General features: G+C 70.5%; 59 protein-coding genes and 1 pseudogene. 23 read left to right on the top strand and 37 right to left on the bottom strand.

Going from position 1 to position 52,059, the window contains the following annotated elements:
* Together ACIBHY_RS49300 and ACIBHY_RS49295 are read right to left on the bottom strand one after the other, a co-directional pair.
* Positions 1 to 358 (bottom strand): carbohydrate-binding protein (locus ACIBHY_RS49300; RefSeq protein WP_397310419.1); only part of this gene is annotated, 358 nt, incomplete at its 3' end.
* Positions 359 to 519: 161 nt separating this feature from the next.
* Positions 520 to 723, bottom strand: coding sequence for a hypothetical protein (locus tag ACIBHY_RS49295; protein ID WP_397310418.1), 204 nt, complete (start codon positions 721 to 723; stop codon positions 520 to 522).
* A gap of 1 nt (position 724) precedes the next feature.
* Here ACIBHY_RS49295 and ACIBHY_RS49290 point away from each other — a divergent pair, with 1 nt between their 5' ends.
* Both ACIBHY_RS49290 and ACIBHY_RS49285 read left to right on the top strand, forming a co-directional pair.
* The gene (locus ACIBHY_RS49290) at positions 725 to 853 is read left to right on the top strand and encodes a hypothetical protein (RefSeq protein WP_397310417.1); all 129 of its coding nucleotides are present in this window, start codon (positions 725 to 727) and stop codon (positions 851 to 853) included.
* A gap of 31 nt (positions 854 to 884) precedes the next feature.
* Complete coding sequence (locus ACIBHY_RS49285) at positions 885 to 1,553, top strand: HAD family hydrolase (protein WP_397310416.1); 669 nt, start codon at positions 885 to 887, stop codon at positions 1,551 to 1,553.
* Positions 1,554 to 1,634: 81 nt separating this feature from the next.
* On the opposite strand, the gene ACIBHY_RS49280 is transcribed toward ACIBHY_RS49285, so the two are convergent.
* The gene (locus ACIBHY_RS49280; RefSeq protein WP_397310415.1) at positions 1,635 to 2,270 is read right to left on the bottom strand and encodes a class I SAM-dependent methyltransferase; all 636 of its coding nucleotides are present in this window, start codon (positions 2,268 to 2,270) and stop codon (positions 1,635 to 1,637) included.
* A 119-nt stretch (positions 2,271 to 2,389) separates the two neighbouring features.
* Between ACIBHY_RS49280 and ACIBHY_RS49275 the strand changes: the two genes are divergently transcribed.
* The 3 genes from ACIBHY_RS49275 to ACIBHY_RS49265 all read left to right on the top strand — a co-directional run bounded on the left by ACIBHY_RS49275 (position 2,390) and on the right by ACIBHY_RS49265 (position 3,615).
* A complete protein-coding gene (locus ACIBHY_RS49275) occupies positions 2,390 to 2,914 on the top strand; it encodes a TetR/AcrR family transcriptional regulator (RefSeq protein ID WP_397249020.1) in 525 nt (174 codons plus the stop codon).
* Between the two features lie 82 nt (positions 2,915 to 2,996).
* Positions 2,997 to 3,176, top strand: a complete 180-nt coding sequence (locus ACIBHY_RS49270; protein WP_397249022.1) for a hypothetical protein — start codon at positions 2,997 to 2,999, stop codon at positions 3,174 to 3,176.
* Between the two features lie 34 nt (positions 3,177 to 3,210).
* A complete protein-coding gene (locus tag ACIBHY_RS49265) occupies positions 3,211 to 3,615 on the top strand; it encodes a RidA family protein (protein ID WP_397249024.1) in 405 nt (134 codons plus the stop codon).
* On the opposite strand, the gene ACIBHY_RS49260 is transcribed toward ACIBHY_RS49265, so the two are convergent.
* The 3 genes from ACIBHY_RS49260 to ACIBHY_RS49250 form a co-directional block, all read right to left on the bottom strand.
* On the bottom strand, positions 3,616 to 4,422 hold the full coding sequence (locus tag ACIBHY_RS49260) for an SAM-dependent methyltransferase (RefSeq protein ID WP_397249026.1): 807 nt from the start codon (positions 4,420 to 4,422) through the stop codon (positions 3,616 to 3,618).
* A 125-nt stretch (positions 4,423 to 4,547) separates the two neighbouring features.
* A complete protein-coding gene (locus tag ACIBHY_RS49255) occupies positions 4,548 to 5,702 on the bottom strand; it encodes an agmatine/peptidylarginine deiminase (protein ID WP_397249028.1) in 1,155 nt (384 codons plus the stop codon).
* A 14-nt stretch (positions 5,703 to 5,716) separates the two neighbouring features.
* Positions 5,717 to 7,117, bottom strand: a complete 1,401-nt coding sequence (locus tag ACIBHY_RS49250; RefSeq protein ID WP_397310414.1) for a purine-cytosine permease family protein — start codon at positions 7,115 to 7,117, stop codon at positions 5,717 to 5,719.
* A gap of 128 nt (positions 7,118 to 7,245) precedes the next feature.
* On the opposite strand from ACIBHY_RS49250, the gene ACIBHY_RS49245 reads away from it, so the two are divergent.
* A complete protein-coding gene (locus tag ACIBHY_RS49245; protein WP_397249032.1) occupies positions 7,246 to 8,259 on the top strand; it encodes a LacI family DNA-binding transcriptional regulator in 1,014 nt (337 codons plus the stop codon).
* On the opposite strand, the gene ACIBHY_RS49240 is transcribed toward ACIBHY_RS49245, so the two are convergent.
* On the bottom strand, positions 8,195 to 8,812 hold the full coding sequence (locus ACIBHY_RS49240) for a TetR/AcrR family transcriptional regulator (RefSeq protein WP_397249034.1): 618 nt from the start codon (positions 8,810 to 8,812) through the stop codon (positions 8,195 to 8,197). The two genes, ACIBHY_RS49245 and ACIBHY_RS49240, sit on opposite strands and share 65 nt — an antisense overlap.
* A gap of 103 nt (positions 8,813 to 8,915) precedes the next feature.
* On the opposite strand from ACIBHY_RS49240, the gene ACIBHY_RS49235 reads away from it, so the two are divergent.
* From ACIBHY_RS49235 to ACIBHY_RS49200, 8 genes are all read left to right on the top strand, one after another.
* Positions 8,916 to 9,920, top strand: coding sequence for an agmatine/peptidylarginine deiminase (locus tag ACIBHY_RS49235; RefSeq protein WP_397249036.1), 1,005 nt, complete (start codon positions 8,916 to 8,918; stop codon positions 9,918 to 9,920).
* A complete protein-coding gene (locus ACIBHY_RS49230; protein WP_397310413.1) occupies positions 9,917 to 10,843 on the top strand; it encodes a nitrilase-related carbon-nitrogen hydrolase in 927 nt (308 codons plus the stop codon). Before ACIBHY_RS49235 ends, ACIBHY_RS49230 begins: the two co-directional genes overlap by 4 nt.
* A gap of 15 nt (positions 10,844 to 10,858) precedes the next feature.
* A complete protein-coding gene (locus ACIBHY_RS49225; RefSeq protein ID WP_397310412.1) occupies positions 10,859 to 12,442 on the top strand; it encodes an ABC transporter substrate-binding protein in 1,584 nt (527 codons plus the stop codon).
* Entirely contained in the window at positions 12,439 to 13,395 is a 957-nt protein-coding gene (locus ACIBHY_RS49220; RefSeq protein ID WP_397249042.1) for an ABC transporter permease, read from the top strand. Before ACIBHY_RS49225 ends, ACIBHY_RS49220 begins: the two co-directional genes overlap by 4 nt.
* Positions 13,392 to 14,237, top strand: coding sequence for an ABC transporter permease (locus ACIBHY_RS49215; protein ID WP_397249044.1), 846 nt, complete (start codon positions 13,392 to 13,394; stop codon positions 14,235 to 14,237). Before ACIBHY_RS49220 ends, ACIBHY_RS49215 begins: the two co-directional genes overlap by 4 nt.
* Entirely contained in the window at positions 14,234 to 15,157 is a 924-nt protein-coding gene (locus ACIBHY_RS49210; RefSeq protein WP_397310411.1) for an ABC transporter ATP-binding protein, read from the top strand. The genes ACIBHY_RS49215 and ACIBHY_RS49210 overlap by 4 nt, the downstream gene beginning before the upstream one ends.
* Positions 15,150 to 15,899 (top strand): ABC transporter ATP-binding protein, encoded by a 750-nt coding sequence (locus ACIBHY_RS49205; RefSeq protein WP_397310410.1) that lies wholly within the window; start codon positions 15,150 to 15,152, stop codon positions 15,897 to 15,899. Before ACIBHY_RS49210 ends, ACIBHY_RS49205 begins: the two co-directional genes overlap by 8 nt.
* Positions 15,900 to 15,985: 86 nt before the next feature.
* The gene (locus ACIBHY_RS49200; RefSeq protein WP_397310409.1) at positions 15,986 to 17,062 is read left to right on the top strand and encodes an agmatine deiminase family protein; all 1,077 of its coding nucleotides are present in this window, start codon (positions 15,986 to 15,988) and stop codon (positions 17,060 to 17,062) included.
* Here ACIBHY_RS49200 and ACIBHY_RS49195 read toward each other — a convergent pair.
* The gene (locus ACIBHY_RS49195) at positions 17,059 to 18,450 is read right to left on the bottom strand and encodes a serine hydrolase domain-containing protein (protein ID WP_397310408.1); all 1,392 of its coding nucleotides are present in this window, start codon (positions 18,448 to 18,450) and stop codon (positions 17,059 to 17,061) included. The two genes, ACIBHY_RS49200 and ACIBHY_RS49195, sit on opposite strands and share 4 nt — an antisense overlap.
* Positions 18,451 to 18,555: 105 nt before the next feature.
* Here ACIBHY_RS49195 and ACIBHY_RS49190 point away from each other — a divergent pair, with 105 nt between their 5' ends.
* From ACIBHY_RS49190 to ACIBHY_RS49175, 4 genes are all read left to right on the top strand, one after another.
* The gene (locus tag ACIBHY_RS49190) at positions 18,556 to 19,272 is read left to right on the top strand and encodes a TetR/AcrR family transcriptional regulator (RefSeq protein WP_397310407.1); all 717 of its coding nucleotides are present in this window, start codon (positions 18,556 to 18,558) and stop codon (positions 19,270 to 19,272) included.
* Positions 19,273 to 19,618: 346 nt separating this feature from the next.
* A complete protein-coding gene (locus ACIBHY_RS49185) occupies positions 19,619 to 20,290 on the top strand; it encodes a GPP34 family phosphoprotein (protein ID WP_397249056.1) in 672 nt (223 codons plus the stop codon).
* A gap of 21 nt (positions 20,291 to 20,311) precedes the next feature.
* Positions 20,312 to 21,781 carry an APC family permease gene (locus tag ACIBHY_RS49180; RefSeq protein WP_397249058.1) on the top strand — a complete coding sequence of 490 codons (1,470 nt, stop codon included), beginning with the start codon at positions 20,312 to 20,314 and terminating at the stop codon, positions 21,779 to 21,781.
* Positions 21,782 to 21,806: 25 nt separating this feature from the next.
* Positions 21,807 to 22,391: a GNAT family N-acetyltransferase gene (locus tag ACIBHY_RS49175; protein WP_397249060.1), complete on the top strand. Its 585-nt coding sequence runs from the start codon at positions 21,807 to 21,809 to the stop codon at positions 22,389 to 22,391.
* A gap of 135 nt (positions 22,392 to 22,526) precedes the next feature.
* On the opposite strand, the gene ACIBHY_RS49170 is transcribed toward ACIBHY_RS49175, so the two are convergent.
* Complete coding sequence (locus tag ACIBHY_RS49170) at positions 22,527 to 23,216, bottom strand: SDR family NAD(P)-dependent oxidoreductase (protein ID WP_397249062.1); 690 nt, start codon at positions 23,214 to 23,216, stop codon at positions 22,527 to 22,529.
* Between the two features lie 96 nt (positions 23,217 to 23,312).
* Here ACIBHY_RS49170 and ACIBHY_RS49165 point away from each other — a divergent pair, with 96 nt between their 5' ends.
* On the top strand, positions 23,313 to 23,723 hold the full coding sequence (locus ACIBHY_RS49165) for a winged helix-turn-helix transcriptional regulator (protein WP_397249064.1): 411 nt from the start codon (positions 23,313 to 23,315) through the stop codon (positions 23,721 to 23,723).
* Here ACIBHY_RS49165 and ACIBHY_RS49160 read toward each other — a convergent pair.
* The 16 genes from ACIBHY_RS49160 to ACIBHY_RS49085 form a co-directional block, all read right to left on the bottom strand.
* Positions 23,720 to 24,880, bottom strand: coding sequence for an MFS transporter (locus ACIBHY_RS49160; RefSeq protein WP_397310406.1), 1,161 nt, complete (start codon positions 24,878 to 24,880; stop codon positions 23,720 to 23,722). The genes ACIBHY_RS49165 and ACIBHY_RS49160 overlap by 4 nt on opposite strands.
* Before the next feature lie 43 nt (positions 24,881 to 24,923).
* Complete coding sequence (locus ACIBHY_RS49155; protein ID WP_397249068.1) at positions 24,924 to 25,361, bottom strand: iron chaperone; 438 nt, start codon at positions 25,359 to 25,361, stop codon at positions 24,924 to 24,926.
* Positions 25,362 to 25,408: 47 nt separating this feature from the next.
* Complete coding sequence (locus tag ACIBHY_RS49150; protein WP_397249070.1) at positions 25,409 to 25,705, bottom strand: hypothetical protein; 297 nt, start codon at positions 25,703 to 25,705, stop codon at positions 25,409 to 25,411.
* 95 nt (positions 25,706 to 25,800) lie between these two features.
* A complete protein-coding gene (locus ACIBHY_RS49145; protein WP_397249072.1) occupies positions 25,801 to 26,274 on the bottom strand; it encodes a carboxymuconolactone decarboxylase family protein in 474 nt (157 codons plus the stop codon).
* 69 nt (positions 26,275 to 26,343) lie between these two features.
* Positions 26,344 to 27,660, bottom strand: coding sequence for a hypothetical protein (locus tag ACIBHY_RS49140; RefSeq protein WP_397249074.1), 1,317 nt, complete (start codon positions 27,658 to 27,660; stop codon positions 26,344 to 26,346).
* Positions 27,657 to 29,000 (bottom strand): hypothetical protein, encoded by a 1,344-nt coding sequence (locus ACIBHY_RS49135; protein ID WP_397310405.1) that lies wholly within the window; start codon positions 28,998 to 29,000, stop codon positions 27,657 to 27,659. The genes ACIBHY_RS49140 and ACIBHY_RS49135 overlap by 4 nt, the downstream gene beginning before the upstream one ends.
* Positions 28,993 to 30,264, bottom strand: coding sequence for an MFS transporter (locus tag ACIBHY_RS49130; protein ID WP_397310404.1), 1,272 nt, complete (start codon positions 30,262 to 30,264; stop codon positions 28,993 to 28,995). The genes ACIBHY_RS49135 and ACIBHY_RS49130 overlap by 8 nt, the downstream gene beginning before the upstream one ends.
* A gap of 9 nt (positions 30,265 to 30,273) precedes the next feature.
* The gene (locus ACIBHY_RS49125) at positions 30,274 to 31,350 is read right to left on the bottom strand and encodes an N-acetylneuraminate synthase family protein (protein WP_397310403.1); all 1,077 of its coding nucleotides are present in this window, start codon (positions 31,348 to 31,350) and stop codon (positions 30,274 to 30,276) included.
* Positions 31,351 to 31,705: 355 nt separating this feature from the next.
* Positions 31,706 to 32,068, bottom strand: a complete 363-nt coding sequence (locus ACIBHY_RS49120; RefSeq protein ID WP_397249082.1) for a nuclear transport factor 2 family protein — start codon at positions 32,066 to 32,068, stop codon at positions 31,706 to 31,708.
* 103 nt (positions 32,069 to 32,171) lie between these two features.
* Positions 32,172 to 32,501, bottom strand: coding sequence for a putative quinol monooxygenase (locus ACIBHY_RS49115; RefSeq protein WP_397249084.1), 330 nt, complete (start codon positions 32,499 to 32,501; stop codon positions 32,172 to 32,174).
* 55 nt (positions 32,502 to 32,556) lie between these two features.
* Positions 32,557 to 33,465, bottom strand: coding sequence for an alpha/beta hydrolase (locus ACIBHY_RS49110; protein WP_397310402.1), 909 nt, complete (start codon positions 33,463 to 33,465; stop codon positions 32,557 to 32,559).
* Positions 33,466 to 33,592: 127 nt separating this feature from the next.
* On the bottom strand, positions 33,593 to 35,173 hold the full coding sequence (locus ACIBHY_RS49105; RefSeq protein WP_397310401.1) for an MFS transporter: 1,581 nt from the start codon (positions 35,171 to 35,173) through the stop codon (positions 33,593 to 33,595).
* 520 nt (positions 35,174 to 35,693) lie between these two features.
* Entirely contained in the window at positions 35,694 to 36,107 is a 414-nt protein-coding gene (locus ACIBHY_RS49100) for a fasciclin domain-containing protein (protein ID WP_397249090.1), read from the bottom strand.
* 514 nt (positions 36,108 to 36,621) lie between these two features.
* Positions 36,622 to 38,343: a hypothetical protein gene (locus ACIBHY_RS49095; RefSeq protein WP_397310400.1), complete on the bottom strand. Its 1,722-nt coding sequence runs from the start codon at positions 38,341 to 38,343 to the stop codon at positions 36,622 to 36,624.
* Complete coding sequence (locus ACIBHY_RS49090; protein ID WP_397310399.1) at positions 38,340 to 38,942, bottom strand: DUF4255 domain-containing protein; 603 nt, start codon at positions 38,940 to 38,942, stop codon at positions 38,340 to 38,342. Before ACIBHY_RS49090 ends, ACIBHY_RS49095 begins: the two co-directional genes overlap by 4 nt.
* On the bottom strand, positions 38,939 to 39,562 hold the full coding sequence (locus ACIBHY_RS49085; protein ID WP_397249096.1) for a LuxR C-terminal-related transcriptional regulator: 624 nt from the start codon (positions 39,560 to 39,562) through the stop codon (positions 38,939 to 38,941). Before ACIBHY_RS49085 ends, ACIBHY_RS49090 begins: the two co-directional genes overlap by 4 nt.
* 250 nt (positions 39,563 to 39,812) lie before the next feature.
* Between ACIBHY_RS49085 and ACIBHY_RS49080 the strand changes: the two genes are divergently transcribed.
* Positions 39,813 to 40,190 carry a hypothetical protein gene (locus ACIBHY_RS49080; protein ID WP_397249098.1) on the top strand — a complete coding sequence of 126 codons (378 nt, stop codon included), beginning with the start codon at positions 39,813 to 39,815 and terminating at the stop codon, positions 40,188 to 40,190.
* A 16-nt stretch (positions 40,191 to 40,206) separates the two neighbouring features.
* On the top strand, positions 40,207 to 40,473 hold the full coding sequence (locus ACIBHY_RS49075) for a hypothetical protein (protein ID WP_397249100.1): 267 nt from the start codon (positions 40,207 to 40,209) through the stop codon (positions 40,471 to 40,473).
* Between the two features lie 49 nt (positions 40,474 to 40,522).
* Here ACIBHY_RS49075 and ACIBHY_RS49070 read toward each other — a convergent pair whose 3' ends face one another.
* The 12 genes from ACIBHY_RS49070 to ACIBHY_RS49015 form a co-directional block, all read right to left on the bottom strand.
* Entirely contained in the window at positions 40,523 to 41,059 is a 537-nt protein-coding gene (locus ACIBHY_RS49070; RefSeq protein ID WP_397249102.1) for a phage tail protein I, read from the bottom strand.
* Positions 41,060 to 41,062: 3 nt separating this feature from the next.
* Positions 41,063 to 43,006: a putative baseplate assembly protein gene (locus tag ACIBHY_RS49065; RefSeq protein WP_397310398.1), complete on the bottom strand. Its 1,944-nt coding sequence runs from the start codon at positions 43,004 to 43,006 to the stop codon at positions 41,063 to 41,065.
* A complete protein-coding gene (locus ACIBHY_RS49060) occupies positions 43,003 to 43,416 on the bottom strand; it encodes a GPW/gp25 family protein (RefSeq protein ID WP_397249106.1) in 414 nt (137 codons plus the stop codon). The genes ACIBHY_RS49065 and ACIBHY_RS49060 overlap by 4 nt, the downstream gene beginning before the upstream one ends.
* Positions 43,413 to 43,697, bottom strand: coding sequence for a PAAR domain-containing protein (locus ACIBHY_RS49055; protein WP_379610807.1), 285 nt, complete (start codon positions 43,695 to 43,697; stop codon positions 43,413 to 43,415). Before ACIBHY_RS49055 ends, ACIBHY_RS49060 begins: the two co-directional genes overlap by 4 nt.
* Entirely contained in the window at positions 43,697 to 45,337 is a 1,641-nt protein-coding gene (locus ACIBHY_RS49050) for a VgrG-related protein (protein WP_397310397.1), read from the bottom strand. Before ACIBHY_RS49050 ends, ACIBHY_RS49055 begins: the two co-directional genes overlap by 1 nt.
* The gene (locus ACIBHY_RS49045; protein WP_397249110.1) at positions 45,327 to 46,082 is read right to left on the bottom strand and encodes a LysM peptidoglycan-binding domain-containing protein; all 756 of its coding nucleotides are present in this window, start codon (positions 46,080 to 46,082) and stop codon (positions 45,327 to 45,329) included. The genes ACIBHY_RS49050 and ACIBHY_RS49045 overlap by 11 nt, the downstream gene beginning before the upstream one ends.
* A gap of 2 nt (positions 46,083 to 46,084) precedes the next feature.
* A complete protein-coding gene (locus tag ACIBHY_RS49040) occupies positions 46,085 to 46,522 on the bottom strand; it encodes a phage tail protein (protein WP_397249112.1) in 438 nt (145 codons plus the stop codon).
* A gap of 10 nt (positions 46,523 to 46,532) precedes the next feature.
* Entirely contained in the window at positions 46,533 to 46,883 is a 351-nt protein-coding gene (locus ACIBHY_RS49035; RefSeq protein WP_397249114.1) for a hypothetical protein, read from the bottom strand.
* A gap of 1,448 nt (positions 46,884 to 48,331) precedes the next feature.
* Positions 48,332 to 48,496 (bottom strand): DUF6760 family protein, encoded by a 165-nt coding sequence (locus ACIBHY_RS49030; protein WP_397249116.1) that lies wholly within the window; start codon positions 48,494 to 48,496, stop codon positions 48,332 to 48,334.
* Positions 48,493 to 48,924 (bottom strand): hypothetical protein, encoded by a 432-nt coding sequence (locus ACIBHY_RS49025; protein ID WP_397249119.1) that lies wholly within the window; start codon positions 48,922 to 48,924, stop codon positions 48,493 to 48,495. The genes ACIBHY_RS49030 and ACIBHY_RS49025 overlap by 4 nt, the downstream gene beginning before the upstream one ends.
* Entirely contained in the window at positions 48,921 to 49,364 is a 444-nt protein-coding gene (locus tag ACIBHY_RS49020) for a phage tail protein (RefSeq protein WP_397249121.1), read from the bottom strand. Before ACIBHY_RS49020 ends, ACIBHY_RS49025 begins: the two co-directional genes overlap by 4 nt.
* 15 nt (positions 49,365 to 49,379) lie before the next feature.
* The gene (locus ACIBHY_RS49015) at positions 49,380 to 50,897 is read right to left on the bottom strand and encodes a phage tail sheath family protein (RefSeq protein WP_397310396.1); all 1,518 of its coding nucleotides are present in this window, start codon (positions 50,895 to 50,897) and stop codon (positions 49,380 to 49,382) included.
* A 187-nt stretch (positions 50,898 to 51,084) separates the two neighbouring features.
* Here ACIBHY_RS49015 and ACIBHY_RS49010 point away from each other — a divergent pair, with 187 nt between their 5' ends.
* Both ACIBHY_RS49010 and ACIBHY_RS49005 read left to right on the top strand, forming a co-directional pair.
* Positions 51,085 to 51,636 (top strand): hypothetical protein, encoded by a 552-nt coding sequence (locus ACIBHY_RS49010; RefSeq protein WP_397310395.1) that lies wholly within the window; start codon positions 51,085 to 51,087, stop codon positions 51,634 to 51,636.
* Positions 51,637 to 51,877: 241 nt separating this feature from the next.
* Positions 51,878 to 52,059, top strand: a pseudogene (locus ACIBHY_RS49005) (hypothetical protein); the annotation flags it as partial.

Below are 52,059 nucleotides of genomic sequence, written 5' to 3'. Positions count from 1 at the left end.
TGTCGGTGTGGGTGGTTCCGGTCACGGTGGTGACCAGGGTGCCGCCTCGGTAGATCTCGTAGCCGGTGACGCCGACGTTGTCCGTGGAGGCGTTCCAGGCGAGGGAGACGCTGCTGGCGGTGACGCCGGTCGAGCGGGCGTTGCCCGGCACGGTGGGCGCCTGCGTGTCGGTGCCACCGCCGCCGGTGGTCTTCCACAGGGCCGCGACGTTGGGCGGCTCCCAGCCGGGCTGGGAGGTGTGGCTCTGGCGGCATTCGTACTCGACGCCGTTGTAGGTGACCCGGGTGCCCGCGGTGTACGCGGTCCACGGGGCCCAGTCGGCGAAGGCGACCTGGGTGCTGCTGGCACTGAAGGCCATGGGCGGGGCGACCACCGCTGCGCCGAGTGGCAAGAGTAAGGCCGCCAGGACTGCGAGTGTTTTGCGATGCTTCATACTGCTCCGACATCCGGTGCTTGGGGGGTGGGATGAAGAGAGGCTCAGAAACTCTTAGGAAAGTTTCCTTTTAATTACATGCGACGTTAACCCCTGCCCGCCAGGTCGTCAATATCTGGATCAAAAGGCGCCGCCCCGACGAGGATCAGCAGGCCGATGCCGATCAGGACGATCGGCGGCACGATGTACCCCCACCGGCTGAGGGTCCTGGCGATCAGCGGCCGGGTGGCGAACGCGGCCGCCCCCGCCACGACCAGGATTCCGAGAAAGCCCAGGTGCCGCCCGGCCACGATGCGCGCCGCGGCCTTCCGCCCGCTGCTCTGGGCGAAGAACAGGGCCAGGATGACGGTGTCGTCGATGTCGGTCGCGGCGAACGACCCCGGCCGCCTGCCCGATGACGCCCAGGTCCGCGAGGCGTAAGGCTGTTGCCCGGCTTCCGTATCCTTACGGGATGATCCGCGCCGTGGTGATCGATGTGGACGACACGCTCTGCCTCACCGAGGCGGCGTGCTTCGAGCTCGAGAACGAGGTCCTGGCGTGTATCGGCCGGGAGCCGATGTCCCGGGACGTGCACCTGTCCACGTGGGGGCAGCCGCTGCTGGAGGCGATGCCGCTGCGCTCGCCCGGCATCGACGTCGAGGCCTTCGCCGCCGCGTACCCGGCCGTGCTCCGGCGGTATGTGGCGGCCGGGCGGCTGGACGTCGTGGCACAGGAGAACCTCCAGGCCCTCGACGCGCTCGCCGCCGCGGGCCGCAGCCTCATGCTCCTGACCTCACGCACGGAAGCCGAGGTGGAGCACCTGCTGGCCCCGGACCACGCGCTGACGGGCCGCCTCGCCGCCGTCTACCACGCGGGCAACATGCGCTACGGCAAACCCGACGCCCGCGCCTTCGACGAACTCCTCGCCGCCACCGGGCTCGACCCCCACCACTGCCTGTACGTCGGCGACTCACCCGGCGACGCCCACGCCGCCAACGGCGCCGGCCTGCGCTTCATCGCCTGCATGCAAAGCGGCGTCAGGCGGCGCGCCGACTTCGCCGCCCATCGCGTCGACGCGTTCATCGACACCTTCCCCCAAATGGTCGAGGCCGTGGCCCGCCTGGAGAACGCCCGGCCATGAACGTGGCCCTGTCGGCGCGATCGAGAACGGGGCGGGTGCGGGTCCGGGGTCGGCGGATCGCCCAGCTGCCGGGCCCTGACCCTATTTGGGGCGCGCCGCGGTGACGTAGTAGATCATCGGGCTGAGCTCGCCCTCCCCCTCGACCTGGAAGCCCGCGCCGGGGATCAGGTCGCCGAGGAGGTCGCGCGGACTGTGGCGCATGGCGGGCCCGGTGAGCAGTTGCGTGAGCCGCCCGGCCAGCCGTCCGGTCGGCGGCCGGAACTCGGCGATGAGCAGCCGTCCGCCGGGACGCAGCACCCGGAATATCTCCCGTACGGCGGCGCCGCGCAGATCGGCCGGGATGTGGTGGACGGCGAGCGTGGACATGACCACGTCGAACGAGGCGTCAGGCAGGGCCAGCGCCTGCGCCTCGCCCACCAGGTAGGCGCAGTTGCGCGGGGCGCGCGAGCGGGCGTGTTCCACCATGGGCGGCGAGGGGTCCACGCCGGTGACCTCGGCCGCGATCGGGGCGACGATCCTGGTCAGGTAGCCGGTGCCGCAGCCCACGTCGAGGACCCGGTCGCCGGTCCGCACCCCGGACCTGGTGGCCAGGCGGGTGAAGACCTCGCGGCGCCGGCCCAGGAATCCTAGGGTGGCGCCGATGCCGTAGGCCCGCGGACGGTCGATCGTGCCGCCGTGGTCGGCGTGCTCTTCGTGCCGGTGCAGAAGCTTGCCCAAGCCCATCATCGCCTCCGATGTCGAACAGGGTGTTCTGTAATGAATAGTCTGTCTGTCGGTGTTGCCGGGGCAACAAACAGTTCTGCCCGGCTGTGCCGTACTGAACACAAGGAGGGACTTTGGACCGGAGGGTACGGCGCACGCGGCAGGCCATCCAGGGGGCGCTGGTGGAGCTGACGCTGGAGAAGGGGTACGACGCGGTGACGGTCACCGACATCATCGACCGGGCCGACGTGGGCCGCTCCACGTTCTACGCGCACTTCACCGACAAGCAGGACGTGCTGTTCAGCAATCTGGAGGCGCTGACCTTCCTGCGTGCCGAGCCGGGCGCTGACGGGCCGTTGTTCGCCTTCAGCCTGCCGATGTTCGAGCACGTGCACGAGCAGCGGCGGCTGGTGAAGGCGCTGCTCGGCAGGCGCGGCGGCGGGGTGGTGGTGGCGCGGGGCGAGAAGATGCTGGGCCGGATGATCCGCGCGGAGCTGGAGGCCAGGACGGGGGAGGTGTCCGAGCTGGTGGTGAGCTGTGTGGCGGGGGCGTTCATGACGTTGTTGCGCAGGTGGGTGGACGAGGAGATCACCGCCACACCCGCCGAGCTCGACGCCGCCTTCCGCGCCACGGTCCTGCCGGGGGTGGAGGCCCTGTGACGTCCCTTCCCCCCTGCACTACCACCGGCCCGGCAGGCTGCGGCATTCTCCGGGCCGGACGGAGCTTTCTAGACTGGCCGGCATGAACGACCCGCGCCGCCGTGTGCTCCTGTGGATCGGCTTCCTCGTGTTCGCGGCCATCAACACCATCGGCGGCTCCATCGGCGGTCCAGCCCAGGTCGCGGGCCTGATCGCCGGAATCGTCTGCATCGGCTTCATCGCGGCCCTGATCATCCACCACTACGCCGGCCGCCGCCCGTGACCCCGCCGGCGCTTCCTATGGAGAGGGTGCCCCCATGGCATTGGAGTCCATCAATCCCGGCGAACTGGACCCGCCGGAGACCTACAGCCACGTCGTCGTCGCCACCGGCACGCGGATGGTCTTCATAGCCGGTCAGGTGGCCGAGGACGGGGCGGGCGATCTCGTCGGGCCCGGGGACATGACGGCCCAGGCGCGCCAGGTGTTCGCCAACATCGGGCACGCGCTCGCCGCCGCGGGCGCCCGCCCCGACCAGGTGACGAAGCTGACGATCTTCGTCGCCGGGTACCGGCGTGAGCACCTCGCGCAGATCGAGGAGGGCAGGGTCGCGCTGTTCGGCGACCACAAGCCGGCGGACACGCTGGTGGGGGTCGCCGCGCTGTCCAGGCCGGAGTACCTGCTCGAAGTCGACGCCGTCGCGGTCGTCGACGACGCGGTGTAGCTATGGCTTGCGGCCCACCGCGGCGTACATGTTGGTGGCGGTGTCCGGGAGAGGCCGGTCACCCGGGGCCGGGCGCCAGCGAGGCATCGGGACGACGCCCGGGTCCAGGAGGTCGAGGCCGGTGAACAGGCGTTCCACCTCGGCGCGGGTGCGCAGGTACATGGGGATGCCGCTGCTGGTGTACTCGCGGGCCAGTTGCTCGGACTCCGGAGCCAGGTCGGCGGTGGGGATGGTGACGGCCAGGTAGCTGCCGGCGGGAAGCGGGGCGATCAGGGCCTCCACCAGGCCCTGGGCGTCCTCCACGAACTGGAGCATGGCGATCACCGTCAGGGCCACCGGGCGGGTGAGGTCGATCACCTCGTGCAGGGTGGGGTCGCCGAGGAGCGCCTCGGGGGAGCGCATGTCGGCCTGGATGTAGGCGATGCGGCCCTCGGGAGTACCCGCCAGCAGGGCTCTCGCGTGGGTCAGCACGATGAGGTCGTTGTCGACATAGACGATCCGCGCCTCGGGCGCGCTCTCCTGGACGACCTCGTGCAGGTTCGGGGAGGACGGGATGCCGGTGCCGATGTCGACGAACTGCTGGACGCCCGCGTCGGCCAGGTAACGGGCCATCCGGTGCATGCAGGCGCGGTTGGCGAGCATCGAGGTACGCAGCCCCGGCCAGTTGGTCAGCACCTTGGACGCGGTGTCCCGGTCGGCGGCGAAGTTGTCCTTGCCGCCCATGATGTAGTCGTAGACGCGCGCCGAGTGCGGCCGGTGGGTCTGCAGATCCATCGGGGCGGGCCGGTTCTGTGGAGCGTCTGGCATATCCGGATTCCGCCTTCCGGTCGTGGTCTTCTGGTCCCGCACTCAAGATCCACCATAGGGCACGGAGCGGGCAGAGCCCACCGGCACGGGCGGGCAGCCTGGGGGGTGCCCGCCCGAAGGCCGGGTCAGGGGGTGGGTTCCTGCATGGTGACGCAGTGCGCGCCGCCACCGCCGTTTCCGTAGAGGTTGTCCAGGTTGAGCATGACCACCGGCTTGCCGAAGGCCGCGGCGATCGCGTTCCTGGCGGCCGTGTCCTTCGCGGTGTCGCCGAACTGGGCGGTGACGACCGCCTGGTTGGTCAAGGTCCAGTTCATGTAGGAGCTGAGGAATTCGTCCCGCTGGCCGGACGGGATGCGGGGGAGCGTGTCGGGGCCCTCGATGGTCAGGACCCGGAGCCTGCGTCCCCTGGCGTCGGTGGCGTTCACCAGGACGTCGTGGATGGCCTGGGCATTGGCGGTCCACACGTCGGGGCGTACGTCGCCGGCCAGTTGGACCATCACGACGCCCGGCCCGATGTAGCGGGCGGTGCCGTCGACGTGGCCGTCGGTCACGTCCTGGCCCCGCACGCCGGGCAGCCAGATCATCTTGGTCGCGCCGAAGCGGGCCAGGAGTTCCGCCTCGATCTGGCTTCTGGACTTGCCGGGGTTGCGATTGGAGTTGACCCAGCAGCTCTCCGTCGCCATGAGTGTGCCGTCGCCGTCGTACTCGATCCCGCCGCCTTCACCCACCACCCCGGCCCTGGTGAACGGCAGGCCGATGTGCGCGGCCAGATTCTGCGCCAGACGCCGGTCGTTGTTGTAGGCGGAGGCGGGGATGCCGAGGAATCGGGTGGCGTTCTCGCCCCAGGCGTTGAAGTTCAGGCCGATGGTGTCGCGGCCGCCGGCTCCGTCGACGCGGAACATAGGGCCCGTGTCGCGTATCCAGCAGTCGGAGACCGGAACCGAGCTGATCACCGTGACGGTGGAGCCGCACTGCGTCCGGGCCCGCGCCGCGTTCGTGGAGCCGCTGGCACACATGGTGACCGGTTCGTGCCGGGCGATCTCCTTGGCGAGCTTGGCGATGTCGGCCTGGATCCTGGACAGGAGGTTGCCCCAGATGGTGGTGCTCGACGGCCAGGACATCCAGGTCCGGATGTGCGCCGTCTCCTCGCCGGGCACCCGCCAGGCGGCGGCCGACGCCGCGGAGGCGGCCGGGGCGTCGCCGAGTGCCTGCGCCGCCGCCAGACCCGCCGCGGCGAGACCCGTACGGGCCAGCATCGAACGTCTGCTGATCTCGGACATGGGTGACTCCTTTCTCAGTGGACCTCTTCACGCTCCGTGGCCAGGTCGAGGCTGCGCGCGAAGAGCAGATAGCAGCCGCCCGCGACGGGCAGGCCGACGAACAGGGAGTAGTCGACGCCGCCGAGGAGCGCGGCGACGGGGCCGGTGTACAGGCCCGCCACGACCATGAAGGGCGTCATGGCGGCCAGGCCGATCACGTAGGCGAGGTTGCCCCGCCACGCCCACCGCCCGTAGATGCCGTCGCGGTTGAAGATCTCCGCGATCACGTAGCGGCCGCGGCGGACGAAGAAGTAGTCCACGAGGTTGATGGCGGTCCACGGGATGAACAGATACGTCAGGAGGACCACGACGTTGGCGTAGAACCAGGCGAACTGGTCGATGCCGACGAACGAGGCGATCGAGCCGACGCTGACGAGCATGATGCCGATCGTTACGACCCGGATCTCGCGGGTGGGCCTGACCGGGCGGAAGGAGTCGGCTATGGAGATCATGGTGAGGCTGCCGCCGTACTGGTTGATGGCCATGATCGACAGCAGGCCGATGAGCAGGACGCCGACCGCGACGGCGCCGAATCCGGAGAACAGGCGGTCGGCGGCCAGCCGTAGCGCGGCCACCGGCGTGGCGCCCTTCGGCGCCGCGGCCGAGACCGCCGCCCCCAGGACGAACACCCAGATGCCGGACAGCGCGCTCGGCAGGTACGTCCACCAGAACGTGCGACGTACCGAAATATCGGGACGCAGGTAGCGGGAGTAGTCCGAGACGTACGGCGCCCAGCCGAGCTGGAACCCGGCCACGAAGACGAAGACCAGCATGAACGTCGTCGGCTCGAACGGCCCCGCCTCCCATGCCGAGCCGCGGATGCCGCCGGTGAGCAGCGCGGCGACCGTGATGGCGGCCATGACGGCGACGAACGGCCAGGTCAGCCACCGGTTGACGGCGTGGATCCAGTCGTGGCCGAGTAGCGCGATCACGGTGGCGACCGCGGCGGCGAGCACGTACCCGAGCCAGTCCGGCAGGCCGAACAGCGAGTGCATCGCGTCCCCGGCCAGCAGGGCGTCGGAGGTGTTGTAGCCGATGTAGTTGACCAGCGCGAACACCCAGACGGTGAGGGCCGCGCCCACGTACCCGAACTGCGGCCTGGACTGCACGAGCTGCGGCAGGCCGAGCTGCGGGCCCTGCGCCGAGTGGAAGGCCATGAAGAACGTGCCGAACAGGGAGCCGAGCACGGTGGCGACGACGGTCCAGACGAGCGTGGCGCCCATGGACAGGGTGACCACGCCGGTGGCGAAGCCGGTGAGGTTGAGGCTGCCGACGAACCAGATGGCGCCGAGGCTCGACAGCCGGCCGTGGCGTTCCGAGAGGGGGATCCAGTCGATCGAATGCCGCTCGATGGCCGGGTGCTCCGCCTGCGTCATGAGGCCTCCTTGGGGCGGCGCCGGTGCCTAGAGGCCACAGTGTGTGCGCGAAAAAACGTTTCTTCAAGAGCCGTTGCAGAAACGTTTTTTCAGTTTTCGGGTCCCGGCCAGGCGGTAGATTTCCGACCATGGGCAGGCCGAAGCGAGTGACGATCCGCGACGTGGCCAAGGCGGCCGCCGTCTCGATCACCACCGTCTCCGACGCGCTCAACGGCAAGGGCCGCCTGCCCGCCGCCACCAGGGACCGCGTCGTGGCCGTGGCCGCCGGCCTCGGTTACCACGCCAGCCCGAACGCGCGCCGCCTGCGCCAGGGCCGTACCGGCGCCATCGGGCTGTACCTGCCCGACCGGGCCTCCGGCCTCGACTACTACATGAACGTCGCGCTCGGCGCCGCCGACGCGGCCTTCGCCCGTGACCTCACGCTGACCCTGATGCCCATCAGGCCCGACGCCCGGCAGAAGATCTCCGCCGATCTCCTGGACGGCCTCATCGTCGTCGACCCCATGCTCACCGATCCCGTGCTCGACACGCTGGCCGGGCTCGACGTGCCCATCGTGAGCTGCGAGCGCGACCTGGGCTCGCCGGTCAGGTTCGCCGGCGTGGTGACGGCCGACAACCGCGCCGCCGTTCACGAACTGCTCGGCCACCTCGCGCGGCGGGGCGCCACGACGATCGGGCTGCTCGGCCTGGCGGGCGACACCGCGTTCGGCAGCGACGTGCACGCCGCCTACCTCGACTGGTGCGCCGCGCGCGGTCAGCCTCCGCTCATCAGCCAGACTCCCTTCGTCGACTCGGCGGAGTCCCGGTACCAGGCCGCCGACCGGCTACTGAACGATCACCCGGAGATCGACGCCGTCGTCAGCGCGCCAGAGGGCGGCGCGCTCGGCATCCTCCAGGCGGCGGAACGGCACGGCATCCGGGTACCCGAAGACATGCTCATCGCCTCGTGCGTCGACCACTCCTCCCTCTGGAGCGCCAAGCCGCCGATCACGGCCATCGACCTGAACCCGCGCCTCATGGGCCGGTACGGAGCCGAGCTCCTCGCCGACCTCCTGGAGGGCAGGGCCGCGGCCCCCGTCACGCGGGCCCTGCCGACCCGTCTGGTCGAACGTGACTCGACGCTTCCCCGAGCTCCGCGATGACGGCGCCCCCCACCAGCTCGCGGGCGCGCTCCAGGGTCATCGATCCGCTGAGCCAGCGTTCGCTCACGCCTTCGACCAGGGCGGTCAGCCGTTCCGCCACGTCGAGCGGGTCGGCCCGCGCGGCGGCCAGCCCGGCCGCCTGAGCCTGCCTGATCATGGCGGCGAGGTCGTCGACCCAGCCGCGCGTGGAGGTGCTGAGCGGCTCGCGCAGGTCGGGGTTGAAGACCGCGCTGGCCCGCAGCTCACCCCAGGCCGCGCTGTTCTCCCGGACCGCGGGGGTGTCCTGCAGTTCGAGGAGCAGGAGCAGTTCGAGCTGCTCGCGCGGGTCCTTGCCGATCTCCATGGCCTCGTGCGTGTAGCGGCCGGCGCGCTCGTTGACGAACTCCAGCGTCTTGCGCATGAGCCCGGCCCGGTCGCCGAAGTGGTAGTAGATCAGCGCGGTCGACACTCCGGCCTCGGCGGACAGCTTTTCCACCCGTAGCCCGCGCACGCCGCTGTGGGCGATGACGCGGACGGCCGCTTCCAGGATCTGCCGCTGGCGATCGGACGACATTTCACCTCACGTCGCAGGGTCGGGGACACCTTGACTGAATCTTCAGTCGGTGGGCACTATAGCAACTCCGTAAGGCTGACTGAATTTTCAGACAGGAGTGACCATGCGTATGCCCGCCGAATGGGCCGTCCATGACGGCTGCCTCATGGCCTGGCCGACCCGGGAGGAACTGTGGGGCGACGTGCTCACCTCCGCCCGGCAGGAGTACGCGGCGGTGGCCCGCGCCGTCGCGCGGTTCGAGCCGGTGACGATGGTGGCACTGCCCGGCCAGGGAGAACAGGCGCGTGCGCAGTGCGGCGACACGGTCGAGGTGGTCGAGCTGCCGATCGACGACTCGTGGCTGCGCGACTCCGGCCCGATCTTCGTGCTCGGCCCGGACGGCTCCCGCGCCGGCGTGGACTTCCGCTTCAACTCCTGGGGCGGCAAGCACCACCCCTGGGACCACGACGACAGGATCTCCGCCCTGCTCCTGGAGCGCCTCGGCGTCACCCGCGTCGAGTCCGGCATGATCCTTGAGGGCGGCGCGATCACCGTCGACGGCGAAGGCACGCTGATCACCACCGAGCAGTGCCTGCTCCACCCCAACAGGAACCCCGGCCTGACCCGCGCCGAGATCGAGGACGAGCTCAAGGCCAGGCTGGGTGTCACCAAGGTGATCTGGCTGCCGTACGGCGGGCTGGAGGACCGGGAGACCGACGGTCACGTGGACGGCGTCGCCGCGTTCACCGCCCCCGGCAAGGTGCTCATCCAGCTCCCCGACGACCCCGGGCACCCCGACTACGCCCGCATGCGCGCCAACAAGGCGGTCCTGGAGGCCTCCACCGACGCCGCGGGCAGATCGTTCGAGCTCGTCGAACTGCCCCAGAGCGCGTTCACCGAGGTGGCCGGAGAGCGGATCGAGGTCGGCTACCTGAACTTCTACGTGGCCAACGGCGGCGTGGTCGTCCCCGTCGCCGGGGCCGAGGCCGACGAGAAGGCCCTGGCCGTCATCGCCGGCGCCTTCCCCGGCCGCACCGTGGTCGGCGTGCGCACCCCGGTCATCGCCTACGGCGGTGGCGGCGTGCACTGCGTCACCCAGCAGATCCCGGCCGCCGGGCAGGCCTCGTGAACTACGTCGAACTGACCTCCTACGGCTCGCCGCTCGGCTCACCGGCCCGGCCCGGCACGGAACCCGGCACGCTCCTGCGAGTGGGCCTGGTCCAGATGCGCTGGCAGCCCGACGAACGGGCCCACGACGAGGCCCTGCGCACCGGGGTACGCCTGGCCGCCGGCCTCGGCGCCGAGGTGGTCTGCCTGCCCGAGCTCACCCGCAGCCCCTACTTCGCCGCCGACAAGACGCGGGCGCAGGACGCCGCCCGCCACATGGAGGACCTGCCCGGCGGCCCCACCACCGCGCTCGCCACCGAACTGGCCGCGGACCTGGGCGTCGTGGTGCACGCCTCCCTGTACGAGCGGGCCACCGACGGCGGCCTCGGCTACAACACCGCGATCTGCGTGGACCCGGACGGCGCCCTGCTGGCGCGCACCCGCAAACTGCACATCCCGCGCTTCCCCGGCTACCACGAGGACCTGTGCTTCCGCCCCGGCGACACCGGCTTCCCCGTGACCGAGATCCGCGGCGCCAGGTTCGGCTTCCCCACCTGCTGGGACGAGTGGTTCCCCGAGCTGGCCAGGACCTACGCGCTGGAGGGCGCCCAGGTGCTGGTCCACCCGACGGCGATCGGCTCGGAGCCGGAACTGCCGCACTTCGACACCCGGCCCATGTGGGAGCACGCCATCTCCGCCAACGGGCTGGCCAACGCCCTGTTCATGGTGGTGCCCAACCGGGTCGGCGCGGAAGGGCTCATCACCTTCTACGGCTCGTCGTTCATCTCCGACCCCTACGGCCGCGTGATGCTGCGCGCCCCGCGGGACCGGCCCGCCGTGCTCGTCGCCGACCTCGATCTGGACCAGCGGCGCGACTGGCTGGAGTTCGGCCTGATCAACACCCGGCGGCCGGAGCTCTACGGCGCGCTGACCCGCCCGATCTGACATCAGGGAGAGCCCATGCGGATCGCAGCACTCACGGCCCTCGCCTTCATGGCGGTGGCCTGCGGCGGGGCCGCCACCCCCCACTCCACCGCCGGCACGAGCTTCACGCTGTCGCCCACGACGCCGCCCGCCAAGGGCGAGATCGACGGCTTCACCTGGTCCATCTACGCCGAGCCGCCGACGCTCGACTACATCTACGCCTTCGACTACCCGCAGAACATGATCCTTTCCAACGTCTGCGAGAGCCTGATGCGCTGGACCCCGCAGCTCGGCCTGGAGCCCGGCCTGGCCGAGGAGGTGAAGCAGCCGGACGCGAAGACGTTCGTCTACCGCATCCGGCCCGGGGTGAAGTACCACGGCGGCGGCGAGGTCACCGCCGACGACGTCGTCTTCAGCCTGCGCCGCCACCTGGACGCCGCCCTGGGCTCCTACTGGGCCAAGTCCTTCGACCGGGTCGCCTCGATCGGCAGGAGCGGCCCGATGGAGGTGACCGTACGGCTGAAGCGGCCGGACTCCCAGTTCAACCAGTGGATGGCCACCTCCGCGGGAACGGTCGTCAACCCGCGCGCGGTCCAGGCCAAGGGCCGCGACTACGGCAACCCGGACGGCGGCGTCGACTGCACCGGCCCCTACCGGCTCGGCCCGTGGCGCAAGGGCGAGTCGATCGCGCTCGACCGCTTCCCCGGCTACTGGGGCAAGAAGGCGAAGGCCGGACAGGTCGCCTTCCGCTTCATCACCGACCCGGCCGCCAGGACCAACGCGATGCTGACCGGCGAGGTCGACGGCGGCTACCTCATCGCCCCCGACAGCTACGCCGGCCTGCGCGCGGGCGGCAAGGGCACGCTCTACTTCGGCAAGAGCCTGACCACGGTCAACCTCGCCTTCACCAACCTCGAAGGCACACTGAGCGACGTCCGCGTACGGCGGGCGCTGTCGCTGGCCCTGGACCGCGACGGCTTCGTCAAGACGGGCCTGCAGGGCGTCGGCTCGATCGCCGCGGCCCCCGCGCCCCGGGACGCCTGGCCCCAGCAGAGCGCGGCCCCGCCGGGCCCCAAGCGCGACGTGGCCGCGGCCAGGGAACTCATCCGGCAGGCCGGCGCCACCGGCAAGAAGATCACCGTGGCGACCAGCCCCATCGGCACCGACGTGTCGCTGCTGGCCACGGCCGTACAGGCGGCGGGCACCGAGATCGGCCTCGACGTCGAGCTCAAGACCATCGCGCCCGACGCCTACACCGCGCTGTTCTCCGACCCGAAGGCCCGCGCGGCCGTCGACCTGTTCCCCTGCACCTACTACCTGTCGATCACCGACCCGCTGGCCAGCTACTCGATCTTCCGCAGCGACGGCTTCGAGAACTACATGGGCTACGCCGACCCCGCCTACGACGCGCTCGTCGACCAGGCCGTCGCCGAGTACGACCCGGTCAAGCGGGCGGCGCTGACCGCCGGGCTGGGGCGGAAGGAGGCCGAGCAGGTGCTCTGGATCCCCGTCGCCGAATGGCCCACGTCCCTGTACCTCAGCAGGCGCATCACCGGCGCCCCGACCTCCATCGCCTACATGTACTACCCGTGGGCGGCCGACGTGGGCGCGGCCGGATGATCGCCCGCTTCATGCTGCGGCGCCTGCTGGAGCTGGCGCTGACGCTGGTGACCGCGTCGTTCCTGGTGTTCGGCGCGGTCCACCTGGCCCCTGGCCGCCCGGAGACCTTCCTGCTCGGCGGCCGGGCGGCCAGCCCGGAGGCGCTCGCGGCGATCCGGGCCCAGTACCACCTGGACGACCCGTTCCTCCTGCAGTACCTGAAGTGGGCGGGCGGCGTGCTCACCGGCGATCTGGGCCGGTCGATGCAGTACCGCAGCCCGGTGCTCGGGCTGATCGAGGCCCGGCTGCCGAGCACGCTGCTGCTCATCACCATGGCCGCCGTGCTGGTGGTGGTCTTCGGCATCGGCCTGGGCCGGCTGGCCGCGGTGGGCGGGCCCGCCACCGACTCGGCGGTGCTCGTCGGCACCTCGGTCGCGCTCGGCACCCCGTCGTTCGTCGCCGCCATCGGCCTGCTGTGGGTGTTCTCCGTGCAGCTCGGCTGGTTCCCGACGATCGGCAGCGGCGACGGGCTGCCCGACATGATCTACCACCTGGCGCTGCCGTCCCTGGCGCTGGCCCTGTACTGGACCGGCTGGCTCGCGCGGGTCACGCGCGGTGCCATGAAGGACCAGCTCGCCCTCGAACACGTCACCGTCGCCCGCAGCCGCGGCCTGCCCGAACGCCTGGTGATCCGCCGGCACGTCCTGCGCAACGCGCTCGGCCCCGTCGCCACCGTCAGCGGCCTGACCCTGTCCGGTCTGGTCATCAGCACCGTGCTGGTCGAGGCCGCCTTCGGCATCGGCGGGCTCGGCGCGCTGCTGGAAAGCTCCGTGCAGGTCAAGGACTTCCCCGTCGTCCAGGCCATCACGCTGCTGGTGGTCGCCCTGTTCACGGTGACGAACCTGATCGTCGACCTGTGCTACCCGCTGGTCGACCCCCGGGTCCGGCTCGGCGTACGGAGTGACGCCGTATGACCGCCGCCGGCGCAATCCTGCGCGGCCCGCGTGCCTCGCGGCACGGTCTCTACCTGACCTGTCTTGTCTTCGCCGCGCTGATGGTCCTCGTCGCGATCGCCGCGCCCCTGCTCACGCCCCACGACCCCAACGCCACCGACCTCGGCGCCGCCCTGACCGGCCCGTCCCCGGCCCACCCGCTCGGCGCCGACGCCGCCGGCCGCGACACCCTCTCCCGGCTCGTCGCCGGCGCGAGCACCTCGCTGCTGGGACCGATCGCCGTCGTCCTGTTCTCCACCGTCGCGGGAGTCCTGGTCGGCGTCGCCGCCGGCTGGTTCGGCGGCTGGCCCGACACGCTGCTGTCGCGCGCCGCCGAACTGCTGCTCGCCTTCCCCGCCCTGCTCGTGGCGATCGTCTTCGTCTCCCTGTACGGCACCGGCCTGGCCGCCCCGGTCATCGCCCTCTCCCTGGCCTACCTGCCGTACGTCAGCCGCCTGGCCCGCGACCTCACCCTCTCCGAACGCCGGCGCCCCTACCTGGCCGCCTACCGGGTGCAGGGCTTCTCCGGCCTGTCCATCTGCGCGCGCCACCTGATCCCCAACATCGCGCCCGTGGTGCTCGCCCAGTCCTCGGTCAACTTCGGCTACGCCCTGCTGGACCTGTCCGCCCTGTCCTACCTGGGCCTGGGCGTACCGCCCCTCACACCCACCTGGGGATCGATGATCAACGACGGCCAGTCCGCCCTGCTCCAGGGCCACCCCCTGTCGGCCATCCTGCCGTGCGCGGCGATCGTGCTCACCGTGGTGGCGTTCAACGTCGTCGCCGAGCACTGGGCCGACCGCGTGTCACGGAGGCGGGCATGAGCGTGCTGCGCGTCACCGGCCTGCGGATGTGGTTGCCCGGCACGCCGCGGCCCGTCCTCGACGGCGTCGAGCTGACCGTGGGCGAGGGCGAGACCGTGGCGCTGGTCGGGGAGTCCGGCTCGGGCAAGAGCCTCACCTCGCGGGCCGTGCTCGGGCTGCTTCCCGACGGAGCCGAGGTCGAGGGCGGCGTGGAGGTCGCGGGGCAGGACGTGCTCACGCTGACCCCTGCCCGGCTTCGGGAGCTGCGCCGCCGTACCGTCGCGATGATCTTTCAGGACCCGCGGGCGGGCATCAACCCGCTGCGCAGGATCGGCGACTTCCTGGTCGAGGGGCGGCCCGGATCGCGGGATCGCGCCCGCGAGCTGGTGGCCGCCGTCGGTCTGGAAGCACGGGTGCTGCGGCAGTACCCGCACGAGCTGTCGGGCGGCATGCTGCAGCGCGTCATGATCGCCGGGGCGCTGATGGGCGATCCGAAGCTGCTGCTGTGCGACGAGCCGACCACCGCGCTCGACGTCACCACCCAGGCCGAGATCGTGGCCCTGCTGGCCGAGGTGCGGCGGCGGTACGGGACCGGGCTGTTGTTCGTCACCCACGATCTGGAGCTCGCCGCGGCCATCGCCGACCGTGTCCACGTCATGTACGCGGGCCGGATCGCGGAGAGCGGGCCGGCGGGAACGGTGTTCTCCCGCCCGCGCCACCCGTACACAGCGGCCCTGCTCGCGGCCACCCCGCGGGTGGAGGCGCCGCGGGCACGGCTGGCCACCATTCCCGGGCAGCCGCCCGATCCGCGGACCGAGCTCATCGGCTGCGCCTTCGCCCCGCGCTGCCCGCTGGCGACGGCCGTGTGCCGCACCGATCCACCCGAGCTGATCGCCCAGGTCGCCTGCCACCACGGCATCCCAGGGGGAGAGCGTGCTTGAAGTCGACGGGCTGTCCAAGTCCTACGGAAGCGTCCAGGCGGTCCGCGACGTCAGCTTCACGCTGGCCGAAGGCGGCTCGCTCGGCGTCGTCGGCGAGTCGGGGTCGGGCAAGACCACCACCGCCCGCATCGTCCTCGGCCTGGAGCGCCCCGACACCGGACGCGTCACCGTGGGCGGGCACGACCGCTCCGTCCGGCGGCGCGGCCGTGCCGGACGGCTGCGCCTGGCCCGCGAGGCGCAGATCGTCTTCCAGGACCCGTTCCTGTCGCTGGACCCTCGGCTCAGCGCCAGGACGGTGCTGCGGGAGACCCTGAAGCTGCACTTCCCCGGCCTCGACCACGCGCGGCGGATCGCCGAGTTGCTCGACCAGGTGGGTCTGGGGGAGCGGGAGGCGGACGCGCTGCCGCGCCACCTGTCGGGCGGCCAGCGCCAGCGGGTGGCCATCGCCCGCGCGCTCGCGGTCGAACCGGCCGTCCTCGTCCTGGACGAGGCGGTCGCCGCCCTCGACGTCTGCGTCCAGGCGCAGATCCTCAACCTCCTGGCCGACCTGCGTGAGCGGACCGGCACCGCGTTCCTGTTCATCACCCATGATCTCGGCGTGGTGAGTCAGGTCACCGACCATCTGGTGGTCATGCGGCGGGGGGAGGTCGTCGAACGCGGTACGACGGCGTCCGTGCTGGCCGATCCACGACACGCCTACACCCGGCTCCTGCTGGCGTCGGTACCCCGGCCGCCCGGCTAGGCTGCGTCCTAACCAAAATTTCAGTCAGGGGGACTGTGATGCGTATTTCTCGACGTCAGACGCTACAAACAGCGATGTTTGCGGCTATGGGGGGCGCGCTGAGCGCCTGCGGCGCGTCCGTGACGGGGTCCGGGGCGGCGAAACAGGGGCCCACACCGAAGGCCGCCGGATGGCTGATGCCGGAGGAGACGCATCCGCACCAGAAGACGTTCATGTCGTGGCCGACCGAGCTCATCTGGAAGTCCGACACCGCGGGCGTGCGCGACGACATCGCCGGCATCGCCCGTGCGATCGCCGCCTTCGAGCCGGTGGTGCTCCTGGCCAACCCCGGCGACGTCAAGGCCGCGCAGCACGCCTGCGGTTCACAGGTCGAGGTCGTGCCGATCCCGGTCGACGACCTGTGGATGCGCGACACCGGCCCCACCTTCGTGCTGCGCGGCAAGGACATCGCCGGCGTCGACTTCAACTTCAACGGCTGGGGCCGCAAGCAGAAGCACTCACGCGACAAGGACGTCGCCCGGCAGATCCTGGCCAGGGAGCGCGTCACCAGGATCCAGGCGCCGATCGTCGGGGAGGGCGGCTCGATCGAGGTCGACGGCGCGGGCACGCTGATGGCCACGGAGAGCTCACTGATCAACGACAACCGCAACCCCGGCAAGAGCCGGGCCGACATCGAAAGCGCGCTGACGCGGACCGTCGGCGCGACCACCTTCATCTGGGTGAAGGGCGTCAAGGGCAAGGACATCACCGACTACCACATCGACGCCCTGGCCCGGTTCTCCGAGCCCGGCGTCGTGGTGATCAGCACCCCGCCGGACGACGCTCCCCAGGACGTCTGGACCGGCGCCTACGACCAGGCGCGCAAGGTGCTCGACACGGCCGTCGACGCGCGCGGCAGGCGGCTGGAGCTCGTCGAGCTGCCCGAGCCGGTCGACATCGGCCGCCGCGGCGAGGGCTTCCTCGCCACGTACGTCAACTACTACGTGGTCAACGACGGCGTCATCCTGCCCCGCTTCGGCGACAAGAAGGCCGACAAGGACGCCGCCGCCATCGTCCGTGACCTCTATCCCGGGCGCGAGGTGGTCCAGGTGCCCGTCGACACCCTCGGCGAGGGCGGCGGCGGCATCCACTGCGCGACCCAGCAGATGCCCAAGCCGAACTAAGGCGCTTTGACGGCGACGCGCATGCCGACCTGCACGTACCGCCTGCCGTCCGGCAGCGTGGCGCAGACCACCGGCCAGAACTCCTCCCCGACCGGCATGCCCGCCGCGGCGAACACCGTGGCGGTCGCCGTCCGCGACACCGGCACCAGATCGGCCTCCAGCGGCGGGGAGAAGTGCCGCATCTCATCGACGAACTCGTAGCGCAGGCGCCCGCCGCCGTCCGCGCCCCGGCTGATGGTCGTGACGACCCCGGCCCGCGGGTACGTCCCGGCCAGCGGCGTCAGGTCCACCTCCGGCGGGTTCGCCGGCGGGGCGAAGGACGGCGGCATGTGCACCCCGGCCAGTTCGCCGAGCAGTTCCCGGACCAGGTCGGCGTACAGGCGGCCGGCCGCACCGCCGTTGGCCAGCAGCGCGACGGCCACGCCCGCGCCGGGCAGCACGCGCAGGAAGGAGAACTGGGAGACGGCGCTGCCGTCATGGCCGAAGCCGGGGACCCCGTTCCAGTCGTGCAGGGTCCAGCCGAGGCCCCAGCCGTCGGCCGAGACGCTCCACTTGTCCAGGCTGTCGGCCTCGCGCCGCCGCATCGCGGCGACCGCGTCGGCGGGCAGCACGCGGGCCCCGCCGGGGGCGAGCCCGCCGTCCAGGTGCATCTTGGCGAAGCGCACGACGTCCCCCGCCGAGACGATCACCCTCCCGTACGGCCCCGCCGAGCGCGGCATCATGTCCCAGATCGGCGCCGGTTCTGGCTCCCGGCCGGGCTCGCCCATGTGGCCCATCGCGGTGCGGAAGCGCAGCGCCTCCTCCGGCAGCGTCATCGAGTGCTCCAGGCCCAGCGGCTCGAACACCCGCTCCCTCAGCGCCTGGTCCCAGGTCCGGCCGGTCAGCACCTCGACCAGCCGGCCCAGCACCACGTAGCCGGAGCTGCCATAGGACAGCACCATGCCGGGCGGGCAGTCGAGCGGCACCTCGCGCAACGCCCGGACGTACTTGGCCAGGCAGTCGTCGCCCCGTCCCGAGTCGTACATGAAGTCGTTGGTCATGCCGCCGGTGTGCGAGAGCAACTGCCTGATCGTGATCGTCGCGGTGGCGTCCGGGTCGGGGGTGCCGAACTCGGGCAGCACGCCGGCCACGGGCGCGTCCAGGTCCAGCTCACCTTCGGCGGCCAGCTGCGTCACGAGGGTGGCGGTGTACACCTTGGCCAGCGAACCGGCCAGGAACACCGAGTCGGGTGTGGCGCGCACGCCGGTGCCGCGGTGCAGCAGCCCGCTGGCCAGCTCGTGGACGGTGCCGCCGGTCAGCACCGCCAGCGTGGCTCCGGGCACGTGGTGGGCGGCGCGCAGCTCGTCGAGCCTGGCCTGCCACCGGTCAGTGGGGAAGGGGGATGCCATGACTACCTCCGTACAGTGTTCGGGCTCCGCACACTGTACGGAGAGCGATTGGTGTGCGCAAGCCGTACACTGTGCGGAAGGGAGTGCGCGAGGCGAGGAGAAGGCATGTCCGGCGAGAAGGAACTGTCGGTGTGGACCCGTCCGCGACCCCAGCGGCGGGAGCAGCCGGCGCTGAGCCGCGAGCAGATCGTCGCCGCCGCGCTGGACCTGCTGGACGCCGAGGGCATCGACGCCCTGAGCATGCGCAAGCTCGGCACCCGGCTCAATGCGGGGGCCACCTCCATGTACACGCACGTGGCCAGCAAGGAGGAACTGCTCGAACTGGTCGTGGACGAGGTCTACGGCGAGATCGAGCCGCCGGCGCCGGGGGAGGACTGGCGGGCGGACGTCGTGGGGTTCGCCCGGAACGTCCGGGCGGGACTGCTGCGCCATCCCTGGATCGGATCCGTGCTCGGCGAGGCCGGAGTGGCCTACCTGGGACCGAACGTGCTGCGCATGTCGGAGGGCACGCTCGCGGTGTTCGAGGCGGGCGGCTTCTCCCTGAAGGCCGCCGACCGGGCGCTGAACACGGTCATGGCCTACATCATCGGGCGGGCGGCCAGCGAGGCCGCGTGGCTGACGAGGCTGGCCCGCCGCGGCCAGAACGAGCAGGAATGGGCCGAACGCCTGTGGCCCGCGGCCGAAGAGGCCGTCAGGGCCTACCCCAGGCTCGCCGCCCTGTACGCGGACCAGCGCGGCCAGGACCAGCGGGAAGCCCGGGAGCGGGAGTTCGAGGACGGGCTCGCATGTGTCCTGGACGGCCTGGCGGCTCGGCTGAAATGAGGGCAAGTCACATTTGACATGGCGAAATTGCCCATCACACTCATAGTGGCCTCATAAGCTGCGAGCCCGGCATAGAACCCCACGTTAAGCGCCATCTGCGCTAACGGAGAGACATATCGTGATTTATGTTCATGCCGATACTTGTGAAGAGTCAAGTGATGCTTGACGCCCTGTGGGTGTATTCACCATGATCAGCCGGGTTGGAAAAGTGCGGATTTGCGTGCCGGCAAATCCCGACAGGAGGCCCGGAATGGATCGCACCGTCGTTGGCACCCCTCGTCACCCCACAGCCCGCACCCGCGCGCCCGAGGGAGCAGCCTGACCGATTCGTCCCCCTCCGATCCCCATGACATCCCGACCCGTCCTTCCCCTGGCTGACGATCTGTTCCTCGTAGCCTGGGACGTCACCATTTCCGGGCAACCCCGCCTGCACCCGCACGGCATCGCCCTGGCGCTGGCCGGAGCCCTGCTGGGCGAGCTGGTGTTCGCCGGACGGCTGGCCGTACGCGAAGAACAGCTCGTCGTCGTCGGCCGGGGCGCCGTCCAGGACCCCCTGGCCGCCAGCGTGCTGGCCGAACTGGTCGCGCACCCGCAGCACACCTCGATCCCCACCTGGCTGGCCTACATGGAGAGCCAGGCCACCACCATGGTCGCCGACCGGCTCATCGGCGACGGGCTGCTCGTCCGCGAACAGCCCCGCCTGCTCAAGAACCGCCAGTGCCGCTACCGCTACGCCTCCCGCGCCGTCTTCGGCCGGGCCGCCTGGCCCCCGGAGCGGCTGCGGGGCTGCCTGGTCGCGCACCGTCCCGTCCCCGACCAGGACATGATGCTCCTCGCGCTGGTCGACGCGTGCGGCCTGACCCCCGTGCTGCTGAACGACCCCGCCATGCGCCGGACCGGCGAGGCCTATCTGGCGACCGTCCTGCGCGCCCTGCCCGCGCCGCTGACCGTCCTGGCCCGCCAGGTACGCGCCGCCGTCGGCAACGCCGTCCTCACCTACCGCACCCGCCGCCTCTGACTCCCCTGGAAAGGACCCCCCGTGACCACGCAGCATCGCCACCCCCCGGGCGACCGGATCACCGCCGCGCTGGCCGCCAACCGCCTCGGCGTGCCCGCCGTCGCGTTCTTCGTCCTGTCGGCAGCCGGGCCGCTCAGCGTCATCGCCGGAGTGGTGACCACCGGCTACGCCGTCACCGGGATCACCGGCCTGCCGATCGCGTTCCTCGTGGTCGGCGCGGTCCTCGCGCTGTTCGCCGTCGGGTACGTGGCGATGGCCCGCTACATGGCCAACGCCGGGGCCTTCTACACCTATGTCACCCACGGCCTGGGCCGTCCCGCCGGAGTAGCCGCCGCCTGGGGCGCGCTGCTGGCCTACAACTCCATCCAGGTCGCCCTGTACGGTGTGTTCGGCGCCGCCTCCGTCCCGCTGCTGGCCGCCTGGCTCGGCATCACCCTGCCCTGGTGGATCATCGCCGTGGTGGCCTGGGCGCTGGTCGCGGTGCTCGGCCTGTCCCGCGTCGACCTCAACGGCCGCGTGCTGGCCGTCCTGCTGACCGCCGAGATCGCGATCATCCTCCTCTTCGACCTGGCCGACCTGCTCAACCCCGCCGGGGCGTCGCTGGCCTGGGAGGCGCTGTCACCGGCCGCGTTGTTCTCGCCCGGGATCGGGGCGCTGCTGGTCATCGCCATCCTGGGGTTCGTCGGGTTCGAGGCCGCCGTCGTGTTCTCCGAGGAGTCGCGCGACCCGCGCCGCACCATCCCCGCCGCCACCTACCTGTCCGTCGCCGTGATCGCCGGTGTGTACGCGCTGTCGTCCTGGGTCATGCAGGTGGCCATCGGTCCCGCCAACATCGCCGCCGTCGCCCGCCGCGACAGCGCGGAGACCATCTTCATCCTCGCCGCCGACCACATGGGCGACGTGGTCGCCACCATCGGCCGGGTCCTCTTCATCACCAGCACCTTCGCCGCCATGCTCTCCTTCCACAACACCAGCGCCCGCTACCTGTTCGCGCTCGGCCGCGAACGCGTGCTGCCCGAGGTGTTCGGCCGCACCACCGCCCGCACCGGCGCCCCCAAGACCGGATCCATCGCCCAGAGCTGCCTCGGCCTGCTGGTCATCGTCGTCTACGCCGTCCTCGGACTCGACCCGATGGTCCAGCTGTTCTACTTCGGCGGCACCTTGGGCGGCTTCGGCATCCTGGTGCTGCTCACCGTGACCGCGATCTCCGTGCCGATCTACTTCGCCCGCAACCCCCACACCGAACCCCGCACCCACGCCCTCATCGCCCCGGTGGCCGCCGCCGTCATCCTGGTGGTCATGCTCGGGCTGGCCGTCACCAACTTCTCCACCCTGCTCGGCGTGCCCGAGGGCGAGCCGATCGCGGTCATCCTGCCCAGCCTGTACGGCATCGCCGCCGTACTCGGCCTGATCTGGGCCTTCGTCCTGCAACGCCACCGCCCCGGCATCTACCTCCAGATCGGCCAGGGCGCCAAGGCCGTCGCGTCCTGATCCGCCACCCCGAAGGAGCACACCCGTGTCCGAGTCCCGCGTCGTTCACCGGGCCGACTACACCGACGTCGACCAGGTGGCTGCCCTGGTCGGCACCGCCTTCGCCGGTCTGGGGGTTGTGGCGTACATGATCTCCGACCCGGAACGGCGCGCACCGGTCATGTCCGCCTGGGCCGCCATCCTCGTCGAGGACGCGCTCAAGAACGGTCACATCGACCTCGTCGCCGATGAGTCCGGCCTGCTGGGCGCCGCCGTCTGGTTCCACCGCGAGGCGCCTCTGCCCGCGCCGGACGACTACGACGGGCGTCTGGCGGAGGCGGTGGGAGAGCATCGGGAGCGCTTCCAGATCGTGGACGAGCTCCTGGAGGAGCACCATCCTCACGCGCCCCACCACCACCTGCTGTTCCTGGCCGTGCACCCGGACCACCAGAACCGCGGCCTGGGCAGCGCCCTGATGGACCACCACCACGCCACCCTGAACGGCCTGCCCGCCTACCTGGAGTCCGCCAGCCCGGAAAGCAGCCGCCTGTACGCCAGGCACGGCTACGTCGAGCGCCGCCCGATCGTCCTGCCGGACGGAGCCAGATTCTGGCCCATGTGGCGGCCCTGACGCCTGCCCGCCGACGCCCGCCCGCGCCTGCCCGGCCACCGACGCCCGGCCACCGACGGCGCCGGTGGCGCGGGCGGCCGGAGGTGACCGTCGGCCTCGGCCTCAGCACGATCTACCCGTGGTTCACGTCCGTCGCTAGTGCCGGGCGACGAGGGCGCGGAAGGCTTCCACGTCGCCGATGACCTCCTCCACCTGGTCACGCTGCCGGTACATGCGCAGGTAGCGGGCGCCGATGGCGTCGGGGTCGCCCTCGCCGCCGCCGGGGGCGATCCCGGTGGCTATGGTCACCGTCCCCACGTAGACGCCCTCGGGCTCGAGTTCGGCGTGCAGGGAGTGCGCCCAGTTGCGCAGTCCGGCCATCGCCGCGCCCACGTTGGCCAGGAACGGCGCGGGAACCGTCGAAGAGACGCCGGTGGTCAGCAGGACCGCGCCGTCGCCGCGGGCCCGCATGTCCGGCAGCACCTGGCCCACCGCGTGCACGGCGCCGAGCAGGTTCAGCTCGAACTGCGCCGTCGCCGACTCCACCGTGGTCTGAACGGCGTTGGTGATCGGCCCGGTGGGGCTGGGGCCGTACTCGAGGACGTCGATCGCCCCCAGCCGCTCCTTCGCCGCGGCCAGCGCGGCGGCGAGGGCGTCCCGGTCGCGGATGTCGGCGGGGAAGGCGGCCGCGCCGATGCCCAGGCCGGTGAGTTCCGCGACCAGCGCGTCCAGTTTCTCCGGGGTACGCGCGATCAGCCCGACCCGGAAGCCCGCGCGCCCGAACGCACGGGCGACCCCCATTCCCAGCCCCGGACCCGCACCCACGACGACCAGCGTCTCTGCCATGACCTGCTCCCTTACTCTTTGTTCGTAGCAGCATGGCCTGTTACTAATGTGGGGAACAAGACGGCACATCTGTGTCGGTGACGCACACGGAGGTAAGTGTTGGCGACCCGCGGCGTACTCTCCCCGCCCCTCGACGAGCCGGATCTGGAGGCGTGCCGGGAGGTGCTCCAGATTCTCGCGCTGATCGGCGACAAGTGGAGCATCATGGTCATCGGGCAGCTCCAGGACCGCACCCTGCGCTTCGGCGAACTGCACCGCGCCGTCACCGGCATCTCCCAGCGCATGCTCACCCGGACCCTGCGGCAGCTCGAACGCGACGGCCTGCTGTCGCGCCACGTCCACCCCAGCGTCCCGCCCCGCGTGGACTACGCGCTCACCGAACTCGGCACGACGCTGCTGGACTCCGTCGTCCGCCTCGGCGACTGGGCCAGGACGCACCGGCACGAGATCAACGGCAACCGCCGCCGCTACGACGCCGAGGTGGCCGCCCGCCCGCCGGCGCCCTAGCGATGGGCGGCGGCCGACACCGCCGCCAGCGCGGCCAGCCCGATCAGCGCCGCCGCCACGGCCCCCGCGTCGAACAACGGCCCGATGACCAGCCCGCCCGCGAAGGCCGCCAGCCCGGACACGAAGGCGTACAGGCCGTTGTAGACCCCGATCCGCCCCGCTGGCGCGCGGCCGACGATCGTCTGGAAGGCGGCCGGCGTGGTCAGGCCGTTGCCCAGCCCGCTCAGTACGGCCGCCGCCACCAGCACCGCCACCTCCCACCCCGGCAGCGCCGGGTAGGCGGCCAGGACCAGGTAGCCGCCGCCCAGGAAGAGCAGGCCGCCGCGCATCACCCAGGGCCGTTCCGCCCGCCTGGCCACGAACGGCTGGACGCCTGCCGTCGCGACGGCGACCGTACAGAAGAAGAGGGTGATCAGGCCGGAGTGGCCGACGCTCAGCGGTACCACGGACACGGCCTGGCTGACCAGCAGCGTGCCCGGCGAGGTGACGACGGCGAAGCGAAGGAACGGCCGGTCGCGCACGACCTCGGCCACCCCCCGCGCGAGCATGAGGCCCTCGGAGCGCCCGTCGGGGCCGCCCACGCGGCGCAGCATCCAGAACAACACCGCCGCCACCGCCCACGCGGCGGCCGAGACGCTCGCCACGAGCACGAACCCGCCCGCCAGCAGCACCAGCCCGGCCGGCGGCCCGGCGACCGCGGCGATCTGGCCCGTCACCACGTACGTGCCGAAGCCCTTGGGCCGCACCCCGTCGGGCAGCCTGGCCAGCAGCGTCTGCGCCGCGGGATGGAACAGCGCCCCGCCGATCGCGAGCAGTAAGGCGCCGGCCACGAACCCGCTCAGCGTGTCGGCCAGCCCCAGCAGCCCGAACGCGGCGACCCTGAGCACGCACGCCGCCGCCCCCGCCAGGCCGGGACCGATCCGGTCGACCAGCCAGCCGAAGGGCAGGAACAGCGCGTACTGCATCGCCACCCGCAGGCCCAGCACCAGCGCGATCGTGCCCGCGAGCAGGCCGACGTCGTCGCGCAGGTGCGTGACCAGGTGGGCCATCACCGCGTAGTAGCCGAGAGAGGCGGCCAGCTGCACGCACACCACGGCCGCGATCACGCGACGGCCCGAGACGACCGGCGCTTCGGCGGGCGGGGAGAGACGCGGCAAGATCACCAATCCGGGAGCGGGGGAGCTCCCGAGGATACCGGCCTCAGCCGACGGCCTGCTTCACCAGCGCGGTGATCCGGGCCTCGACCTCTGGCGTCATCTCGAGCAGGCCGAAGGAGGTCGCCCACATCGGGCCGTCGTCCAGCTTCGCGTCGTCGCTGAACCCGAGCGTCGCGTAGCGGGTCTTGAACTTCGCCCTGCCCTGGAAGAAGCAGATGAGCTTGCCGTCCAGGGCGTACGCGGGCTGGCCGTACCAGAGCTTGGGCGCGAGGGACGGGGCGGCGGCGGTGACGACGGCGTGGACGCGCTCGCCCAGAATCCGGTCGTCCTCCGGCATCTCGGCGATCTTCTCCAGCACGTCCCGCAGGGCCTCGGCGGCCTTGTCGGCCTTCGTGCCGCGGCGCGCCGCCTTCTTCATCTCCGTGGCGTGGTCCTTCATCGCGGCCCGCTCCTCGGCCGAGAATCCCTCATAGGTGCTCATGGCAGATCTCCTTCGTGAAACTGGACTTGAAACGTATCGCCCGCCGGTCAGGACTCGTCGATGACCTGGCCGTTCTGGGCGGTGGCGTCCTGGGTCAGTGCCATGGTCAGCGGGGCCTCGGGGAACGTGGGCAGATCGGCGAAGGCGGCGCCCATCTGCCCGGCGCTCTCCCAGTGCCAGGTGTCGGTGTAGGAGCCGTCCTCCAGCCTGACCAGGACCGCGTGGGTGAGGCCCGGGTGGCTCTCTCGGATGGTGGCGATCAGCGAGCCACGCCGGGCCAGGAACTCCTCGAGGTCGGACTCGGCTACGGAGTAGCGGTGCGCGCGTACGACGGAACGGTTCATCTGTGCTCCTCGGTTGTTGTCCGTGTGAGAACAGAGTGCGCGCCGCAGTTAATACATCCGCTGTGCGCCGACGATGTATGGCCCGGCGGGGCCGTTCACCCCCACTGGCCGGGCTGGTAGCCGCCCGCGGGCTGCTGGGTGATGATGTTCATGCGGTTCCAGGCGTTCATGACGGCGATGGCCGAAACCAGGGCGGCGAGCTGGTCCTCGTCGTGGTGCTTGGCGGCGTTCGCCCATGCCTCGTCGGTGACGCCGACGGCCGCGTCGGCGACGCGGGTGCCCTGCTCGGCCAGTTCCAGGGCGGCCCGCTCGGCGTCGGTGAAGACCGTCGCCTCCCGCCAGGCCGCGACCAGGTTCAGGCGCACCGAGGATTCACCCGCGTGCGCGGCGTCCTTGGTGTGCTGGTCGATGCAGACGGCGCAGCCGTTGATCTGGCTGACGCGCAGCTGCACCAGCTCCAGCGTGGTGGCCGGCAGCGACGAGCCGGCCACCGCCCTGCTCGCCGAGACGAAGTACTTCGCGGCCTTGGCGCCGATCGGGTTGGCGGCGTAGTCGAACCGGGCTTCCATGAGAGCTCTCCTCGCGGTAATGGCTGATACACCCACACCACGAACGGCCCGGCGGAAAGGGGACACCTTTCAGTAGAGGAAGATGCCGGTGGTCCTGGTCGCCGGGGTGACGCCCATGCCGATGATCGGCGCCTCCGCGTGCGGCAGCGCCCTGATGTGCGAGCCCGCGTAGCCGTCCGGGGTGAGGAAGGCGTCCCAGGCCGCCGCCCACAGCTCCAGTTCGCCGGTGTCGGGGTTGACCACCGGTTCTGGGCGGGGCCGTACCCGGCGCTGGACCACCGCGCCGGTGGCGACCCCCTGCTCGACGGCGGCGCGCCAGGCGCCGGCGGGCACGTCCCAGCCCGCGACGATGCCGCTGCCGCCGAAGTCGGCCCACGGCTTGATGATCAGGTCGTCCTGCTGGTCCAGGCACTGCTCCGGTAGCTCGCCGGGCACCAGGCGCCTGGTCCAGGGGAGCACCCGGTCCACCAGCTCCAGTTCCTCGGCGGTCAGGGTCGCGCGGCAGCGGGCATCGGACAGCAGCGCCAGGCAGCCCTTGTTGTTGTAGATCTCGCTGGCCAGCGTCGTGAACAGGACCGCCGCGCCGTCGGCGTGCGCCCGCAGCACCGGCTCCACTGCCCGCTCGCCACCGGACGCCGCCATGATCTCGCCGATGTTGAAGTAGCGCAGCACCAGATCCACCCGACGCCCGCCCACGGTCAGGGCGGAGCCGTCGTAGGCCGTCTGGCTCAGCTCGCCCAGCACCACCTCGATGCCGAGCCCGGTCAGCGCCTCGGTGAACGACTCGACCAGGTTCAGGTACGTCCCCAGCTCTCCGTCCGCCTCCACGAAGCCGACGACCGGATCGCGCGAGCCGGTGACCGGGGCCGCCGCGGCGCGCAGGGCCGCGGCCACGCGCTCGCCGGTGTGCACGAAGTCCAGCGCGTGCTCGACGGCGAACGAACGGAACGCCGGCACCTCCAGGAGCGCCGCGGAGATCTGGGCCCGGTCGGCGCCGCCGAGGGCGCTGCCGAAGTTGAACTCCAGCAGGCGGAAGGAGTCTCCGTCGTGGTAGAGGTCGGCTCTGCCGTACAGGGTGGGGCGTTCCGGGAATTTGGCCAGCAAGGCCGAGCTGCGCGCGTCGAAGCCGAGCGCGGCGCAGAAGGCGGCCACGTCGCCGGCGTGCAGCCGCTCGGGCAGCGAGACCAGCACGTCGAACAGCCGCGTCAGGTCGGCGGCGAAGCCCAGGATGCGCTCGCGCTCCATGAAGAACGGACGCGGCAGCAGCCGGTGCGCGCAGGAGGCGGCGAACTTCTCCGTCAGCCGGATGTCGCTCATCGCCTTGGCCAGTTCGCTGCGGCCCGCCTCGCAGCGCTCGATGTAGATCTCGGTCACGTGGTCGGTCATAACGCTGCTCCTTCGACCAGGAAGACCCCCGTGGACGGTCCTGCTCCCAGCCCCCTGACGATGCTGGCGCCCTCGGGCATCGCCCTGGCGTAGCAGCCGGAATAGCGCCCGCCGGGCATGACGAACGGCCCCAGCACGCCCACCCAGCGCGACACCTGGTTCGTCTCCGGATCCATGACCTCGAACGGCTTCGGGCGTACGCGGCGCTGGACGATGGCGCCGGTGGTCCTGCCGTCGTCGAGCGCCTCGTGCCAGTCGCGTTCGCCGCTCTCCCAGCCGACCACGATGCCGGTGCTGCTGAAATTCGCGCGCGGCTTGAGTATCAGCTCGTCGCGGTGCTCGCGGCAGTAGTCCACGAGGTCGACCTGCTCGCCCTCGATCACCGAGTGGGACGTGCTGAGCGTGCGGGTCAGCGGCAGCACCCGGTCGACCAGCGCGATCTCCTCGGCGGTGAACGCCGCGCGCCACCGCTCGTCGGAGAGCATCGCCAGGCAGCCCTTGCTGTGGTAGAGCGCGCTGTCCAGCGTCGCCCACAGCACCACCCGGCCCTCCTCGTGGAGGCGCTCGACACGTTCGACCGCCTCCATCGGGGCCTCGCCGGAGACGATCTCGTTCTCGGTGTAGTACCGGAGCACGAGGTCGATCCGGCGACCGCGCAGCCACAGGCGGCCGTCGCGCTCGGTGACCTGGCCGATCTCGCCGAGCAGCATCTCGATGCCCTGCCCCGCCATCGCCTCGCGCAGCGACTCCACCATCGGCAGGTACACCTCCAGCCCGCCGTCGCACTCCAGGAACGCCACCACGGGGTCGGCGCCGCCGGTGATCGGGGCCGCCGCCTTACGCCACTCCTCGGCCAGCCGCCGGGCCGCGTTCACGTAGGACAGGCCGTGGCGCTCGGCGAAGTCACGGAACGCCGGTACGCGCATCAAGCCCGCCTCGACCGCCGATCGGTCGATGCCGCCCAGGGAGCTGCCGACGTTGAACTCCAGTGCCTTGTAGGAGTCGCCGTCGTGGTAGACGTCGGCCCTGCCGTACAGCAGAGGGGTGGCGCGGTAGCGGCGCAGGACGGCGTGCTTGGCCGGCTCCAGGCCCAGTTCCTTCAGGTAGGCGTCGAAGTCGCCATCGAACAGCCGCGCGGGCAGCTGGAAGACCAGCTCGTAGAGAGCGTGCAGGTCGGCGGCGAGCGCGCGGGTGGGCTCGGCGTCCACGAACAGCGGGCGCGGCAGCGTGAGGTCGCCGCCGTGGGCGGCGAGGAAGGCCGGGCCGAACGGCGCCGCCTCCTTCGCCTCCAGAAGTGCCCGGTTGCCCGCGGACACCTCACCCAGGTAGCGCTCAGTCATCGGAGCGAACATCTGAACCTTCCTCTTCCGACGGAAGCTCGCGCATCCACCGCAGCGGCGAGAAGTAGACCGGCAGCCAGGCCACCGTCAGGCCGATGACCGACACCCACAGCGCGGCGCGCACCCCGGCGAACTGGCCGACCAGGCCGGCGACACCCGCGCCGAGAGCCAGGGAGCCGGTCATGAGGAAGCGCATGGTGGCGTTCATCCGGCCCAGCAGCCGGTCGGGGGTGATGCGCTGGCGGAAACTGACCAGGACCACGTTGTTCATGCCGATCCTCAAGGTGACCGCGAGCCAGCACACGTAGGTGACCCACTGCCAGACCCCCCGCTGGACCAGCGGCACCAGCAGGCACAGAGGCGCGCCGGCCAGCCCGGCCAGCCACAGCGACGGACCGTAGCCGATGCGGTCGGCCACCCGCCTGGCCATCGACGAGCCGATCAGGATGCCCACGCCGCCGAAGGTGAAGAAGATGCCGATGTCGCCGGCGTTCAGGTGGAGCAGGCGGGTGAACACCAGCGGGATCGAGATGATGCCCACCATGAGGAACAGGTTGGTGACCGCGCCCTGCAGCGCGATCGGCCGCAGGAGCCGATGGCGCAGCACGAAGGAGACGCCCTCGCCGACCTCGCGCGCCAGGTGCCGGTCCGCCCGGCGTTCCGGCTCCGGCTCCTTGACCCGGATGCCGAACAGGCACAGCGCCGACCACAGATAGGTCGTCGCGGTGACCGCGATCGCGATGGGCGCGGCGGCCACCTGGACCAGGAAGCCGCCCAGGCTCGGTCCCGCCACGGTCGCGCCGGCGTCCCAGGACTGCAGGTAGGAGTTGGCCTGGACCAGGCGTTCCCTGCCGACGGCCGTCGGCAGGTAGCTCAGGCTGGCCACGTCGAAGAAGACCCGCCCCACCCCGGTGAGCAGCGCCACCGCGAACAACTGCCAGATCGTCAGGACGCCCATCAGCCAGGCGACGGGGATCGAGGCCATGAGCAGGGCGCGGCCCAGGTCGGCGACGACCATCACCCAGCGCCGCCGGGTCCGATCCAGCCACGCGCCCGCCGGAAGCCCGATCAGCAGGAACGCCATCGTGTCCAGCACGCCGATCACCGCGACCTGGCCGGGGGAGGCGTTCAGCGCCGAGATGGCGACCAGCGGCAGCGCGACGAAGGCGATCTCGACGCCGACCAGGCTGGCCGCCGCGGCCATGAACACCCGCCGGAAGGCCTGGTGCGAGAAGAGGGAAGGGACTTTTTCTGTCGTGGCCATTCCGTGGACCTATCCGTTGGCGGTGGGTGGGCCGGCGGCGAGCAGCTCCATCGCGAATGCCTCGTCCTCGCGCACCGCAACCGCCACGCGCCTGCCCAGAAGCTGGTCCATCTGGTACGGCTTGAGCCCGTCGCCGGGAGATTTGCAGGCGACGTCGCACTCGGTCAGCAGATGCCCCGCCGGCAGGTCGTGGGCGGCGACCAGCTTCTTGCCCAGCTTGCGCACCGCCGCCAGCTCCCGCGCGGAGCAGGACTTCTCCGGGGAGCCCAGCATCTGCCGCGTCGTGTCCAGCGCGGCGGTCAGCGTGCCGAGCTGCGGCGGGGTCAGCGAGAAGTGGTGGTCGCTGCCGGGGCGGCTCTGGTCGAGCGTGAAGTGCTTCTCGATGACCCGCGCGCCCAGTGTGAAGGCGACCAGGCTCGCCTCGACGCCCAGGTCGTGGCCGGAGAAGCCGACCACGACGTCCGGGTAGTCCTCGCGGTAGCGGGTGATCACCGACAGGTTCAGGTCCGCTGGACCGGCGGGGTAGACGGCCGTGCACTGCAGCAGGGCCAGGTTCGGGTTGACCGGAAGGACGGTGTCGACGGCTCGCCGTACCTCGTCTTGGGTGCCGCCGCCCGTGCTGACGATCAGTGGTTTGCCGGTCTTGGCCGCGTAGCCGAGCAGCGGGGTGTTGGTGAGGTCGGCGGAGGCGATTTTGATGGCCGGAGGGTCGAACTCCATCAGGAAGTCGACGCTCGGGAAGTCGAAAGCGGTGGAGAAGAAGTCGATCCCCGCTTCCTTGGCCACCTGCGCGAGGTGCGTGTACTCCGTCCTGCCGAATTCCAGGGCCTCGCGGTGTTCTCCGTAGGTGGGGCCGAAGCTGTTGCGCCCTTCGTAGGGCTGCGCGTACATCGCCTTGGTGAACAGTGTCCTGTTGTCGCGCTTCTGCAGCTTGGCGGCGCTCGCGCCCTTGACGGCGGCGCTCAGTACGAGTCGCTCCGCCTTTTCGAGGTCGCCTTCGTGATTGTGCCCGATCTCCGCGATGACGTAAGCGCCGGAGCGGTCCGAGATCACCCCGCCGGCTAATGCAAATTCCCGCGAACTCATCTTACCCCTTTTGAGGGAGTTCATTTCTAATTTGCTTTGTCCCGCGACTTTCATAATGAGAATGCGGGCGCCAGGGTCAAGAGATACATGACGGCTCATCGCACTGTCAACAGAGGCCATTCTCGCGCGCTCGGCCTTAAAAGCCGGATAGGGATGACCCTTTAAGCGGGCGGCGGTGACGTGCGGAGGGCCGGCATCGGTCCTGTGGCACGGCGACCACCGGTGTTGCCCAAGACAGGATCGCCGTGCCCGATCGGTAAGACCATTGCCGGGCCCTGGGTTTTCGCGGCTTTAAAGCGGCGCTTCAACCAGGGGGACAGAATCTTTCACTGTTCTGCGACGGGGTTATACGGCGTTAGCCGGAATAGACCGGCGCCAGGTCGACGAAGATGCGGTAGTCCGCGATCAGGCCGTCGTCGCGGGTGTGCCAGATCGACACGGCCGCGACGCTGACGTACGTGCCGTCGAGCCGCCGGTAGGTCACCTCGGTCTCGGCGACGGTGTCGCCGCCGGCCCGCCACGTTCTGACGATCTTGTGTGCGAGGCCGGCGATGGTGGCGTAGAAAGCCCGCAGCCCGTCGGTGACGGCCGCGTGCCCGACCATGGGCTCGGAGTTGCCGAACACCATCCTGACGTCGTCGGACAGTAATCGTACGAACTCTCCGGGTTCAAAGGTGTCGACCGCCTGGAAGACACGTCGTGCCTCATCATGGGACATGCCGATCTCTCCTCACCTGGCCATTGTCAAAATACTCACTACTGGCGTGTCGCTCGTGGTTTCTCGCGAGATATCCGCTGCCTTTCGCGGCGGTGCCACGGCCTCATGTGTGGTCTTCGCCGGTCAACGAGCGTACGTCGGCGATGTCGTACTCGGCCACCGATGCCGAGAGCATCGCCGCGCCCTGGTCGTCGCCGGGACCGCTGCCGCGAAAACCGTCGACGGCCGCCTGCGACTCCCAGCGCTCGAAGATGTTGACGCGGCCGGAGTCGAGCAGGTCCGCGGTGATGGCGAAGTCGAGGCATCCCGCCGCCCCGCGAGCCTGCCGAACGACGTCCACGCAATCCGCGAGGTAGGACTCGCGCTGCCGAGGTTCGACGATGATGTGCCCTGCGACGATGACCACGGGGTGCTCCAGTTCTCGCGTCTTCATCCTTGTCATCTAGGTAGACACCGTGGGCACGGAAAACTCATCGGCCGCGCCTTGTTCACGCCGCCGGGGCCGTTGACGGCAGGTAACGGCGGAGGAACGTGATCTGGTCGGCGGCGACCTGGTCGCGGATGGCGGGGTCGGTGTAGAAGCTGAAGTGGGTGCCCGGGTACTCACGCAGCTCGCCCTTGGGAGCGCTGTTCGCCAGCGCGCGGGTCGACTCGCCGGGGGTCTCCCGGTCGGTGGCGGCGATGCAGACGAGGAGCGGCTGGGTGAGGCGGGCGGCGTCCTCGGCCGGGCGGTAGCGCATCATGGGGATGAAGGCCCTGGGCGCGACGCTGTTGCGCCACATGGTCTGGCCGTCGCCGGTCAGGGTGCGGATGTGCTGATCGGCCTCAAGGGTGGTGGTGACGGCGAGTTCGCCGGGACGGCCCACCATCGGGATGTAGTACGGCCGGAGGCCCAGTTTGCCGCGGATGGTGTCCCAGAGGATGGCGGCCAGGACGCGGAGGGTCTGGCCGGTGCTGCGCCCTTCGACCCGCTTCGGGAAGCCGTTGTACGGGATCTGCGAGACCACGGCGACGATCGCGGGGTCGTCGGCGGCCACGGACACGACGTGCGCGCCGCCGAGCGAGTTGCCCCACAGCGCGATCTGGCGGGGGTCGACGCGTTCGTGGCCCCGGGCGAAGGCGACGGCGGCGCGCAGGTCGTCGTGCTGGCCCTTGATGGCGGCGAGTTGCCGTGGTTCGCCGCTGCTCTCGCCGAAGGTGCGGTAGTCGAAGACCAGTGCCGCGATGCCCTCGGCGGCGAAGCGCTCGGCGTAGCCGTACAGGCGGTCCATGGTGCCGCTGAAGCCGTGGCAGAGCACGACGCAGGGGAGTCGCCCGGAACGGCCGGTCGGCAGGTAGAGATACCCCGCGCAGGGGGTGCCGGACGACTGGAAGGACACTTTCGTGCGTTCATACATGGTGTGGTGACCCCTTCAGCGAGCTGACTTACGGTAAGTAGAGTACCCAAGAGTTTGACCTAGGGTAAGTACTGGTCTCCGGCCTTTGCTCGCGACCAGGCTCAAAGTCTCTACCGCTGTCTCAAAATTAGTTTTGAGATTTTGATTTCGAAACGGTTGGGTCGTCCTTTCGGCGTTTCGCCAGGAGCGCGCAGGACGCCGTGGCGGCGAGGAGGACGGCGGCGGTGGCCAGCAGGGTGGTGTGCATGGCGCTGGTGAAGCTCGTGGCGAAGGCCTCGTCGCCAAGGCGTTGGAAGAGGGCGGCTTCAGCGGGGCTGAGGCCGGCGGGTGGGCTGGGCGGGCTGGAGCGCCGGGCGCCGTCGCTGATGGCGGTCGTGAACGCGTCGCGCAGGTGCTCGGGCAGCCGGGCGGCCTGCCGTACGGCGTCATTCTGGAGTGTGGCGTTGAGACGGGCGGAGAGCAGGGCGCCCAGGACGGCCAGGCCCACGACGCTGCCGATCTGGCGGACGGTGTTCGCGACGCCGGAGGCGGCACCGGCCAGTCGCGGGCTCACGCCGTCCATCGTGACCTGTTGCAGAGGGGCGTACGTGGCGCCGTTGCCGAGGCCGATGATCATCAGGCCGGGGAGCACGCTCCAGGCGGTGCTGTGCGGGCCGGTGGTGACGGCCAGGACGATCAGCCCGAGGGCGAGCGTGGCCAGCCCGGCCATCAGGATGTACCTGCCGCCGAACCTGTCGGACAGCCGCCCGCTGCGGGCAGAGGTGAGAGCGGTCAGAACGGCGCCGGGCAGCAGGATCAGGCCGGTCTCCAGCGGGGTGTGGCCGCGGGCCGTCTGCAGGTAGAGGACCATGACGAGCGGGATGGCCATCATGCCGGCGTAGAAGAGGAAGCCGACCCCGTTGCCGACCGAGAAGCCCCGGGCGGCGAACAGGGCCATGGGAATGAACGGCTCGCTCTTCCCGCGGCTCTCCCACAGCACGAACAGGACCAGCAGCACGATGCCCGCGACGATGACGGGGGCGATGGGCCCCCAGCCGTAGCGCTCACCCTCGACCAGGCCGAAGACGATGCCGGTCAGCCCGCCGGTGGCCAGGGCCACACCGATCGGGTCGAGCCTGTGGCTGCCCCCGGAGCGCATCGGCGGGGCGTGGACCAGGGTCAGGATGATCGTGATCACGCCGATCGGTATGTTGATGAAGAAGATCCAGGACCAGCCGAGGTGGGCGAGGATGAAGCCGCCGACGATCGGCCCGGCGACCGGGGCCAGGCCCGCGACCGCCCCGAAGACGCCGAACGCGCGGCCGCGCAGCTCCGGCGGGAAGATCGTCAGGATCGTGGAGATGACCTGGGGGAACAGCAGCGCCGTACCCACGGCCTGCAGTACCCGCGCGGCCAGCAGCCAGCCTCCGCTGTCGGCCAGGCCGCACAGGGCCGAGGCCACGGTGAAGAGCGTGGTGCCGATCAGGAACAGCCGCCGGTAGCCGAAGATGTCCCCGAGCCGTCCGGTGGTGATCAGCAGCACCGTGAAGACCAGCAGGTAGGCGTCGAGCACCCACAGCATCTGGTGGTACGAGGCGCCGATGTCGCTGATGAGCGTGGGCACGGCGATGTTGACGATGGTTCCGTCCAGCAGCGCCATGAAGAATCCGGCGCAGAAGACGCCGAGGACCAGCCACGGTCGCCGCGTGGCCGAAGGGGTTTCTGTCATGCTGTCTGACCTCCATGAACACGGAAGTACCGGTCATGGCCACACGGTGCTCGCGCGGGAGGGACTGTTCGTCGCGGTGGCGGGCCCGGGGCTCGCGACCGGTCGTGGATCTCTGCTCGGCGGCGGGGAACGCCGCGAGGGGGAGAACGTGAAACCGGTCGCGCTAAGGGCGGGACACGGGTTCCCGCGCGCTCCGAAGGAAGGTCGTCGGCCCGTTCACGGCTCGCCAAACTGCCAGCACCATCGCAGAGATACTCTCTTCCAGGTGTGGAACGACTCCCACCTTTTCCGCGGCCGTCGGGGCCCGAAGAAGCTGGTTGGCGAGGCGTGAGCCCGCGGTGAGAAGTCTCGCGTGGAAAGCTAGCAAGAGCCAGTGCGCCTTGCAACAGGGCCGTGACCTTCGCACCCTGGAAGGCCGCTCAGCGAGCTCCCCTTGACCCGGCGGGGTGAGCACGGGGGAGGTTCTGGCTCGCCGGGTAGCCCTGGTGGGTGCGGGCCGGCCAGGGAAGACGGTCGTCACCTAGCTGGGCGGGTCCAGGACGGTGTCGATGAGGTAGACGGTCGCGTTGGCCGTCTTGATGTCCGGGCACGTCACCTCGGCCTCGCCGTTCAGCGTGATCGTGCCGTCGCTGGTCTGGGCGGTGATGGTGCCGGTCTGCCTCGTGGTGAGCTTGTCGTCGGCCAGGTCCGCCGGGGTCTTGCGGCCCTGGACCACGTGGTAGCCGAGGAGGCTGATGAGCGCCTCGCGGTCGCCCAGCCACGTGTCGAGCCGCCCCTCGGGGAGCTTGTCGAAGGCATCGTTCACCGGTGCGAAGACGGTGATGTCGCGAGAGGTGTCGAAGGTGGCGGCGTAGGACGCCTGGTTGATGGCCGAGACGAAGGTCGACAGTTCCGGAATGCCGGACATGGCGGCGACCACTTGCTGGTCGGCCATCCATTTGCGGCTACCGGGCCCGGTGGCCGGCAGGATGTCGCAGCCCGCGGGCGCCACGTGGGGCCGGCTGGTGCGGGGGCGGGGCCTGGGGCTCCATTCCGGGGGTGGGGACACCTTTTCCGGTGGGGGCGGGGACACCTTGCCTGGCGGAGGCGGAGGCGGAGGCGGAGGCGGAGGCGGAGGCGGAGGAGGAGGAGACTCTTCTCCCGGAGAGGACGGCCCATCCGGTCCCGGGTAGGGCTCGATCTTCGGCTCCTCGTTGGGCTCGGCCTCCGGGGTCGTGTCGGGTGCGGGGGAGGCGAGTACCGTCGAGGCGGCCGGTGGTGCGCCGGCCAAGGTCACACAAACGGCTGCAAAAACGGACGTGAGTCGCATCCTGTTATTCATGGCCTCATACCCCCTGAAAACAGTCGTCAGCAGGAGGCTGCCACCCGGGCGGTGGCGGCGGCCAGCGCACATCAGGCCGTCCCGAGGGCAGAGTTCACCGCCCTTCAGGACGCACGGACGCGCGGGGTCACTTCTTCGGGACGATCAGGTAGTCGAAGTCCGTGGGCAGAACGGTGATCCGATCGGAGAACCACTCCACCGTGAACTCGCCGTCGCCCTGACCGCCCACGCATACTCCCGACATGGCGACACCGGCCAGCCCCCGGTGCGCGGCGTCCGTGGTGAGCAGGATGATCCCGGAACCGTCCGCGAGAGGCGAACTGATGCGCACCGGGTCCCCGCTGCCGCTCACGGCGTCCGTCGAGCTCACCCCGGCCGATGCGGGGTCGCCGGAGTCGAGGACGATCCAGTTGAACCCGACGTCCACGGGCGCCGGCGACAGGTCGAGGGTGGCGACCGTGAAGGCGCCGTCGTTCTTGGCGTCCACCTTGAGACCCGTGATCGGCTGATCCGCAGGCCCGTTCAGCTCCACGGTCAGCAGGATCACCGAGTCGCTCGTGGCCGCGGCCGCCGGTACGTCCAGGCTGGTCTCCCCCTGCGGGAGCGACCCCGACCCCGCCTCGAACGGCATGCCGCCGATGGTCCCGCTGGACTGCTTCACGACGAGGTAGTCGAAGGCCATCCCCTCCACGCTCTCCCCGTCGATCGGCTGAACCGCGAAGGAGCCGCCGTCGCGGCCGGTCACGCCTAGGGACCCGGTGGGCAGTTCCGCGCGGGTGCGCGGCTGACCGAGATTGGCCGCCTTCTCGCCGATCTTGGACAGGTCGGAGGTCACGAAGATCTTCGCCTGGTCGGACAGCCCGTTCACCGCGACCGACGCGTACCCGTCGGTGAGGGTGCCGATTCCGGCGGAGTACGGCCCCTGGGCGGTGACCGCCGGCCTCTGCTCCGGCGCCGGCCGCAACGCGTTGATCACGACGATCGCGGCGACGGCGATGAGGACCAGTCCAAGGACCACGATGAGGGTCTTCAGCGCCCATGACGGGATCAGCGGCAGCACCACCCGGGTGCCGTCGACCCGGAACGACTTCTCGCCGTCGTCCAGGCTCGCCGTCACGGAGAAGGGGATCTCCGCCGGCTTCCCGGTGAAGGGCGGGCGCGCGGACACACGCAGCGGCACCACGGTACGGCCGGCGTCGATCAGCAGATTGGACACCGGCATCCGGAAGCTCAACGCCTCCTCTTCGTCGGTGGCGCGCAGCCGGGCCCGGTGGGCCAGGTTGCCGCGGCTGTCGAAGGTGATCGAGTGGCGGGTCGCCCACCGGCCCCGGGTGATCCCGGGAGTCAGGTCGACCCTGAGGTCGTCGAAGCCGCCGACGTCGCACGTGCCTTCCGCGGTCGCGTAGACGCCCCTGGTGACCAGGGAGCGGGCCAGCACGGTGAACTCGGCCGTGCCCGCGGCGACGGACGAGGACCGCGGCGGGTCGAACACGATCGTGGAGGTGGCCGTGTCCCCGGGCGGGATCACGAGCTCGTCGGGCTCGGCGGTCGCGAACGCCGCCGCGTCCCCCTTGACGCCGACGCTGACCCGCTCGACCCGGGTGCCCCTGTTGCGCACGGTCACGGTCGTCGACGCCTGCTCACCGGGCGTGACGGACACCGATCGTTCGGACAGCGCGGCGACGAGTTCCGCGTGCTGCTCGGGCGGGCGCGGCTCGGCGGGCTGCGGCAGGCGGTTGTCCTCCGGCCCGCCGCCGTGCTTGTCCCAGGCCAGGTACTCGCCGCACTGGACGCAGAACCTGGTGCGGTCCGGGTTGACGTCGCCACAGTTCGTGCACTTGATACTCATCCCGGTCCTTCGGTGCCGTGGCGTTCTTCCGCGTGTACTCCGAGCGGCTTGCGTACCGGTGGCGCGACGGGTCCGGGCGTCTCCGGCTTGATCGGAGCGCTGATCACGACATTGACGAACGGCCGCGCCCCCGCGACCGAGGCGGCCGCGAAAGCGCGGTCCTCCTGCGGCGGATGGGCGGCCACCAGCGCGACCGGGAGCCCGAGCTCGGCCAGCGAGCCCGTCAGGTGGTCGGCCGGGACGGTGTCGTGGGCGAGGAGCGCGCGCAGAATCGTGCCCAGGAGCCGGTGCTCCTCCTCCGGCTCCGGCGCGCGGACCGTCACCGCGTACGACAGGCTGACGTACCGGGGAGGGCGGTGCCTCGCGGTGACCGCGCCGTCGGCGTTGGTTTCGTTGATCATGCCCTGCCGTCGCTTGCCCAGGTCCTCGCGGATGTCGTAGAGGCGCAGGTGCACCGCGGGAGCCGCGCCCTCGGCCGATGGCTCCTGGCCGGGCGCGCTGAGGAGAACCTCGGTCTTGGAGCCGGACAGCGCTCCCCGGCGGATCAGCTCGCGCAGCGCGTCGTCGGCTTCGCCGATCACACCGTCCTGCCCGCTCACAGCAGCCCGTTGCGCAGGGCGTAGGCGACCGCGTGCGCGCGGTTGCGGAGGTGGAGCCTGGTGGTGATGTCGTGCAGGACGGTCTTCACCGTACGTTGCGAGTACGCCAACTCGGCGGCGACCTCCGCGGTGTCGTAGCCCTCGGCGATGAGGCGCAGCACCTGAACCTCGCGCTCGGCCAGGCCGGAGAAGTTCAGGCCGCGTGGGGTGAGCAGGTCGCCCTGAACCCGGCTGACCTGGGCGAGCAGCCTGCCGAGGAGATCGGGTGGCATGGTGCCCCCGCCAGTGGTGGCCGAGCGGATCACGGAGACGAGTCGCTCGGGGCTCGCCTCGGCCCGCCGTACGACGCCGGACACCCCGATCTCCACGATGGCGAGCAGCCCGGAGTCGTCCACGGTCCCGGCGACGACCACCAGCCGGAGGTCACCGTGGCAGCGCAGGGTGCGCAGGACGCCCAGCGTCTCCTGGCACACGGAGTCGGCGACCACGAGCGCGACGTGTGCGTTCTCCGGGCGTTCCGTCTCCAAGATCTCAACCTCGGGTCGCTGCCTGAGCTGGCTCAGCACCCCGGCACGGGAGATGGGGTCGTGGGCCCGCACGACCACCTGGATACGCTCCATCCGATCTCCATTCGGCGCCCGCTCGATCGGGCAAGGCGGATACCTACGAAAATCGCATATCCAGCATTCCGAAGATGCCCGCGTCGCTCTGGGCGTCGCCAGAGTTCGGCCAACAAACCTTTACCGCATGATCGTTCGGACGTCTTTGGCGCTTCGCGGGAGCGGATCTTATCGTCCCATCTGACGCACACGAATTCGACGGGGGCAGAAAATGGCGACACTGAGCGTCGGAACCACCATGAATGTGTCGGTGCGAGCCATCGCCGACACCACATCCTCCGGGCTGGGCAGCTCGTTCAATGTCAGCAACGGATTCCCCGTGTCGGGGAAGGCACTGGCCACGCCCGGTGTTCCGCTGACGGTTCAGATCTCCGCCGAGAACGACAGGGGCGACGGCAACACCTGCACGTTCGTCGTCTCCGATCCGGAGGGCAGCGGGCGGTTCGTCGGCGAGGCCTCGCTGACCTGGCAGGAGGGCGACAGCAGCGTCGGCTGGGTGGAGTTCAGCGGCTTCCCGACACGGGCCGACGGGGTCTCGCCCGTGGGCGACTGCGACTACGCCATTTCCCTGGTTCACGACACCGACTCAAGCGGCACGCGCGTCGGCATCCGCGTCTTCACCCTCTGACGGCAAGGAAAAGAACATGACAGAACCGGACCTGGAGACCCTCCCCGATCTGGAACTCCCTCAGCAACTTCCGGAAGCGGGAGCGGACGTCACCGAACTTCCGGTATTCGACGTCTGCGTGCGGTTCAACGGGCGTTCCTGGCGCTCGCTCAAGGTCGCCGCGCCTTCGCCGGAGGACGTCGCGGCAATCATGGACAACTTCGTGGCCAACATCAACGCCATATTGGTGCAGCGGCGCTATCCACCGGGAATGTGCACCTGGACGCATAACGCCTGCCCGTGACGTGGAAAGTGCCTCCTGAAACCTTCAGGAGGCACTTTTCCGTCAAAGGTCAGCCCGGCGGGTTGAGAATGGTGATGCGGACGCTGACGTGCGCGGGTACGCCCAGTTCGAGCACGTCCTGGAGCCATTGACGGTCGACCTCCGTCTCGTCGGGCAGGTGGATGGTGACCACGGCCTCGTCCGTACCGGGCAGGTAGCCGCCGTGCCGGGTGGACCAGCCGACGCCGCCCGAGTCGGTGACCCGCGCGTCGATGCCGGTGAGGGTTTTCACCAGCCTGGTCAACGCGTTCAGGGTGCCGCGCCCCCGGTGCAGCGACACGGCATCGGCCACGAGCGCGCGCCGCTGTTTTTCGGTCATCTGCCCGCCGAAGCCGATCGCGACCCAGCCCGCCAGCCACGGGAGCATGTCCGTGGGCGTGAGGGCGGGGTCGAGGTAACTGTCCAGGCAGTCCAGTGTGGTGAGGACGGGGGCGAGCACCTCGTCCAGCGCCTGCGTCAGCTTCTGGGCCTTGCCCACGGCGAAGATGGCCGGTAGCTGCTCGCCCATGGGGTGGGCACTCGCCAGGTGGCTGACCGCTTTGCGCATCGCTCAGTCCCCCACCCTGATCTGGTGGCGGTAGGAAAAGACGAGGGCGTCCGGTTCCAGGACGATGCGCTGGGTGGGCTCGCCGCGGTCCCCGGTGACCGGATCGGCCTCGAACAGCTGGATGTCCTCGACGAGTTCGACGCCCGGGACCCGCTGGAGCACCGCGTGCACGTCCCCCGACTGCACCATGCGGCCGAACGGCCAGCCGGTGCCGAACTGACCACCGATGATCGGGTTGAGGTAGGCGTCGAGGGCGGACACGGCCTGGGTGCGCACCGCCTCGCGTTCCGAGCCCGACCTGCCCTTCAACCTGGCCACGACGGTGACGCCCTGGTAATAGGGCGGCTCGACGAGCACGCGGGCACCCAGGCAGCGCCGTTCGTCCAGGTACAGCCCGATCTTTCGGACCAGTTCCTTGGAGGGCTGGAGGTGCTCGAAGCTCATCTTCGTCGCGTCCACTCGTGGTACCACCAGCACCCGGACCCCTTGATCGGCTTGATCCGACGCGGTCACGCACGTGATCCGCGCCGCTTCCGGTGCGGCCTCCCGCGCGAGTTCCTCGTAGTCCTCGGCGGTGACGGCGCGATCCCTGATGCGCAGTTGCAACGGGCCCCGGGCGGCGGCGTTGGCCACCGACTCACCGTCCACACCGCCGATGGCGGGCTTGCCGTTGATGACCGACTTCACGAACGGCACCGGCTCGCGCTGAACGATCAGCATCTTGCGCGCCACGTTGCCGCGGGACCCACCGCCGGTCAGGTAGTACGGCACCTGGATGAACGCGCCCTTCTCCGGCACGTCGCCGTACCGGCGAAGCGAGCCGTCCTTCTGCCGCACCGCGGGCCCGAAGACGATCTGGCCCGCCGCCCGGTCCACCATGATGTGCCGGTCGGCGGGTCCCGACGCGGCGAAGGAACTCACCTCGGTCCACTCCTGAGTGCCGTCACGCGCGTGCACCTGCACCACCATCCGCTCGTCGGCGAGGATGGGCGGGCGCTGGACGGTGAGCCGCTGCCCGGGAACTCCCTCCGCCACGCCGACGATCTCGTCCGCCACGACGTCGGCGTGGAAGGCCGCGACCGTACCGCCGATGGTCCTCGCGCTCACCGCCATGACGCGTGGTGAGGCGGTGTACGACGGCCGGCCGTCCCTCGCCTCCACCACCCGGCACCGGAGCCAGCCCGCCCGCTGCTCGCCCACCACGGAAGCCACGTGGCCGCCCGGGACGCACACGTTCACCACGCCGTCCTGGGTGAGCCCGCCCGTGGTGTCACCGGCCACCTCGCAGGACACCCAGTCCTTGGCCTTCCCGTCCCAGTACTGCCATTCGAGAGGGGGGTCGCGGGGATCGATTCCGGGCCCCGCGAGCGCGCACGCGAACGTGAGGCTGACCACACATCCGGGCACGGCGTTCGAGAGCCCGAAGTACACCGCGTCGCCCTGGCCGGGGGAGCGGGAGAAGCAGTCCACGCCCGTCCCCTCCGCGAGCGCGTCGCTCTGGTTCACCGGAGCCGATCCGACCGTTCCGGTGGAGAGGCGGGTGAGCGAGCACGGGACGATCAGCAGGTCGTCCTTCGTCGTGAAGACGATGGGCTCCTCCGCCTTCGCCACCTTGATCTCGGTCGCCACCTGGGTGCCCTTGGGGACCGTGACCGGCTGTTTCCTCGACGCCGACAGCATGAACGTGAGGTCGCACTCCGCCGGCGCCGGCGGAAACCGCCGTACGCCGATGAGGTCCAGATAGCGAAGGTAGTGCAGGTCGGTGACCCGGTTCAGGCGGTAGAGCAGTTGGTCGACCATGAACGCGAACGTCTCGATGAGCGTGATGCCCGGATCGGAGACGTTGTGGTCTGTCCAGTCCGGACAGCGCTCCTGGACCAGGCGTTTGGCCTCGTCCACGAGGTCCTGGAAATTCCGGTCGTCGAGATTGGGAGCTGGAAGCGTCATCGTGCTCCTTCGTGCGGCGGGATGACGTAAAAGGGAAAGACGAGGTTGCGCGGGTCGTTGTCGCCGCGGATCGTGTAGCGGATGTCGATGAGCAGGATCCCTTCGTCCGCGCGGCCGAAGCCCACCTGGACGTCGTGCAGGTCGACGCGGACTTCCCAGCGTTCGACCGCCCGCCGTACCTCATAGGAGATGAGTCCCGCCGTGCCCGCGTTGGCGGGCGCGAACACCAGGTCATGGATCGCGCAGCCGAATTCGGGGCGCATCGGCCGCTCGCCGGGGGAGGTGGCGAGGATGAGGCGGATGCTCTCCGCGACCTCCCGCTCCGCCGCGACGAGCGCGATCGATCCGGTGCGGTCCACCGCGATGGGAAAGGCCCAGCCCGACCCGATGAAGTCTCTGCTCATGGTCATCCGCCGATCGTCACCGTCGGGCAGCCGACGAGGATCATGGCGCCGCATCCGGCACGGTCGCCCACGCGTACGGCGGGCAGCCCGCCGATGAGCACGCTCACGCTGCCGGGCCCGACGATGGGCGTCGGCGGGTGCGGCGTGGTGGGGGAGGGGAACGAGCAGGCGTGCATCGCGGTGACCGTCGCCGCCGGCATGCCGCCGATGAGCACGGTCGGCACACCGGGCCCGGTGATGACGCCGGGATGATCCGTCGGGTCGCCCACCCGTGCCGCGAACCCCATCAGTTGATCCTCACCTGGGTGCCTCTGATCTCCACGTCGGCCAGGCCGCTCATGGTGACGCGGGCGCCCTTGAGTTCCAGTGGCCCGTTGCCCGCGTCGATGGCGACGCCGTTGGCCCCCTTGATCGCGACCATGCCGGTGAGCGCGTCCAGCCGTACGGTCAGCCGCTCGTCGCCCGAGGCGAGCAGGACTCCGCTGCCGTCGGTGACCGAGTCGACGAGCTCCAGGCGGTGGCCGGCCCGGGAGACCAGGGCGCGGACGTTCACCTCCCCGCTGACGGCGTCGATCATCGAGGTGGACAGGCCGGGGGGCGCGTCCTGGCCGTTGTAGAGCCCGCCGAGCACGTACGGATGGTCGAAGTCGCCGTTCTCGAAGCCGACCAGCACCTCGTCGCCGACCTCCGCGGGCAGCACCGCTCCGCGCTCGCTCCCCGCACCGGCCGTGATCACCCTGGCCCAGCCGCTCGTGTATCCGTCGGCCAGCCACGGCATGCTCAGCCGCAGCCTGCCCTGCCCCGCCGGGTCGTGCACGTCGCTCACGATCGCGGGCACCAGTCCCGTGCCGCCGGACGGCGCGGGGCCGGGAGGGAGTCCGGCCGACACGGTGAAGGCGGTGGTGTAGCCGGTGACCTCGGAGAACGCGTGCCGGGTCGTCGACAGCGTGTACTGCCCCTCGAAGGGCGCGCCCACGTTGGCCAGCGCCACCAGGGTGCCCGCCCGCAGCGCCGGATCGCCCCTGACCACACCCTCCAGCTCGGCCGCGCCGCTGCCCAGCTCCGCGGCCAGCGCGCCGGCCGCCGCCGTCACTTCGGCCTGTGTGCGGTACGTGCTGTCGCCGGCCATCAACGACGGCGCCCCGAACCGCCTGCCCAGCGCGACCGGGTCGGCGCCTGGCACCTGCGCCTCGGGGGCGCGCGGGGTGGCCACGGCGGCGACCTCCTGCTTGTTCTCGGAGTCCCAGCCCCGTACCTCGACCTCCGGCACCTGGCCGCCGGCCGTGACGGTGGCGCGGAGCGACAGCAGGGCGCCGCCCGCCGCCACGGTGACCGCCGGCGCCCCGGCGGGCGGTCCGGGCCGCCGGAACGAGAGCTTCCCGTCGGTGACGCGCACTCTGGCCCCGGTACGGCGGGCCAACCGGCACAGGAACTCCCAGTCGCTGATCCCGTCCTGGTTGATCTGCGTACCGGGGCGGCCGCCGACACCCGGCAGCGGGTCGATCTCTCCCGGTTTCAGGCCTGCCCGCTGGGCCACCTTGCGCACGATGTCCGCAACCATCATGTCCGGATATACGGCCACTCGTCGTCCGCGCATGAGCCGGTGTGCCTCATCCATCCCCCGGACCTCGGCGAAGGCCCCGTCCGCGGCCAGGTCGAGGGCCACCGAGGTGACCTCGCCGCTCATCAGGAGGCGGGGGCCGCCGGGATCGGAGGTCTGCACGCGCAGCCGTACCTTGGCGCCGATGGCGAAGCCGCCCTTGCTCAGCACCACGTTGGCGTCGTCACGGAAGCGCAGCACGAACACGTCGGGAAGATGCCCGCTGTCCTCGACATATCCCGACACGAGGCGCACCGCGACGTCCTCCGGCAGAGGACTGCCCTCGACGTCCACCACGAGGCCGCCGGTGAACAGCTCAGCGGCCACTGGTCAGCTCCTCGATCGTCGGGAGCAGCAGCCGCGTGCCGGGCCGCAGCCGCAACGGGTCGTCGATGTGATTGGCCTCGGCCACAGCCCGCCACAGGGCGGGATCGCCGTACGCGCGGTAGGCCACCGCCGCCAACGTCTCACCGGCGACCACCACGTGCACCTCGGCCGCGCCCAGCGCGCCCGAGGTCGGATTCTGCTTCGGCAGGACCCCGGCGACCTCCTCCATCGTCACCGAGCAGACCGCCCTGATCGGCAGGCCACCCGGCGTGAACAGGGTGAACCTCGCCGCCACGTCGCTCACGAACGCGGTGAACCCGTTCAGCAACCCCCACCGCAGCACCACCCACGGCGGGCACGACTGGGCGTTGGCCAGCGTCCTGTCCGTGGGGACCACGCAGGTGAACAGCTTCTCCACCGCCTTGACGACCTTGTCGTCCATGGTGTCGCTCGCGTCGAAGAACATCTCCAGCGTCAGCTTGCACGGCTCCGGGCCCTGGAACTGGGGCACGCCGCTCTTCCTGGTGTTGCGCTGAGGGCTGCGCCGCCACCGCGCGGCCTTGGTGAACGACAGCTCGCTCGGGTTGAACTGGAAGCCGATGGTGTCGTAGCGGGTGCCCGGCTTGCCGAAGCCGCCGCTCGGCGGATGAAGGAGCTCCAGATAGGCCCGTTCCAGGCTGGGCGGCGGGCCCTGGGCGGCGACCCCGGACGGCGCGGAAGCCTCGAACGCGACAGGCGTGGACATGATCAGCCTCCCCAGCCCGGTCCGAAGAACCCGTGATGGGCCAGCTCGACCGTCTCCATGGCGGGCCTGGGCGTCCCGGCGTCGAACCGCGGCCCCGTCCACTTGACCGGAACGACGTCACGCAGCCCCCAGCTCGTGATCAGCTCGCCCGCGAGCGTGCGCGCCTCGATCGTCGCCGTCCTGCGCGCCACACCGTGCACCGTACCCGCGAACCACCTGGTGACGTCCTTGCTGGCAGCGGTGACGGGCCGGGACAGCCGGACGTTGGAGAACCGCACCCGAGTCGGCAGCTGCCAGACATACCCGTTGTTGCCGCCCTCCTCGCGCTCCTCCATCTCCACCTCGCAGCCGAGCCCGTCGCAGCTGTCGAACGTTCCCAGATCATGGCCGTCGATCTTGAGCACGTAGCACACCGCGACCGCGATCTCCTCCTCCGCCATCTCCGCCCCCTCAGAACCGCGAGCCCATGGACAGCCCCCGCCGCTCCCGATCCAGCCGCGAATCGGCCCTCAACCTGCGGACGAGCAGCTCATAGACCGTCTCCACCAGCTCTTCCACCTTCACCGGCCCCTCCTCACCGCTCTCCACCCGCCCCGCCGACCGCTCCTGCCCGTCCCGCGTCCCCTGGGCTTGTGATGCGTCCCGTGTCCCGCCCACCCCGTCCCCCGGTTCCTCCGGTACGGCCCGCGACCCGCGTACCCCGTCGCCCCGTTCCTCCGGTACGGCCCGTGTCCCGTCCCAGGGCTCCCACTCGACTCGCGTCGCCTGAACGGCCCGCGCGTCCGCACTGGGCGCGTGCACGGCGGACGCCCCATTCGCCCGTACCCGTGCACCCTCCGGTGCCGGTCCGCCCGTTGATGCGCCGGGCGGTGTCGCGGCCGGTTCCCGGTATCCCGGCTCGTGCCTGGGGTGCCGGCCTTTCGGCGGCAGGTCCTCTGGCGGACATGGCGTCCTCCGCACGTCGCCGTCCGTCTCGGTGCCGCTTCCGCGCAGGATCCTGGGATCCGCGGAGAGGCCAGGTGCGAAGGAACCCAGTGCGGGCGGCGCCGATGGCGAACCGAGCGTGCCTGGGTCCCGACGCGTGGCGGAACCATGGTGCGTGCCGACGTCTTGGTGTGTGCCGGAACGCTGGTGCATGGGGGCGTCTTGGCGTGTGGCGGCGTGCTCGCCGGGGGGCTCGGGGGTGGTCCCTCGGGTCGGCGTTCGTCGCTCGCCGGTGGTGGTCGTGGCCTGCTCCGGGGTACGTGGGCTGGGCTGGGTGATGAGGGGTTCGCCCAGACCCAGCGGGCGAGACGGAGGGGCATGGCCTGCGGGTCGCGGCATGACTGCGGGCACATCGCCGCCCGGCGTGGTCGCTTCCTCTCCGGGTACGGCAGGCGCGCCGGGGATCGGCCCGGGGGCGTGGCGGGTGTTGGGTGCGGCGGGCGGACCGGGGGTGGGCTTGGAGGTGTTGCGGGGTTCCGCAGGTGTACCGGTGGCGGGCTTGGGGGTGTGCCGGCTGACGGAGCCGGGGGTGTGGTGCGGGGGAAGGGGCTCGTCTTCGGGGGTGACGGGCGGCATCGGCCGTACTAGATCAGCGGGTTGTGACGTGGCTTGCTCGGGCTGTGGCGTGATCGGCGGCGTGGGTTCAGGACGCGGACCCACGGTCGGCGCCGGGTGAGAGGTCGAGGGCCACGGCTCCACGGAAGGCGTCACAGGGGAGGGCGGCACATTCGCGGGCGGTTCGGGGGCGAGCCGGGGCGGGATGGGCGCGGGACTGCCGGGGAGCGCAGCGGGAGGCACATCGAGCTCGGGCGAGGCGGGCGACTGAGCGGATGGTGTCACGGGGGAGTGGGTGCCAGGTGCGGGGGCGGGGTGTGAGGCGAGCGCGGGCTCGTCGGGCGGCGGGGTGGAGTGTGAGCCGGGCGTGGGCTCGGTGGGTGTTGAAGCGGGGCGTGGGCTCGGCGTGGGGTCGGTGGGTGTTGGGGTGGGGGCGGGTGTGGGGGGCAGGGTGGTGCGACGAGTATGGGGCGGGATCGGGGTGGCCAGGTTGTGGACGAGGCCGGAGGGGGCTTCGGGGGATTGCTCGTGGGTGGGGAAGGTCAGGAAGGACGGGTTGCGCCAGGACGCCAGCGTCGCCGCGAAGCGGGCGGGGTCGAGCAGCACGGGGTGCGGGGGGATGGAAAGGGCGATGGGGGGCAAGGTCTGCCAGTCGGCGCAGGAGGCGGGCGCTGACGGCCGCGGGCGGCGGGAGACGCGCCAGGGCCATCTCATCGAGGGGTGCCCTGCGAGGTACGGACGTCCAGGGCGGCGATCTGGGCCACGAATCGTTCGCGGTCGGCGTGCTCCAGGTCCAGGATGTCGTCGAGCGGCCAGTGGAAGTGGTACGCGACGTAGGCGATCTCCCCGTAGAGACGGTCCGGCGCGTGGGTCACGATTCCCCCAGGCGGCTGCCCGAGAGGTCGACGGCGAATCCGTGCCCGCAGGCGGGGCAGCCCACGTCAGCGCGGGCGTGCCCCTCGCTGTTGACCCTGCGGTAGAGGTCCTGCAGGAAGGCGAGGTCGGCGGCGAAGAGGTTCTCGATGATCCCGGGGTGCACGTCGGCGATGCCGCCCAGGCGGGTGACCACCCGCCCGAGGAGCACGACCGTGAGGTAGGCGGCGTTCTCCCGTACCCGGTCGTCGCGCAGGGGGATGAGCTCGTCGCGGGCGGTGGCCAGGCGCATGACCCCGTCGCGGTGGAGGGTGCCGGAGGCGTCGAGGTATCCGCGTGGCAGCCGGAAGGGGAACTCGGTGCGCAGCGGAGCAGCTTCTCCGGCGGGCGGCGCGGGGTCGGCGACGGCCGTCGATCGCCACATGCTCACTCGACCTCCATCTGCTCGTACGTGATGACCAGGGTCTCGGTGAGCACGTTGGTGTCGCCCGCCTTCATGGCGCTGATCTCCAGGCTCTTCGGCCAGGCGTTGACCAGCTTGTAGCGCTTGATGGGGTTGTTCTCGTAGTCGTAGACGATGATGGCGCCGCCCTTTCTGGCGTTGGACATCCGGCCGAACTGCGCCTCTTTGGCCCATTTCTCGAAGCTGTTGTCGGCGGTCAGGCCGCGGACCAGCGTCACCTCGCCGGCTTTGACGCGGCCGGGCAGCTTCTTGACGATGTACTTGCCGTCGGCGGTGTTCTGGCGCAGCTCGATGACGTCCTGCTCCATCTTGAGCCCGGCCACCTCGCTGATCTGTTTGATGACGATGCCGTCCACCTCCAGGCCGAAGGAGTGGGCGACCGCGGTGTCGAGGTCGGGAAGTGCCATCTGCGATCTCCTGTGCTATTCGCTGACGAGGCTGGTGCCGCTCGCCATTTGGGCCAGCCTGAAGATGACGAACTCGGCCGGCTTCACCGGTGCGACACCGATCTCACAGACGACCATGCCTCTGCTGATGCTCTCTGCCGGATTGGTCTCACGATCGCACTTGACGTAGAAGGCCTCGTCCGGGGTGAGCCCGAACAGCGCGCCTTTGCGCCACTCCATGACGAGGAAGGCGGCGATGGTACGCCGGATCCTGGCCCACAGGGCGTCGTCGTTGGGTTCGAAGACCACCCACTGGGTGCCTTCCAGAATCGACTCCTGCAGGTAGTTGAACAGGCGCCGGACGTTCAGGTACTGCCATTGCTTCTCGCTGGCGTCGGCGAGGGTACGTGCTCCCCACACGCGGATCCCCCTGCCGGGCATGACCCGGATGCAGTTGACGCCGGTCGGGTTGATCAGGTTCTGCTCCCCGTGGGTGAGCTGCGACTCCAGCACGATCGCGCCATGGATCACCTCGTTGGCCGGCGCCTTGTGCACCCCGCGGGTCGCGTCGTTACGTGCCCAGACTCCGGCGATGTGTCCGCTCGGCGGGATGAGTCTCATCCCTCTCTGCGGCTCGAAGACCTTGATCCACGGGTGGTAGAGGGTGGCCCACATACTCTTCAGGCCGAGACCTTCATTCCACTTCTTCAGGTCGGCCGCGGTCAGCCCGGGTGGCGCGTCGAGGATCGCCATCCTGTCCTGCAAATTCGCGCAGTGCGCGACGAGTTGGCCCTGCACGCTCTTCACCTCGTCGGCGGTGATGGCGCCCTGCTCGAACGCGCCCATCAGGTCGGGTATCGCGATCATCGTCACCTCGTCGACCGCCGCGAGACCGCTGACGCCGCTGCGCTGCTCCTCGTTCCCCATGTACACATCCGGGGTCACCTTGGCGGGCAGCACCGGGGCCGGGGGCGGCGCCGTCAGCGTGACCGCCTGCGGCTCCAGCTTGGCCAGCTCCGCGCCCGCCTCTTCGACCTTGATCAGCTTCGACTGCCGGACGGCCGTCGCCAGCGTGCCCTTACCGGACTTGGGCGGGAACTCGAAGGTCTCCTCGACCTTGCCGTCACGCTTGACCTTGATCGCGAACCTTTCCTCCTGCGACTGCTCACCCTCGGCCTGGGGCAGCTCGGACACCTCGACGCTGATGTCCCCGCCGTCGCCCTCGGGCAGTTCCTTGGCCACGATGCGGAAGGAACCGAGCATCGCCTGTGGTGCGGGGGCCGGGGCGGCGCCGTCGCCGCCGATGCGGACCACGTAGCAGGCGCTGCCGCCGTTGAGGAAGAACCCGTAGACGGCGTGGGCGAGCAGGCCTCCCGCGAAGGACTCACCGAAGGAGGCCGTGTACTGGGTCCAGCTCGTCACCAGGGTCGGCTCGCTCGGTCCTTTGCTCGCGAAGCCGACGAACGCGGCGACAGCCGTACCCACGCCCTCGATCGGCCGGGAGCCGGAGTCGACTGTTTCGATGTAGACGCCCGGCGATTGATAATCAGGCATCGCTCCTCCTCGGCAATAGGGCTACGTCGAGTTCTCCCCACTGCGCAGCCCTGGTGGCAGCATCATCGGGCGGCCATCGAGGCGGAGACCGCCGGCCTGCCGGACCGGCCTTTCGGGCGTGCCCGGCGCGGGAGCCCTGGACGGCGCGATCCACAACATCTTCAAGAGTCCGCGCGTCTGAGTGACTATGAACTCATCTACCGAGCACATCGGCCGCCGCTTCGGAGCATGGGCGAGCGCCGCCGCCCTGACGATGGTCCTGGGCGGAGGCGTCGCCAACGCGGCCACCACGGATGGTGCGGCGGCGGACGCCGCCACCCGGGTCGACTGGGCGTCCGTGGTGGAGCCGGTGCTGAACTGTCCGAAGCCGCGGCCGAAACCCGCCTGGTACGTCGTGCGCGCCCGCGTCGCGGCCGTCGGCGACCTCACCCGTGACGGACGCCGCGAGACCGTCGTCGTGTCGTCGTGCCCGAGCCCGACGGCGAGCAACCCCTTGATCGCCTTTGTGTACGACGGAGTCTCCAAACCCTCGGCCCCCCGCCTGATCGGGCGGCTCGGCAAGAACCGTTCCTTCACGTCGATGAAGGTCTCGATCCGCGACGGGCTCGTGCACCTGCGCGGCAAGGTGGTCAGCGACCGGGCCCCCAGATGCTGTCCGGACCTGGTCGTCAGCCAGACCTACCGATGGGACGGCACGAAGTTCCGCAGAACGGCGGACAAGGCGACTCGCATCTCCTGAGCCCGCGACGACGGCGGCATCGGTGTCTTGCTCACCGGTGCCGCCATCGTCGTTCTCGGGGGTTCCGCCGTATGAGAACTTCCCGCAATACGGAAAATTTATATCGCTATGCGGAATATATGCGGGTTTCCGGCTGCGCGAAAGTCTTGACGTGGCATGTGAGCCGGGTCATACTCTCGCAAAGCGGAAACAAGTTTCCACATCATGGAAAACCCGCCACGTCGACCGCTGGAGTCCCCGCATGTCGGTGCAAGTCATCACGATCATCGTGCTCGCCGCAGTGTTCCTCGTCGCCACCGTCCTGCCCGTTCACATGGGCGCCCTGGCCTTCGTCGCCGCCTTCATGGTCGGCGCCTTCGTGCTCGGCGAAGGCAAGGACGACATCGTCGCGGGGTTTCCCGGCGACCTGTTCGTCATCCTCGT

The organism is Nonomuraea sp. NPDC050547 (assembly GCF_044457345.1).
In the GTDB taxonomy this organism is placed as follows: domain Bacteria; phylum Actinomycetota; class Actinomycetes; order Streptosporangiales; family Streptosporangiaceae; genus Nonomuraea.
Note: the sequence above shows the minus strand (reverse complement) of the source record. Positions and strands in the feature narration are given on the sequence as shown.

Excerpts from the sequence above, each read along its gene's own strand:
- ACIBHY_RS49290 (WP_397310417.1), top strand. The coding sequence starts at position 725 with ATGCGCGCCGCGGCCTTCCGCCCGCTGCTCTGGGCGAAGAACAGGGCC.
- ACIBHY_RS49285 (WP_397310416.1), top strand. The coding sequence starts at position 885 with ATGATCCGCGCCGTGGTGATCGATGTGGACGACACGCTCTGCCTCACC.
- ACIBHY_RS49270 (WP_397249022.1), top strand. The coding sequence starts at position 2,997 with ATGAACGACCCGCGCCGCCGTGTGCTCCTGTGGATCGGCTTCCTCGTG.
- ACIBHY_RS49265 (WP_397249024.1), top strand. The coding sequence starts at position 3,211 with ATGGCATTGGAGTCCATCAATCCCGGCGAACTGGACCCGCCGGAGACC.
- ACIBHY_RS49260 (WP_397249026.1), bottom strand. The coding sequence starts at position 4,422 with ATGCCAGACGCTCCACAGAACCGGCCCGCCCCGATGGATCTGCAGACC.
- ACIBHY_RS49255 (WP_397249028.1), bottom strand. The coding sequence starts at position 5,702 with ATGTCCGAGATCAGCAGACGTTCGATGCTGGCCCGTACGGGTCTCGCC.
- ACIBHY_RS49250 (WP_397310414.1), bottom strand. The coding sequence starts at position 7,117 with ATGACGCAGGCGGAGCACCCGGCCATCGAGCGGCATTCGATCGACTGG.
- ACIBHY_RS49245 (WP_397249032.1), top strand. The coding sequence starts at position 7,246 with ATGGGCAGGCCGAAGCGAGTGACGATCCGCGACGTGGCCAAGGCGGCC.
- ACIBHY_RS49240 (WP_397249034.1), bottom strand. The coding sequence starts at position 8,812 with ATGTCGTCCGATCGCCAGCGGCAGATCCTGGAAGCGGCCGTCCGCGTC.
- ACIBHY_RS49235 (WP_397249036.1), top strand. The coding sequence starts at position 8,916 with ATGCGTATGCCCGCCGAATGGGCCGTCCATGACGGCTGCCTCATGGCC.
- ACIBHY_RS49225 (WP_397310412.1), top strand. The coding sequence starts at position 10,859 with ATGCGGATCGCAGCACTCACGGCCCTCGCCTTCATGGCGGTGGCCTGC.
- ACIBHY_RS49220 (WP_397249042.1), top strand. The coding sequence starts at position 12,439 with ATGATCGCCCGCTTCATGCTGCGGCGCCTGCTGGAGCTGGCGCTGACG.
- ACIBHY_RS49215 (WP_397249044.1), top strand. The coding sequence starts at position 13,392 with ATGACCGCCGCCGGCGCAATCCTGCGCGGCCCGCGTGCCTCGCGGCAC.
- ACIBHY_RS49210 (WP_397310411.1), top strand. The coding sequence starts at position 14,234 with ATGAGCGTGCTGCGCGTCACCGGCCTGCGGATGTGGTTGCCCGGCACG.
- ACIBHY_RS49200 (WP_397310409.1), top strand. The coding sequence starts at position 15,986 with ATGGGGGGCGCGCTGAGCGCCTGCGGCGCGTCCGTGACGGGGTCCGGG.
- ACIBHY_RS49195 (WP_397310408.1), bottom strand. The coding sequence starts at position 18,450 with ATGGCATCCCCCTTCCCCACTGACCGGTGGCAGGCCAGGCTCGACGAG.
- ACIBHY_RS49190 (WP_397310407.1), top strand. The coding sequence starts at position 18,556 with ATGTCCGGCGAGAAGGAACTGTCGGTGTGGACCCGTCCGCGACCCCAG.
- ACIBHY_RS49185 (WP_397249056.1), top strand. The coding sequence starts at position 19,619 with ATGACATCCCGACCCGTCCTTCCCCTGGCTGACGATCTGTTCCTCGTA.
- ACIBHY_RS49170 (WP_397249062.1), bottom strand. The coding sequence starts at position 23,216 with ATGGCAGAGACGCTGGTCGTCGTGGGTGCGGGTCCGGGGCTGGGAATG.
- ACIBHY_RS49155 (WP_397249068.1), bottom strand. The coding sequence starts at position 25,361 with ATGAGCACCTATGAGGGATTCTCGGCCGAGGAGCGGGCCGCGATGAAG.
- ACIBHY_RS49150 (WP_397249070.1), bottom strand. The coding sequence starts at position 25,705 with ATGAACCGTTCCGTCGTACGCGCGCACCGCTACTCCGTAGCCGAGTCC.
- ACIBHY_RS49145 (WP_397249072.1), bottom strand. The coding sequence starts at position 26,274 with ATGGAAGCCCGGTTCGACTACGCCGCCAACCCGATCGGCGCCAAGGCC.
- ACIBHY_RS49140 (WP_397249074.1), bottom strand. The coding sequence starts at position 27,660 with ATGACCGACCACGTGACCGAGATCTACATCGAGCGCTGCGAGGCGGGC.
- ACIBHY_RS49135 (WP_397310405.1), bottom strand. The coding sequence starts at position 29,000 with ATGACTGAGCGCTACCTGGGTGAGGTGTCCGCGGGCAACCGGGCACTT.
- ACIBHY_RS49130 (WP_397310404.1), bottom strand. The coding sequence starts at position 30,264 with ATGGCCACGACAGAAAAAGTCCCTTCCCTCTTCTCGCACCAGGCCTTC.
- ACIBHY_RS49125 (WP_397310403.1), bottom strand. The coding sequence starts at position 31,350 with ATGAGTTCGCGGGAATTTGCATTAGCCGGCGGGGTGATCTCGGACCGC.
- ACIBHY_RS49120 (WP_397249082.1), bottom strand. The coding sequence starts at position 32,068 with ATGTCCCATGATGAGGCACGACGTGTCTTCCAGGCGGTCGACACCTTT.
- ACIBHY_RS49115 (WP_397249084.1), bottom strand. The coding sequence starts at position 32,501 with ATGAAGACGCGAGAACTGGAGCACCCCGTGGTCATCGTCGCAGGGCAC.
- ACIBHY_RS49110 (WP_397310402.1), bottom strand. The coding sequence starts at position 33,465 with ATGTATGAACGCACGAAAGTGTCCTTCCAGTCGTCCGGCACCCCCTGC.
- ACIBHY_RS49105 (WP_397310401.1), bottom strand. The coding sequence starts at position 35,173 with ATGACAGAAACCCCTTCGGCCACGCGGCGACCGTGGCTGGTCCTCGGC.
- ACIBHY_RS49100 (WP_397249090.1), bottom strand. The coding sequence starts at position 36,107 with ATGGCCGACCAGCAAGTGGTCGCCGCCATGTCCGGCATTCCGGAACTG.
- ACIBHY_RS49095 (WP_397310400.1), bottom strand. The coding sequence starts at position 38,343 with ATGAGTATCAAGTGCACGAACTGTGGCGACGTCAACCCGGACCGCACC.
- ACIBHY_RS49085 (WP_397249096.1), bottom strand. The coding sequence starts at position 39,562 with ATGGAGCGTATCCAGGTGGTCGTGCGGGCCCACGACCCCATCTCCCGT.
- ACIBHY_RS49075 (WP_397249100.1), top strand. The coding sequence starts at position 40,207 with ATGACAGAACCGGACCTGGAGACCCTCCCCGATCTGGAACTCCCTCAG.
- ACIBHY_RS49070 (WP_397249102.1), bottom strand. The coding sequence starts at position 41,059 with ATGCGCAAAGCGGTCAGCCACCTGGCGAGTGCCCACCCCATGGGCGAG.
- ACIBHY_RS49065 (WP_397310398.1), bottom strand. The coding sequence starts at position 43,006 with ATGACGCTTCCAGCTCCCAATCTCGACGACCGGAATTTCCAGGACCTC.
- ACIBHY_RS49060 (WP_397249106.1), bottom strand. The coding sequence starts at position 43,416 with ATGACCATGAGCAGAGACTTCATCGGGTCGGGCTGGGCCTTTCCCATC.
- ACIBHY_RS49055 (WP_379610807.1), bottom strand. The coding sequence starts at position 43,697 with ATGGGGTTCGCGGCACGGGTGGGCGACCCGACGGATCATCCCGGCGTC.
- ACIBHY_RS49045 (WP_397249110.1), bottom strand. The coding sequence starts at position 46,082 with ATGTCCACGCCTGTCGCGTTCGAGGCTTCCGCGCCGTCCGGGGTCGCC.
- ACIBHY_RS49040 (WP_397249112.1), bottom strand. The coding sequence starts at position 46,522 with ATGGCGGAGGAGGAGATCGCGGTCGCGGTGTGCTACGTGCTCAAGATC.
- ACIBHY_RS49020 (WP_397249121.1), bottom strand. The coding sequence starts at position 49,364 with ATGGCACTTCCCGACCTCGACACCGCGGTCGCCCACTCCTTCGGCCTG.
- ACIBHY_RS49015 (WP_397310396.1), bottom strand. The coding sequence starts at position 50,897 with ATGCCTGATTATCAATCGCCGGGCGTCTACATCGAAACAGTCGACTCC.
- ACIBHY_RS49010 (WP_397310395.1), top strand. The coding sequence starts at position 51,085 with ATGAACTCATCTACCGAGCACATCGGCCGCCGCTTCGGAGCATGGGCG.